Below are 55,839 nucleotides of genomic sequence, written 5' to 3'. Positions count from 1 at the left end.
GCCGATCAGGGGCAGCCCCGCGCCGTTCAGCCGCGCCGCGCCCTCGATCCGGGCGCCGGGCTCGGGGTAGCCGCCGAGGATCTCCATCAGCTGCGTCTGACCGTTGCCGCTGACCCCGGCGATGCCGAGGATCTCGCCCGCGCGCACCATCAGGTCGATGCCGCGCAGCCGCTCGACCCCGTGCCGGTCGCGCATCCTGAGGCCGCTGATCTCGAGCACCGGGGCCCCCGGCCGGGCCGGGGTCTTGTCCACCCTGAGCAGCACCTTGCGCCCGACCATCAGCTCGGCGAGCTGCTCGGGCGAGGTCTCGGCCGTGCGCACCGTCGCCACCATCTCGCCGCGCCGCATGACGCTGACGTTGTCGGTGATCTCCATGATCTCGCGCAGCTTGTGGGTGATCAGGATGATCGTCTTGCCCTCGTCCCTGAGCCCGCGGAGGATGCGGAACAGGTGGTCGGCCTCGGCCGGGGTCAGCACGCCCGTCGGCTCGTCGAGGATCAGGATGTCGGCCTGGCGGTACAGCGCCTTGAGGATTTCCACCCGTTGCTGGTGGCCCACCGACAGCGTCTCGACCACCGCATCGGGATCGACCTGCATCTCGTATTCCGCCGCCAACCGCCGCAGTTCCTTGCGCGCCCGGCTGAGCGAGGGGGCGAGCAGCGCGCTGTCCTCGGCCCCGAGGATGACGTTCTCGACCACGGTCATGTTCGGGACCAGCTTGAAATGCTGGAACACCATGCCGATCCCGGCGCGGATCGCGGACTGGCTGTCGGTGATGCCCGCGTCGCGCCCGCCGATCAGGATCGCGCCCGCATCGGGGCGGTAGAACCCGTAGAGGATCGACATCAGCGTCGACTTGCCGGCGCCGTTCTCGCCCACGATGCCGTGGATCGTGCCGCGCGGGACGACCATCGAGATGTCGCGGTTGGCCTGCACCGGCCCGAAGGATTTCGAGATCCCGCGCAGCTCGATGGCGGGCGGGGTGCCGGGGGCGGCCGCGCGCCCCCGGTCGGTCGGCAGGGCGGGGCCGCGATCGGGCCCCGCCTCGGGTTGGGTCGGCGTCACTTACTGGACCGGGCAGGCGTTGTCCGTCATGTAGTCGTGGACCTTGATCTCGCCCGAGGCGATCTTGGCCGAGGCCTCGTCGATGGCCTTGGTGATCTCGTCGGTCATCAGCGGCTTGTTGTTGTCGTCCATGGCGAGGCTGACGCCGCCCGACTTGAGGTCCATGACCTTGGTGCCCGGCTCGACCGCGGTGCCGGCCTTGAACGCCTCGTAGACCGAGTTGTCGACGCCCTTCACCACAGAGGTCAGCACCTTGCCCGGATGCAGGTGGTTCTGGTTCGAATCGACGCCGATGGACAGGATCCCCTCGTCGGCCGCGGCCTGCAGCACGCCGATGCCGGTGCCGCCGGCCGCGGCATAGATCACGTCCGCGCCCTGCGCCTTCTGCGCGCGGGCAAGCTCGCCCCCCTTCACGGGGTCGTTCCACGCCGCGGGGGTGGTGCCCGTCATGTTCTGGATGACCTTGGCGTCGGGGTTCGTCGCCTTGACGCCCTGCACATAGCCGCAGGCGAACTTGCGGATCAGCGGCACGTCCATCCCGCCGATGAAGCCGACGGTCCCGGATTTCGAGGCTTTCGCCGCCGCGATCCCGGCCAGATAGCTGCCCTCGCCCTCGTTGAAGACGACCGACTGGACGTTCGGCGCCTCGACCACGGTGTCGATGATGACGAAGCGGGTGTCGGGATAATCCGGCGCGACCTTGGTCAGCACGTCGCCGAAGGCGAAGCCGGTCATCACGATCGGGTTCGCCCCGGTCTCGGCCAGCCGGCGCAGCGCCTGTTCGCGCTGGGCCTCGGACTGCATCTCGAGTTCCTTGTAGTTGCCGCCGGTCTCGGTCTTCCACTTCTCGGCGCCGTGATAGGCGGCCTCGTTGAAGGATTTGTCGAACTTGCCGCCAAGGTCGAAGATCAGCGCCGGATCGGCCGCGGCGGCGCCGCAGGTCAGCGCCAGCGCCGCGGCACCGGCCGCAAGACGGGTCATCAGGGTCATGGTCAGCTCTCCCGTTGGTTTTGCGGGGATTACAGGAAATGCGCCCGGCGGCGTCAATGACAAACGCCGCGACAGGCCCGCGACAGGCCCGCAGCGCGGCATTTCCCGAGGGCATTGAACAGGGGCAGTCAATCCTGCTAACCCGCCCCTGCAAACATATGTTGCGAGGCTACGGATGAACGCCCCGACCGCCCCCTCCCTCACCGGCCGCCCGCACTGGACCCCCGAGGCCGCGCGCGAGATCTTCGATCTGCCGTTCATGGAGCTGCTGTTCCGCGCCCAGACCGTCCACCGGGCGCACTTCGACCCCAACCGGGTGCAGCTCTCGCGGCTTCTGTCGATCAAGACCGGCGGCTGCCCCGAGGATTGCAGCTATTGCAGCCAGTCCGCGCGGCATGATTCGGGCCTGTCGGCGTCGAAGCTGATGGAGGTGCAGCGGGTCATCGCCGAGGCCGCCCGCGCCAAGGCCGCCGGGGCCACCCGCTACTGCATGGGCGCCGCCTGGCGGTCGCCCAAAGAGCGCGACATGGCGCAGATCGTGGCCATGGTCGAAGGCGTCAAGGCGCTGGGCATGGAAACCTGCATGACGCTGGGAATGCTCGACAAATCCCAGGCGACGCGGCTCGCGGCGGCGGGGCTCGACTATTACAACCACAACGTGGACACGTCCGAGGCGCATTATTCCAACGTGATCACGACCCGCAGCTACGCCGACCGGCTGGATACGCTGGCGGTGGTCCGCGACAGCGGGATCAAGGTCTGCTCGGGCGGCATCCTCGGCCTGGGCGAGGGCGCGCAGGACCGAGTGGACATGCTGGTGACGCTGGCCAACCTGCCCGAGCCGCCGGATTCGGTGCCCTTGAACCTGCTGATCCCGATCCCCGGCACGCCGCTCGCCGATGCCCCGCCGGTCGATCCGATCGACTTCGTGCGCACCATCGCGCTGGCCCGGATCATGATGCCGGAAAGCCATGTGCGGCTATCAGCCGGCCGCACCGAGATGACCGACGAGATGCAGGCGCTGTGCTTCTTCGCCGGCGCGAACTCGATCTTCGTGGGTGAGACGCTGCTGACGGCGGGCAACCCGGACGAGGACAAGGACATGAAACTGCTGGCGAAACTCGGGATGCAGCCGATGGTCGCGTGGGAGCACGCGCCCGCGGACGGCACCGCCGCGCCGGCCCCCGCGGCGATCCCCGAGGGTGCGCCCGCGGCCTGTCCGATGCGCGCGGCCTCGGGCGAGACGCCGGTTCCGATCCTGCGCTGAGCCGATGCGGGACGTCAGCACGCCCGACCGGCTGGCGCCGTTCCGCGCCGATCTCGCCGCGCTCGAGGCCGCCGGGCGGACGCGGCGGCTGATCCCGCGGGCGGGGGTCGATTTCGCCTCGAACGACTATCTCGGGCTCGCCGGGCACCCCCGGTTGGCCGCCGCGGTGCAGGCGGCGCTCGCGGACGGCGTGCCCGTCGGCGCGGCCGGGTCGCGGCTGCTCAGGGGCAACACCGACTGGCAGGAAGCCTTTGAAATCAACGCCGCCGCCTTCTTCGGGGCCGAGGCCGCGCTGGGCTTCGGGGGCGGGTATCAGGCCAACGTGGCGGTGGTCTCGACCCTGCCGCAGCGGGGCGACCTGCTGCTGATGGATGCGCTGAGCCATGCCTCGACCCGCGACGGGGCGCGGCTGGCGCGGGCCGAGGTGGCCGAGTTCCGGCACAACGACTCGGGCCACGCCGAGGATGTGATCACAGAGTGGCGGGCGCGGGGCGGCAAGGGCGCGGTGTGGATCGCGGTCGAGAGCCTCTACAGCATGGACGGCGACCGGGCGCCGCTGGACGATCTGGCGCAACTCGCGGATCGGGAAGGGTTTCTGATCGTCGACGAGGCCCACGCGACGGGCGTCTGGGGGCCGGGCGGCAAGGGCCTCTCGTACGCGCTCGAGGGGCGCGAGAACGTGATCACGCTGCACACGCTGGGCAAGGCGCTCGGCGGGTCGGGCGCGCTGCTCTGCCTGCCGGCGGTGCTGCGCGCAGCGCTGATCAACCGCGCCCGGCCGTTCATCTTCGCCACCGCGCCCTCGCCGCTGATGGCGGTCGCGGGGGGCGCGGCGCTCGACCTGCTGCGCGACGAACCCGATCTGCCGCAGCGGTTGCACGACCATATCGCCTTGTTTTCGCAGGAAATGTCGACGCGGCTGCCGCATCTGCCGATGTCGGGCAGCCAGATCGTGCCGCTGATCGTGGGCGAGGACGCCGCCACCATGCGGCTTGCCGCGGCGGTACAGGCCGAGGGCTTCGACGTTCGCGGCATCCGCCCGCCGACGGTGCCGCCGGGGACCGCACGGCTGCGGGTGTCGCTGACGCTGAACGCCTCGGCCGAGGACGTGGTGCGGCTTGCCGCGACGTTGGAGCGACTATGGCCCGATTTGTGATCACAGGGACCGGGACGAACATCGGCAAGACGGTGTTCGCGGCCGGGCTGACGGGGCTGATCGGGGCGCGCTACTGGAAGCCGGTGCAGACCGGCATCCCGGTTTCGGCGATGCACGAACCATCCGATGTTCCTGCACCGTTCGTGCAAGGTTCATGCACAGTTCATGCGAACGATCCTGCTGAAGGGCCGGAAAGCGACAGCGCCTTCGTCCGCCGCATCACCGGCGCCGAAACGCTGCCCGAGACGGTGGTGCTGCCCGACCCGCTCTCGCCGCACCGGGCGGCGGAACTCGCCGGTGTCGCCATCCCCGACCTGCCGCTGCCCGACGCGGACCCGCTGGTGATCGAGGGTGCGGGCGGCGTGCTCGTCCCGATCACCCGCGAGCTGCTGTCGGCCGAGCTGTTCGCGCGCTGGGGGCTGCCGGTGATCCTCGTCGCGACGACCGGGCTCGGGACGATCAGCCACGCGCTCACGGCGCTCGAGTCGCTGCGGGCACGGGGGTGCCTTGTGCACGGCGTGGCCTTCGTCGGCGACGACAACCCCGACAACATCGCCACCATCGGCCAGATCGGGCAGGTGCGGGTGTTGGGCCGGTTGCCGCGGCTCGATCCGCTGACGCCCGGCAGCCTGTCCGCCGCGATGCGCGCGGGCTTCGACCCGCAGGATTTCGCCTGACCGCCCGCTGGTCCGCACCATCCCCGCCACCGGCCGTGCCTGCGGCGCAACGGAGACCCCGATGACCGATTCGCCCGTCTGGCACCCGTTCACCCAGCACGCCACCGAGCCTCGGCCGCCGCGCGCGCTCAAGGCCGAGGGATCGGTGATCGAGACCGACCGCGGCCCGCTGATCGACGCGATCTCGAGCTGGTGGGTGATCACCCACGGCCACCGGCATCCGCCGATCATGGCGGCGATCCGGGCCGAGACCGAGCGGCTGGACCAGGTGATCTTCGCCGGGCTGACCCATCAGCCGGCCGAGGATCTGGCGCGGGCGCTCGTGGACCTCGCCCCCGCGGGGCTGACGCGGGTGTTCTATTCCGACAGCGGCTCGACCAGCGTCGAGGTGGCGCTGAAGATGGCACTGGGGTTCTGGGCGAACAGCGGCCGGCCGCGGCACCGGATCGCGGTGCTCGACGGCAGCTATCACGGCGACACCATCGGGACGATGAGCGTCGGCGCCCGCGGGGTCTTCAACGCTGCCTATCAGCCCTTGATGTTCGCGGTGGACAGCCTGCCCTTCCCCGAGGGCGACGGAGCGGCGACGCTGGCCGCCTTCGAGGCGCTGGCGGCGCAGGGCGACCTTGCCGCGCTGATCGTCGAGCCGCTGGTGCTCGGGGCGGGGGGGATGCTGATGTATCCGCCCGAGGTGCTGGCGCGGCTGCGCGCCGCCTGCGACCGGCACGGGGTGCTGCTGATCGCCGATGAGGTGATGACCGGATGGGGCCGGACCGGGCGGCTCTGGGCCTGCGACCATGCCGGGATCGCGCCGGACATCCTCTGCACGTCCAAGGGGTTGACCGGGGGTGCCATCCCGCTGGCCGCGACGCTGGCGACCGAGGCGGTGTTTGCCGCGCACTGGTCCGAGGACCGGGCCAAGACCTTCTTCCATTCGTCGAGCTATACCGCCAACCCCATCGCCTGCGCGGCGGGACTGGCCAATGCGCGGATCTGGCAGGCGGGCGGGATGCAGGCGCAGCTCGACGCCTTGGGCGCGATGCAGGCCGAGCGGCTGGCGGCGGTCGGGGGCGCGGCGCGCTTCACCGGCGCGCGGCGCTGCGGGACCATCGCGGCCTTGGACCTGCGGGTGGACGGCGCTGGCTATCTCGCCGCGGCGGGGCAGCGGCTCAGGGGCTTTGCGCTCGACCAGGGCGTGCTGCTGCGGCCGCTCGGCAGCACGGTCTATGTGCTGCCGCCCTACGGCATCTCGGCGGCCGAGCTGGACCGCGTGTGGGACACGATCGCGGCCTTCGCCCCCTGAGCCGCCTGCTGGCGGGGATGTGACCGGCGGCGCTGATGCGCGGCGGTGACAGGGGCGGGGCGGCTGCGGCAGTCTGGCGTGCAGGCGCTGGCGCTGGCCGCGGCGCCACGGCTATAGGCGGAGCGGGCAGAGCCGGGCGCAAGACCGCGGCGCACCCCCGACGACAGAGACGAGGACGAGCGATGACCACACCCAGATTTCCCCTTTTCGTGCCGCAGCGCGTGATGGCCCACGGCCTCGCGCTGGCGGCCGCAGCCCTGCTGGCCGGCTGCATGGCGGCCCCGGTTCCGGCGCCCGAGCCGGTAGCCGTGGTGGCCCCGATGCCCGAGGTGGCCCCGCCCCCGATCACCGGCGTCGCCGGGCTGCAATCGCGCGAGCCGGACGCCTGCCACGCCGCCAACTACCGCAGCGCCATCGGCCAGCCGGCGAGCGTGATCCCGACGCTGGGGATCACCCGGCAGTACCGGGTCGCGGAATATCGCGGCATCGAACCCGAGGAGTACAACGCCCTCAGGATCGCCTTCCAGCTTGACGCGGCAGGCAACATCGCCGCCGTGACCTGCGGCTGAGGGCGGCGGTGATGCGCGCGCTCGCCCTTCTGCCGCTGCTGGCGCTGGCCGCCTGCGTCGAGCCGGTGCCGCCGCCCGGCGCGGCGCCGCTGCCGGACGCGGACCTCTGCAAGGCCTCGGGGTTCCAGGGGCTGGTCGGCCAGCCACAGTCGGTGCTCAGGACCATGATGCTGCCGGCGGGCAGCCGGGTGATCGGGCCGGGCGACGCGGTGACGGCGGATTTCCGGCCCGACCGGCTGAACATCGAGACCGGCACCGACGGGCGGATCGCCAAGGTCGGCTGCTACTGAACGGCGCCGCGCGCGGGGCGCACTCCCGCGCGCGGACTGCGAAACATCAACCCGGGCGGGCCGGGGGCGCGGGCGCGCGAGGGTTGCGGGATCGCCGCGGTTGGGCCAGCGTGGCAGGCATGACGCTGCTCTACTCTGACGCTTCGGCCGAGGGACACCTGACCCCGCCCGGCCATCCCGAACAGGTCGCCCGCCACGCCGCGGTGCTGAAGGCCCTCGCGCCGCTGGCGCTGGCGCCGCGCGACTGCCCGGAGGCGGACGAGGCGGACCTGCTGCGCGCCCACCCGGCGCGGTACCTCGACCGGCTGCGGGCGGCGGTGCCCGCGCAGGGCAGCGTGGCGCTGGACGCCGACACGCATCTGTCCCCCGGCAGCCTGACCGCGGCGCTCAGGGCCGTGGGCGGGGCCTGCGCGGCCGTCGATGCGGTGCTGGGCGGCGAGGACGAGAGCGCCTTCGTCGCCATGCGCCCGCCCGGCCACCATGCCGAGCGCGAGACGGCGATGGGGTTCTGCCTGCTCGGCACCGCCGCCATCGCGGCGCTGCGGGGGCTCGAACATCACGGGCTCGACCGGGTGGCGGTGGTGGATTTCGATGTCCACCACGGCAACGGCACGCAGGACATCCTGTGGACCGAGGGACGGGCGTTCTTCGCCTCGACCCACCAGATGCCGCTTTATCCCGGCACCGGGGCGGCGTACGAGACGGGCGCCCACGGGCAGGTGATGAACGTCCCGCTGCGCCCCGGATCGGGCGGGGCCGAGGCGGTCGCGGCCTGGCGGCTGATCGCCGCGCGGCTGGCCGACTGGCGGCCGGGGCTGGTCGTCGTCTCGGCCGGGTTCGACGCCCATGCCGCCGATCCGCTGGCGCAGCTCAACTGGACCGAGGCCGATTTCGCCGCCGTCACGGCGCTGATCCGCGACGCCGCGCGGGCCGCGGGGGCGCCTGTGGTATCGGTGCTGGAAGGCGGCTATGATCTCGCCGCGCTGGGCCGCTCGGCCCGCGTGCACGTCGAAACACTCAAGGAAGCCGCTCAATGACCGACCCCGAGATCGACCGGATGTCCTTCGAGGACGCGATGAAGGAGCTCGAGTCCGTCGTGGGCAAGCTCGAGCATGGCGAGGCGACGCTGGACGAGTCGATCGCGCTGTACGAGCGCGGCGCCAAGCTGCGCGCCCATTGCGAGCGGCGGCTGCGGCAGGCCGAGGAGCGGGTGGAGAAGATCATGCTCTCGGCCTCGGGTGAGCCGGTGGGCACCACGCCGGTCGAGGGTCTTTAGGCGATGATCGCCCGGATGGAGGCGGTGCGCGCGGCGGTGAACGCGGCGCTCGAGGCCGCGCTGGCCGATCTGCCGGACGGCGACCTGACCGATGCGATGCGCTATGCCTGCGTCGGCGGCAAGCGCATCCGCGCGTTCCTGGTGCTGGAATCGGCGCGGCTGCACGGGGTCGCGGATGCCCACGCGATGCCGGTCGCGGTGGCGGTCGAGATGCTGCACGCCTACAGCCTCGTCCACGACGACCTGCCGGCGATGGACGACGACGACCTGCGCCGCGGGATGCCCACGGTGCATATCCAGTGGTCCGAGGCGACGGCGATCCTCGCCGGCGACGCGCTGCAGGCGCGGGCGTTCGAGATGCTGGCCGACCCCGCCATCGGGGATTGCGAGATCCGCGTGGCGCTGCTGCGCCGCTTCGCCGCCGCCGTGGGCGCGCGGGGGATGGTCTGGGGGCAGGCCCGCGACATCGCTGCCGAAACGGCGGTCGAGCCGCTGGACCTCGCCGAGGTCAAGGCGCTGCAGCAGGCCAAGACCGGGGCGCTGATCCAGTTCGCGGCGACCGCCGGCGCGGTGATGGCGGGGGCCGATCCGGCGCCGCTCTCCGAGTATGCCAAGGGGCTGGGGCTCGCGTTCCAGATCGCCGACGACATCCTCGACGTGACGGGCGACCCCGAGCAGACCGGCAAGCGCACCGGCAAGGACGCGCGGCTGGGCAAGGCCACCTTCGTCTCGCTGCTCGGGCTTGACGAGGCGCGCGACAAGGCCGCGGCGATCGTGGCGCGGGCCGAGGCGGCGCTGAACGACGAGGCCGAGGGGGTGAACGCCGACGCGGCCGGAAACTTGCGGCAACTGGCGCGTTTCGTTATCCACCGCCAGACCTGACGCGGCACCTGTCTCTGGCGGGGGCGCGCGCCCCTGCCAGCGCCCGGAAAGGGCCAGCCGATGACCGACACGACCCCTCCCGCCCCCGAGCCCGTGCTCTCGGCCCCCGCCGCGGCGCCGCAGCCGCGGCCCGCGACGCCGCTTCTCGACCGGGTGTCGGGGCCGGCGGACCTCAAGGCGCTGAGCGACCGCGAGCTGCGCCAGCTGGCCGACGAGCTGCGGTCCGAGACGATCAGCGCGGTGAGCGTCACCGGCGGCCATCTGGGCGCCGGGCTGGGCGTGGTCGAGCTGACCGTCGCGCTGCACGCGGTCTTCGAGAGCCCGCGCGACAAGATCATCTGGGACGTGGGCCACCAGTGCTATCCCCACAAGATCCTGACCGGGCGGCGCGACCGCATCCGCACGCTGCGGATGGAGGGCGGCCTCTCGGGCTTCACCAAGCGCGCCGAGAGCGCGCACGACCCGTTCGGCGCGGGGCATTCGTCCACGTCGATTTCGGCGGCGCTGGGCTTTGCGGTGGCGCGCGATCTGGGCGGCGATCCGGGCGACGCGGTGGCGGTGATCGGCGACGGCGCGATGAGCGCGGGCATGGCCTTCGAGGCGCTGAACAACGCCGGCCACCTGGGCAGCCGGCTGTTCGTGATCCTGAACGACAACGAGATGTCCATCGCCCCCCCGACCGGGGCGCTGTCGTCCTATCTGACCCGCCTTTACACCCGCGGCCCGTTCCAGGAACTCAAGGCCGCCGCCAAGGGCGCCGTGAGCCTGCTGCCCCCGCCGATGCAGGAGGGGGCGCGGCGCGCCAAGGAAATGCTCAAGGGCATGACCATCGGCGGCACGCTGTTCGAGGAGTTGGGGTTTTCCTACATCGGGCCGGTCGACGGCCACGACCTCGAGCAGCTTCTGCCGCTGCTCAGGACGGTGAAGGCGCGGGCCGACGGGCCGGTGCTGATCCACGCGGTGACGAAGAAGGGCAAGGGCTACGCGCCCGCGGAATCCTCGGCCGACCGCGGCCATGCGCGGGCGCGCTTCGACGTGGTGACGGGCGAGCAGGCCAAGGCCAAGTCGAACGCGCCGAGCTATACCTCGGTCTTTGCCAAGGCGCTGATCGCGCAGGCGGAACGCGACGAGAAGATCGTGGCGATCACCGCGGCGATGCCGGACGGGACCGGGCTCAACCTCTTTGCCGAGCGCTTCCCGCGCCGCTGCTTCGACGTGGGGATTGCCGAGCAGCACGCGGTGACGTTCGCTGCGGGGCTGGCGGCGGGCGGGCTGCGGCCGTTCTGCGCGCTCTATTCGACCTTCCTGCAGCGCGGCTACGATCAGGTCGTGCACGATGTGGCGATCCAGCGCCTTCCGGTGCGCTTCGCCATCGACCGGGCCGGGCTGGTCGGCGCCGACGGGGCGACCCATGCCGGGGCCTATGACGTGGCCTTCCTCGCCAACCTGCCCGGCTTCGTGGTCATGGCCGCCGCTGACGAGGCGGAACTCACGCGGATGGTCGCCACCGCCGCGGCGCTGGACGACCGGCCCTCGGCCTTCCGATTCCCGCGCGGCGAGGGCGTGGGGGTCGAGCTACCCGAGCGGGCCGAGCCGCTCGAGATCGGGCGCGGACGGATGATCGCCGAGGGCGGGCGGGTCGCGGTGCTGTCGTTCGGCACGCGGCTGGCCGAGGTGATGGTGGCGCGCGAGGCGCTGGCGCAGCGCGGCATCGCGGTGACGGTGGCGGATGCGCGGTTCGCGAAGCCCTTGGACCGCGAGCTGGTCCTGCGGCTGGCGCGCGAGCACGAGGCGCTGATCACCATCGAGGAGGGCGCGGTCGGCGGGTTCGGCAGCCACGTCGCGCAGCTTCTGGCGGACGAGGGCGTGTTCGACCGCGGGCTGAGGTTCCGCAGCATGGTCCTGCCCGACACGTTCATCGACCATGCCTCGCCCGAGGCGATGTATGCGGCGGCGGCGATGAACGCGCCGCAGATCGAGGCCAAGGTGCTCGAGGTGCTGGGGGTCGCGTCGCTCGGGCGGCGGGCCTGACGCCGGGGGAGAGGCGGGGCCTGGCCGAGACGGTTGGGCCGACGCGGGCGGCCCGCACTGGTCAGGCTCGCGCCCGCCTCAGGTCAGCACCACGATCCCGCTGTGCTTGGCCTTGTGTTCGGGCTCGACGTGGATCGTCACGCGGGTGTCGGGCACCTCAGCCTTGATCGCCGCTTCGACCCGGTCGCAGATCTCGTGCGCGTCAAGGACGGTCATCGCGCCCGGCACGACGAGGTGGAACTCGACGAAGGTCGCGGCGCCGGCATGGCGGGTGCGCAGGTCGTGCGCCTCGACCGCGCCGTGGGCCTCGGTCGAGATGGCGGTGCGGATGCGGTCGAGCGTGTCCTCGGGCACCGCCTCGTCCATCAGCCCGCTGAGCGAATCGCGCACCACGCGGGCGCCCGACCACAGGATGTTGAGCGCCACCACCCCCGCCATGAGCGGGTCGAGCACCAGCCAGCCGGTGACGATGGCCGCAAGCACGCCGAGCGCGACGCCGGCCGAGGTAATGACGTCGGTCCACAGGTGCCGCCCGTCCGCCACCAGCGCGGGTGAGCGCAGCCGCCGCCCCTGCCGCACCAGCACCCCGGCCCAGACCGCGTTGATCGCGGTGGCGGCGCCGTTGAGCAGCAGCCCCTCGATCGGGGCGTCGAGGGCGCGGGGGGCGAAGAACCCGTCCCACGCCTCGCGCAGGATCAGCATCGCGGCGATGATGATCATCACCCCCTCGAGGACGGCGCTGAAGAACTCGGCCTTGTGGTGGCCGAAGGGGTGGTTGGCGTCGGCGGGCAGGGCGGCCACGCGGATCGCCACCAGCGCGGCGATGGCGGTAGCGAGGTTGACGGTGCTTTCCAGCGCGTCCGACAGCAGCGCGACCGAGCCGGTGATCCACCAGGCGAGCGTCTTGAGCCCGAGGACGATGACCCCGATCACCAGGCTGCCGATGGCGAGTTTGAGGGTCGTGGACACGGGGACCGCCGGGCAGTTCGGGTTCGGGGCGCGTATAGACCCCGGGGCGGGGCGGGGCAACCGGCGAGGGCGGGGCGCCTCCGGCGGGGATATTTGGGCAGGGGAGATGGCTCTCGGGGAGAGGGCGGCGGACGCGCGGGCGGTGCGGCGGTGACGGCAGACGGGCCGCTCGCCTTCGGGAGCGGGGGCGGTGCACCGGTGACGGCAGATGCGGAAGGGGGGAGGGGACGGCGGGAGCCGGGCGCACGGCCGCCTCGCCAAAGCGTGTCCTGCGGCGGGCGCGCCCGGGCGCTCTGCGCGGTAGCGGGGCGGCGCGTCGTGGGGCAGGATGGGGGCTCACCGTCCTGTCGGAGCCTGCCCCCATGCGCCTTGCCCCTGCTTCTGCCCTTGCGCTCTCGCTCGGCCTGTCGCTGCTTTGCGGCCCGGCCGCGGCGACGCCGGAATACGTGCTGCCGACGCTCTTCGACGTGACCGGGGTGGCGGCGGGCGACAAGCTCAACATCCGCGAGACGCCGAGCGCGCAGGCGCGGATCATCGGCACGCTGCCCGCCGACGCCAAAGGGGTCGAGGTGGTGGCCGAGCGCGCCGGTTGGGCGCAGGTCAACACCGCCGAGCGGGCGGGGTGGGTCAACGCCCGCTACCTCGCCTATCGCACCGACGTGTGGCTGCCGGGCGGGCTGCCGGCGGGGCTGAACTGCCTCGGGACCGAGCCGTTCTGGTCGGTGCGGCAGGTCGGGCCGCAAGTGGTCTATGAGACGCCCGAGGGCGCCCGCGCGATGGAGCGGCGCGTGGTGCTGGACGACGGCCTGCCGCGCAGCCCGGCGCGGGCGGTGATCGCCGGCGACGGGCAGGGGCGAATGACGGCGGTGATCCAGCCCGCGCAGTGCAGCGACGGGATGTCGGATCGGGTCTACGGGCTGTCGGCGGTGCTGGTCTTCGACGGCGCCGGGCAGCCCAGCCGGATGCAGACCGGGTGCTGCCGCCTCGCGCCTTGAGGCGCCGGGCGCGGGCGGCCAGGGCCGCGACGGCGGCCTCAGCCCTCGGCGGCGAGCAGCGCCTTGAGGCCGCTGCGATAGTCCGGGTGGCGCAGCTGCACCCCCAGCTCGCGCTTGATGCGGTCGTTCGCCACCCGCTTGCTCTCGGCATAGAAGCTGCGCGCCATCGGGGTCATCTCGGCGGTGGCGTAGTCCTCGGCCGGGGGGACCGGCACGCCGAGCAGCGCGGCCGCGTGGGCGATGACCGCCTCGGGCGGGGCGGGGTCATCGTCGCAGAGGTTGTAGATCGCGCCCGGGTTCGGCCGCGCGATCGAGGCGGCGAGGGTCTGGGCGATGTCCTCGGCGTGGATGCGCGAGAACACCTGGCCGGGCTTGACGATGCGGCGGGCGGTGCCCTCGCGCAGCTTCTGGAACGGGCCGCGGCCGGGGCCGTAGATTCCGGCAAGGCGGAAGATATGCAGCGGTAGCCCGTGGGCCGCGGCCAGCGCCTGCCACGCGGCCTCGGCGGCGACGCGCTGCTGGCCGCGGCGGGTGGCGGGGGTGAGGGGGGTGGTCTCGTCGACCCAGCCGCCCGCGTGGTCGCCATAGACCCCTGTGGTCGAGAGATAGCCGAGCCAGCGGGTCGGGGCGGTGGCCAGCGCGTCGGCGAAGTCGCGCAGCGCCGGGTCGCCCTCGGCGTCGGGGCCAGCGCTGATCAGGATGGCGTCGGCGCGGGCGATCTCGGCGCGGATCGCGGGCTCCTCGCCCGGCCAGCGCAGCGGGGTCGCGCCGGCGTCCGCCACGCGGGCGGGGTCGTCGCGGGTGGTGCCGGTGACGGCCCAGCCCCGCGGGACCAGCAGCCGGGTCAGGAACCCGGCCGAATAGCCGTGGCCGAGGACCACGAGCCTCATGGACGCGACAGGCCCATCACCTCGGCGCCGATGGCGAAGGACCGCAGCCGCGCCTCGGGGTCCCAGATGTTGCCAGTCAGGATCAGCTCGTCGGGCTGGTAGCGGGCGACCAGCGCATCGAGCTGCGCCTTGACCGCCTCGGGCCCGCCCACGGCCGAGACGCTGAGCAGGCTGTCCACCATCGACTGGAACTGCGGCGGCACCACGCTGTCGAGGTCATCGACGGGCGGCGGCAGCTTGCCGGGGGTGCCGGTGCGCAGGCGATAGAAGCTCTGCTGCTGGCTGGTCCGCAGCTTGCGCGCCGCGGCGTCCGTGTCGGCCGCGACCAGGTTCGCGGCCAGCATGAAGCGCGGGGACTGGCCCCAGGGGCCGGGCTCGAAGCGGGTGCGGTAGAGCCGCAGCGCCTCGTCGAGGTCGTTCGGCGCGAAGTGGCTGGCGAAGGCGTAGGGCAGGCCGAGCGCCGCGGCGAGGCTTGCCCCGTAGAGCGACGAGCCGAGGATCCAGACCGGGACGTTGGTGCCCTGCCCGGGGTGGGCGGCGACCGGGGCGCCGGGACGCTCGGGACCGAGGTAGGACAGCAGCTCCACCACGTCGTTCGGAAAGTCGTCGTTGCGGCTCATCCCGCGGCGCAGGGCGCGCATCACCGCCCCGTCGCCGCCCGGCGCGCGGCCGAGCCCGAGGTCGATGCGCGGGCCGTGGATCGTGGCGAGGGTGCCGAACGCCTCGGCCACCGCGAGGGGGGCGTGGTTCGGCAGCATGATCCCGCCGGCGCCGACGCGGATGCGCTTGGTGTGGTCGGCGATGTGGCCGATCAGCACGGCGGTGGCGGCGCTGGCGATGCCGGGCAGGTTGTGGTGCTCGGCCAGCCAGTAGCGGGCGTAGCCTTGCGTTTCGGCGGCCTGGGCCAGCGCGATGCTGCTGGCGATGGCGGCGCGCGCGTCCGACCCCTGGGGGACCGGCGCGAGGTCGAGAATCGAGATGTCCATGCCGCAGAGATAGGGGCCGCGCCGGGGCCTTGCCAGAGGCGCCGCCCGGCTGACGTCAGGTTGCCCGAGGCCGGGCGATCCGCAGACCAGCGACGGGGAGAAAACCGAACGCCCGGCTTCTTTCTTGCCCAAATATCCCGGGGTCCGGGGCAGCGCCCCGGCCGGCGGCGGTGACGGGCGGGACGCCGGTCGCCTCGCCCCGGCGTGATTTCCCCTTGGGGCCGCGCCGCGTTACCCCTGCGGACGACCCCCAGAAGGAGAAACCGCCCATGACCCGTCTGCCCCTGCGCGTTGCCGCGCTGCTCGCCCTGCCGCTGCTCGCCGCCCCGCTGCTGGCGGCGCCGGGTCTGGCCGAGACGCCCTCGAACCGGCCCGAGGACGGCGCGTTCACCTCGCAGGTCACGTTCCGCTGCGAGCGCGGGGCGGTGGTGCCCGTCACCTATGTGAACCTGCCGGGGGCCGAGGGCTTTGCCGTGGTCCAGATCGACGGGCAGCAGATCGCCATGAAGCAGGTCGCCTCGGGGTCGGGACTGCGCTTCCGCTCGGTCGATGCCGAGCGGCCCTATGCGCTGCACGCCAAGTCCCGCGCGGGGACGTTCTTCTACGGCGCCGACGACAACCCGGCGACGATCCTCGGGACCTGCGAAGCCGACTGACGGGCGACGGGTTCACCTGCCCCGCCCCCCGCGTCTTGCCCCCCGCGTCTTGCCACCGTCAGGCGGCGCGGGCAGTCTGGCCGCGCCAGAGGAGCCGCCCGATGTCCCAGACCACCCGCCTGCTGCCGGTCGAAACCCCCGAGCCGGTGGAGCGCACCTATTTCGACGACCCGGTCGCGGCCGTGGACCGGCTGACCGAGCTTTACGCCCGCGCGACCGGCTGGCTCAAGGACCGCTTCGTGGACAGCATCGGCGGGGCCACGCCCGAGGCGCGGTACCGCGCCTATTACCCCGAGCTGCGGCTGACCACGGCCAGCCACTCGCTGGGCGACTCGCGCCTGTCCTTCGGTCATGTCGCGCTGCCGGGCAGCTATGTGGCGACGATCACCCGGCCGGACCTGTTCCGCGACTATCTGATCCAGCAGATCGGCCTGCTGATCCGCAACCACCAGGTGCCGGTCGCGGTGGGCGACAGCGACACGCCGATCCCGGTGCATTTCGCCGTCGCCGCGCAGACCGACCTGAACGTCCCGCAAGAGGGGGTGCTGACCTTCTCGCTGCGCGATGTGTTCGATGTCCCCGACCTCGACACGATGAACGACGACATCGTGAACGGCATCGCCCAGCCGGGCGCGGACGGGACGCGGCACCTTGCGCCCTTCACCGCGCAGCGGGTGGATTACTCGCTGGCGCGGCTGTCGCATTACACCGCGACCGCGCCCGAGCATTTCCAGACCTTCGTGCTCTTCACCAACTACCAGTTCTACGTCGACGAGTTCGAGGCCTTCGCCCGCCGCGCGCTGGCCGATCCGGCCTCGGGCTACTCGGCCTTCGTGGCGCCGGGGGACCAGGTGCTCGAACGGCCCGAGGATGTGCTGGTGACCGGCACCAAGACGCCGCAGATGCCGGCCTATCACCTCAAGCGCCCGGACGGGCAGGGGATCACGCTGGTCAACATCGGCGTCGGCCCGTCGAACGCCAAGACCGCCACCGACCACATCGCCGTGCTGCGCCCGCACGCCTGGCTGATGGTCGGCCATTGCGCGGGGCTGCGCAACAGCCAGCGGCTGGGCGACTATGTGCTGGCCCACGCCTATCTGCGCGAGGATCACGTGCTGGACGACGACCTGCCGGTGTGGGTGCCGATCCCGGCCCTGGCCGAGGTGCAGGTGGCGCTGGAAGAGGCGGTGGCCGAGATCACCCGGCTCGAGGGATTCGAGCTCAAGCGGATCATGCGCACCGGCACCGTCGCCACCATCGACAACCGCAACTGGGAGCTGCGCGACCAGTCCGGCCCGGTGCAGCGCCTGTCGCAGTCGCGCGCCGTGGCGCTGGACATGGAAAGCGCCACCATCGCCGCCAACGGCTTCCGCTTCCGGGTGCCCTACGGCACGCTGCTCTGCGTCTCGGACCGGCCGCTGCATGGCGAGCTGAAGCTGCCGGGGATGGCCACCGACTTCTATCGCACCCAGGTCGCGAGCCATCTGCTGATCGGCATCCGGGCGATGGAGAAGCTGCGCGAGATGCCGCTCGAGCGCATCCACTCGCGCAAGCTGCGGTCCTTCGACGAGACGGCGTTCCTGTAGCGCGGCCCCCCCGCGACAACGGGTCAGCGCCGCCAGGGCGTTGATTTCTGGTATGATGCGTTCCCCGAACGGACGGGCGGAAGGGAACGTGACATGGCGACTCTGCAGCTCTACCTCCCCGGCGATTTCTCGGCCGGCCACCTCGACCAGATTCTGGCGACGACGCTGACGGCGCCGTCCGAGACGGCGATGATCCATCAGGACGGCGGCGCGGCGACGATTTTTTCGGGCAGCTTCAACGATGAGTGGCATTACCCCGACTGGACCGGCACCGTCTCGGCCGTGCTGCACGAGCGGGACGGGGTGCGCGCACTGTGGATGGAAGGGCTGAACGTGGCCTATCCCTCGGTGTTGACGGGGTTCGACTATGCCCGGTTCTTCATCGACGCGCTCGAGTATCAGGACACGATCCACGGCAGCCAAGGCGCCGACTGGCTGAACGGCTTTGCCGACAACGACCGGATCTGGGGCGGGGCAGGCCACGACACGCTCGAGGGCGGCGCGGGCAACGACACCATCGACGGGGATTCGGGCAACGACCTGTTTCTGGCCGATGCGGCGGTGTCGGGCGACTGGATCGAGGGCGACGACGGCATCGACACGCTGAGCTATGCCGGGATCACCGGGGCGGTGACGCTGAACCTCGGGCTGACCGGGGCGCAGAACGTCGAGGGCGGCCGGGTCTCGGGGGTCGAGAACCTGATCGGCGGGACCGCCGGCGACCGGCTGAGCGGCAGCGCGGTGGCCAACCGGATCGAGGGCGGCGCGGGTGCGGACACGCTCTGGGGCGCGGCGGGGGCCGATACGCTGATCGGCGGGACGGGCGACGACCTGCTGGTCGGCGGGGCCGGGGCGGACCGGCTGGACGGCGGGGCGGGGCGCGACCGGGTGCTCTGGACCGGCGCGGGGGCGGTGACGGCGGACCTCGGGGCAGGCGCGGCCAGCGGGGGCGAGGGGCCGGACGCGCTGGTCGGGATCGAGGATGCGACGAGCGGCGCGGGTCACGACAGCCTGACCGGCAGCGCGGCGGCCAACCGGCTGGACGGCGGGCTGGGCCACGACCTGCTGCGCGGGCTCGCCGGGGCCGACGAGCTGGTCGGGAACGCCGGCGACGACCGGCTGGACGGCGGGGCCGGGAACGATGTGCTGCTGGGCGGCGCGGGCCGCGACTGGGCCGTCTATGGCTCGGGCGCGAACGTCGCAGTGGTGCTGTCGGCGGTCGCGGCCCAGCAGACCGGCGAGGGCGTGGACCGGCTGAGCAGCATCGAGAACCTCGTCACCGGGGCGGGGAACGACGGGCTCACCGGCTCGGCCGTGGCGAACGTGCTGGTCGCGGGCGCGGGCAGCGACGTGCTGGTGGGCGCCGGCGGCGACGACACGCTGTCGGGCGAGGCGGGGCTCGACCGGCTGTTCGGCAACGAGGGCGCCGACTGGCTGGCGGGCGGGACCGGCAACGACGTGCTGGCCGGCGGCGCGGGGGCGGACCGCTTCGTCTTCCTGCCGGGCGACGGCGCCGACCGGGTCGCGGATTTCGAGGACGGGCTGGACCGGCTGGTCTTCGACGCGCCCGGCCCCGGGCCGGCGGCGTTTCAGGTCATCGACCAGGGCCCGGACGCGGTGGTCGTCTGCCTCGGCCTGCGGGTGCTGCTCAGCGGCGTGGATCACGCGCTGATCTCGGCCGCCGACATCGCGTTCGTCTGAGACGGCCGGGGCCGCAACGGTCGCGACCGGGGGATGGGGGCGGCGGCGCGATCCCGCCCCTGCCTGCGGGGCCTCTCGGGTGTCCGTCCCCCGGCTCTTTTTTGCCGTATCCCGCGCCCGTGCCCGATTGCGACATCAAAAGGGCTTGAAATGCAGGGTGAAACCGGCTGTAGCAGTCGCATTGCCAGCGCGACTGGCACGGAAAACCGACAGACGAGGAGACAGGCCATGGCGAAAGCCCCGGCGAAGCCGATGACCAAGACGCAACTCGTGGCTGCACTGGCCGATGAGATGGGCAGCGACAAGAAATCCGCGACGGCTGCTCTGGACGCGATTTCGGCGGTCGTCAGCCGCACCGTCGCCGAAGGCGGCGCCCTGACCCTGCCGGGGATCGGCAAGGTCGGCGTGCGCGCCCGCCCCGAGCGCCAGGTCCGCAACCCGCAGACCCAGGAAATGATGACCAAGCCGGCCGACAAGGTGGTCAAGATCACCATCGCCAAGGCGCTGAAGGACAGCGTCAACGCCTGATCGGGCGTGACGGCTGCAAGGTTCGAAAGGGGGTCGCTGGCATCGCGGCCCCCTTTCTCGATCTGCGAAAGGGACTGCCGGCATGACCCGGACCGTTGACGATGCGCTGGCCGAGGCCGGCGCGGGACGCTTTCAGCTTCGGCTGATGGGAATTTTCGGCCTCGTGTGGGCCGCCGACGCGATGCAGGTGATCGCGGTCGGCTTTGCGGCGCCCTCGATCGCCAAGCATTTCGGCGTCGAGATGAAGGTCGCGCTGCAGACCGGCACCCTGTTCTTCCTGGGGATGTTCGTCGGCGCCTTCCTGTTCGGGCGGCTGGCCGACCGGATCGGGCGGCGCAACGTGCTGCTGGCGACGGTGACGGCGGATGCGGTGTTCGGCATCGCCTCGATCTTCGCGCCGAGCTTCGGCTGGCTGCTGGCGCTGCGCTTCCTGACCGGCGCCGCGGTGGGCGGCACGCTGCCGGTCGACTACGCCATGATGGCCGAGTTCCTGCCGCCGAAGAACCGCGGCCGCTGGCTCGTCTGGCTCGAGGGGTTCTGGGCGGTCGGCACGCTGGTCGTGGCGCTGACCGCGTGGTGGGCGGCGAGCGCCGGGATCGCGGCGCCGTGGAAGCTGATCTACCTCGTCGCGGCGCTGCCGGCCTGCCTGGGCATCTTCCTGCGGCTCTGGGTGCCGGAATCGCCCATGTTCCTGCTGCGCCGCGACCGCGAGCCCGAGGCGCGCGCCATCGTCAACCGCATCCGCCGGGTGAACGGCACCGCGCCGCTGGCCGAGGCCGAGCGGCTGGTGATCCCGCCGACCGCGCCGACCCCGCAGGGGGGCATCTTCGCCCCGGCGCTGGCGCGCACCACGGTCGCCGTGCTGGCGGTGTGGTTCCTCGTCTCGCTCAGCTACTACGGGGTCTTCGTCTGGACGCCGGGCAAGCTCGCCGCCGGAGGCTTCGGCTTCGTCAAGGGCTACAGCTTCCTCGTCTGGCTGGCGCTCGCGCAGCTGCCGGGCTACGCGCTCGCCGCCTGGGGGGTCGAGACGCTGGGCCGCAAGACGACGCTCAGGGTGTTCCTGATGCTGTCGGCGGCGGGGTGTCTGCTCTTCGTCACCGCCGGGTCGGGGACGATGGTGGGCGCGGCGCTGCTGCTGATGAGCTTTGCTCTGCTCGGCACCTGGGGCGCGCTCTATGCGCTGACGCCCGAGCTTTACCCGACGACGCTGCGCGCGACCGGCATGGGCACGGCGGGGGCGGTGGCGCGGCTGGGGGGCCTCGCCGCGCCCTCGGTCATGGCGGCGCTCGCCACGCGCGACTTCAACGCGATGATCGGGCTGTTTGCGGCGCTGCTGGCGCTGGCGGCGATCGCCTCGTTGATGATCGGGCGCGAGACGCGCGACGCCTCGATCGCGTGAGCGGTCGCGCGGGGATCTGAGCCGGAAAGACCGCGTCTTTCCGGTCCAGAACCCCAGCTTTCAGGCGGCGGGGACGAACACCCGGCTGGGGTGGACCTCGCCGCCGAGATAGCGGCCGATGGCGATGGCGCGGCCGGCGTGGCTGACCCAGACCTCGGTGCCGTATTCGGCGTGGCCCAGCACCTGGCCGGGGTTGCCGTGGCCGAGCCGCACCGCCCCCTGATCGGTGGCGCGCATCTCGGGCAGGTCGAGCGCGGCCTCGATGGGCTTGAGCGCGGCCTCGAGGTCCGCCTGGTTGGCGCGGTCCACGCGGTCGAGGGGGATCGCGTCGGCCACATCGAACGGCCCCGACCAGACCCGGCGCAGCGTGGCGACATGGCCGAGGCAGCCGAGCGTCCTTCCCAAGTCGCGGGCGATGCTGCGGACATAGCCGCCCTTGCCGCAGACCATGTGCAGATCGGCGCCGTCCGCGTGGGCTTCGGTCAGGGAGAGGTCCTCGACCCAGAGCGGGCGGGGGGCAAGCTCCACCGTCTCGCCCGCGCGGGCGAGGTCGTAGGCGCGCGCGCCCTCGACCCGCACGGCCGAGACGGCGGGGGGGACCTGCAGGATCTCGCCGCGGAAGGCGGGCAGCGCGGCCTCGATCGCAGCGGCCGAGGGGCGGGTGTCGGCGGTGCGGGTCACCGTGCCCGCGGCATCGTCGGTGCTGGTCTCGGCGCCCCAGGTCACCGTGAAATCATAGGCCTTGAGCGCCTCGGCGAGGTAGGGGACGGTCTTCGTCGCCTCGCCCAGCGCCACCGCCAGCAACCCCGTCGCATCGGGGTCGAGCGTGCCGGCGTGCCCGGCCTTCTTCGCGTCCAGCGCCCAGCGCACCCGGCCCACGACGTCGGTCGAGCCGACGCCCGCGGGCTTGTCCACGAGCAGCCAGCCCGAGATGTCGCGGCCCTTCTTGCGTGCCATCAGGGCTGCTCCACATAGCCGATGATCGGGCCCATCGTCCGGCCCCAGTCGGCGCGGTTCAGCGCCGGCGCATAGAGGCGGCTGATCGAGCCGTCGAAATAGAGCGCGTTGCGCGCCCCGAGTTCGTCGCGGAAGAACCGGGCGAATTCGTGGAAGGTCACCGCCCGGTCCGAGATGACGAACCACGCCGTCTTCATGTCGCGCGAGACGCCGACCCCGTTGCGGATGTAGCGGCTGGTCGAGGTGGCGTCGAAGCGCGGGTGCAGCGCGCCGTCGATCACCAGCATCGGCCCGGACTGGGTCGCCAGCCGGCAGGCGGGGTTCGCCTTGGCGAAGCGGCGGCTTTCGATCACCTGGAAGGGGGCCTTGGCGCCGACGCAGAAGACCCCGTTCGGGCGCATCCCGAAGTTGCCGCCGCCGCCCGCGGTGACCAGTTGCCCGCGCTCGACCCCGCCCGAGCGGTAGAGGCCGACCGGCGCATAGTCGGGGTGAAACATCCCCGCGTTCATGGCGAAGCCCAGCACCTCGCCGGACCCGAGCGTGCGGCGGACGGCGGTGAAGTCGCCCAGCGTCTTGCCGCTGTCGTCGTCGAGCCAGAGCCGCAGCCGGTCCTGCCGGTCGCCGGTGACGGTGCAGACGGCGTAGCCCGTCCCCTCGAACGCCCGCCGCTCGCAGAGGTCGGCGACCGCGGGCAGGGTCATGGCGACGAGCGCGCCGACCGCCAGCCCGAGCCGCCGCTTGAGGTCAGCGAGGCTCATCGTCGCGGGGCGTGTCGTCGCCGGTCTCGCGGGCAAGGTCGGCGCCTTCGTCCCAGTCCTCGGCCTCGGCCTCGTCGTCCGCCTCGATGTCGCGGCGGACGCGCTCGTCGGCGAACATCCGGCGGGTGTCGTCCATGCGGTCGAATGTCTCGTCGAGGATGAAGCGCAGGTCGGGGGCGTATTTCAGCGTCATCTCGCGGGCGACGTGGTGGCGCAGCTCGCGGGTGTTGCGGCGCAGCGCGGCCAGCGCCTCTTCGGCATCATGGCCGCCCAGCGGCATGACATAGACCGTGGCGACCTTGAGGTCGGGCGAGGCCTTGACCTCGCCCACGGTGATCGAGCGGCGGTTCAGCTCGGGGTCGTGCACGTCGCCGCGCATGAGCACGTCCGACAGCGTGCGCCGGATCAGTTCGCCGACGCGCAGCTGGCGCTGGGACGGGCCGGACCCGTGATGGAAGCGATTGGAAGCCATGCGCCCCATCTAGGGGGTCGCGGGGCGGCTCGCAACGGGATAGGCATCGGGGAAATCAGGACGGAGCGCGCGCATGGACACCCCCGGCACCCAGACCCCCGGCCCCCAGAAGCCCGGCATCGTCATCACCGGCGTTTCCGGCCGGATGGGCCGGATGCTGGTGCGCGAGGTGCTGGCGTCGGACGCCTGCCGGCTGGTCGGCGCGCTCGAGCGGCCGGGGCACGACTGGGTGGGGCGCGACCTCGGCGCGGCGCTGGGCGGGGCGGACCTGGGGGTGACCGTCAGCGACGATCCGATCGCCACGATCGCGCGGGCGCAGGCGGTGATCGACTTCACCAGCCCCGCGGCGACGGTGGGGTTTGCCGAGCTGACCGCGCAGGCGCGGGCGGTCCATGTGATCGGGACGACCGGGCTCTCGGCCGACGACCTGCGCGCCATCGCGGCGGCGGCGCGCCATGCGCCGATCATCCGGGCGGGGAACATGAGCCTGGGCGTCAACCTGCTTGTCGGGCTGACGCGGCGGGTGGCGGCGGCGCTGGGAACCGACTGGGACATCGAGATCGTCGAGGCGCATCATCGCATGAAGGTCGATGCGCCGTCGGGGACCGCGCTGATGCTGGGCGAGGCGGCGGCCGAGGGGCGGGGCGTGACGCTGGACGCCGTGCGGACCCCGGCGCGCGAGGGCGTGACCGGCGCGCGGGCGGCGGGCAGCATCGGGTTCTCGGCCATCCGCGGCGGCGACGTGGTGGGCGAGCACGACGTGATCTTCGCTGCCGATGGCGAGCGGGTGGTGCTGCGCCACCTTGCCACCGACCGGGCGATCTTCGCCCGCGGGGCGCTGCGCGCGGCGCTCTGGGGGCAGGACAAGGGGCCGGGCGAATACGACATGGCCGACGTGCTGGGGCTGTAGCCGCCGCCGATTCGGCAGGATGTTGCGCGCGGGCGGGCGCTGGCGGGCTGATTGCCGGCGCATTGGCTGAATGGAGCAACAATCCGCGGCGCAAGGTGCCTGAAACGCGCGTTTCTTCGCGCGCCTGCGACAAACACGCACAACTTCGGCAGCACCTTGCCGCGGCTTTCGCCGATCCTTGCCGGGCAATCATCGCAAGGGGGCGGGGCCATGAAGATCGTCGTGCTGGGAGCGGGTGTGATCGGCGTCACCTCGGCGTGGGAACTGTCCCGGGCCGGGCACGAGGTCACGGTCGTGGACCGCCAGCCGGCCGCGGCGATGGAAACCTCGTTCGCCAACGCCGGCGAGATCTCGCCCGGCTACTCGACCCCCTGGGCCGCCCCCGGGATCCCGCAGAAGGCGCTGCGCTGGATGTTCCAGCGCCACGCGCCGCTGGTGCTGCACGCCTCGGCCGACCCGGTGCGGGCGGGCTGGATGGCGAAGATGCTGGGGAACTGCACCTCGGACGCCTATGCCGTGAACAAGTCCCGGATGATGCGGGTCGCCGAATATTCGCGCGACCGGCTGCAGGCGCTGCGCGAGGAAACCGGCATCCGCTACGACGAGCGTACGCAGGGCACGCTGCAGGTGTTCCGCAAGCCCGAGCAGCTCGTGGCGGTGCAGAAGGACATCAAGGTGCTCAAGGCCGACGGCGTGGCCTATGAAGAGCTCGACGTGGCGGGCTGCATCGCCGCCGAGCCGGGGCTGGCGGGGGCGCGCGAGCGCCTCGTCGGCGGGCTGCGGCTGCCGGGCGACGAGACCGGCGACTGCCACATCTTCACGCAAGCCCTCGCGGCGCTGGCGGCCGAGGCGGGGGTGGTGTTCCACTACGGCACCACCATCCACGGGCTCGAGGGGACGCGGGGCCGGATCACCGCGGCGCTGACCTCGGCCGGGCGGTTCGAGGCGGATGCGTTCGTGGTGGCGCTGGGGTCGCACTCGCCGGCGCTGGTGGCGCCGTTCGGGATCAAACTGCCGGTGCATCCGGTCAAGGGCTACTCGCTGACGCTGCCGATCGTGGACGAGGCGCGGGCGCCCGTCTCGACGGTGATGGACGAGACCTACAAGGTGGCGATCACCCGGCTGGGCGACCGCATCCGCGTGGGCGGGTTGGCCGAGCTGGCGGGGTTCGACCTCACCCTGTCGCCGCGGCGGCGGGCGACGCTCGCCAAGTCCGTGGGCGAGCTTTTTGGCGGCGCGGGCGATCTGGAGCGGGCGACGTTCTGGACCGGCCTGCGGCCGATGACGCCGGATGGGACGCCGATCATCGGCGCCACGGCGACCGGGAACCTGTGGGTGAACACCGGGCACGGGACGCTGGGCTGGACGATGGCGGCGGGCTCGGCCCGGGTGCTGGCCGACCTGATGAGCGGCCGGACCCCGGCGATCCGCTCGGACGACCTGTCGGTGGCGCGCTACGGGCGCGGCCGGCGGGCGACGGCGCCGGCGCTGCACCCGCAGGCGGCCTGAAGGGCGGCGATGGACCGGGGCGGCCGCCCCGGACCTCGCGGGTATTTTTCCAGAAAGAGACCGGCGGGCCGGCTCAGAAGTCGACGGCGATGCCCTTGCGCTCGTAATCGCCGAAGCGCACCGGCTCGGGCCCGTCGCGGCCGCCGAGTTCCGGCGGCAGGTCGAGCGGCGCGGCCGCCTTGCGGCGGGCCTCGGCCTCGGCCAGCGCGCGCTGGGCGGCGGGCGGGAGGTCCGGTTTCGGCAGAGTCTCATCACTCATGGCGCATCCCCGGCTGATTGCGTAACGCTGACCCTCAGCTAAGCGCCGGGGACGCGATGGACAAGAACAAGGACAGGCCGCGGGGCGAACGGCAGCGCGGGCAGGACGGGCGGCGTCAGGGCCAGCGGCCGGGCCAGCGGCCGGGGCGGCGCGAGGCCGGGCCGGCGGATGCCCGCGCCGGGGCGCTGGCGCTGCTGGCCGCGGTGCGGGGCGGGGCGACGCTGGGCGAGGGCGCGGCGCTGCTGGACGGCTTGCCGCCGGGCGAACGGGCCCGGGCGCAGCGGCTGGCCGCGGCCACCCTGCGTGCCCGCGGCCGGGCCGAGGCGGTGCTGGCGCCGCTGCTGTGCCGGACGCCCGCGCCTGAGATCGGCGACGCGCTGGCGCTCGCCATCACCGAGATGCTGGGCTTGGGCGAGGCGCCGCACGGGGCGGTGAACGCCGCGGTCGAGCAGGTGCGCGCGCTCGGCCCCAAGGGCGCGGCGGCGGCGGGGATGGTCAACGCCGTGCTGCGCCGCGCCGCCGAGGCGCAGGCGGACTGGGACGCCGCCCCCGCGACGCGGCTGCCCGCGTGGCTGCGCAGCCCGGTGCGGGCGCGCTGGGGCGAGGCGGTGGCCGCGGCCATCGAGGCCGCGCACGAGGCGCTGCCGCCGCTCGACCTGACCGGCAAGCCGGGGGCGGCGCTGCCCGGCGCGGCGCTGCCGACCGGCAGTCACCGGCTTGAGCCGGGGGCGCAGGTGTCGGCGCTGCCGGGCTACGCGGCCGGCGACTGGTGGGTGCAGGATGCCGCCGCCGCGCTGCCGGCGCGGATGCTCGACCCGCAGCCCGGCGAGCGGATCGCCGATCTCTGCGCCGCGCCGGGTGGCAAGACGATGCAGCTTGCCGCCGCCGGGGCCGAGGTGACGGCGGTCGACCTGTCCGAGGCGCGGCTTGCGCGGGTGGACGAGAACCTCGCCCGCACCGGGCTGAATGCCAAGCTGGTCGCGGCGGATGCGCTGGCGTGGCGGCCCGAGGCGCCGCTCGATGCGGTGCTGCTCGACGCGCCGTGCTCGGCCACCGGGACGATCCGGCGCCATCCCGAACTGCCGCTGATCCGCGACGGGGCGATGATCCCCGAGCTGGTGCGCTTGCAGGCGGCGCTGATCGACCACGCGCTGGGGCTGATCCGCCCCGGCGGGCGGCTGGTCTATGCGGTCTGCTCGGTCCACCCGGCCGAGGGCGAGGCGCAGCTCGCGGCGGCGCTGGCCCGCCATCCGGGGCTGGTCGTCGAACCGCCGGCTGTGCCCGGCGTCGAGGCCGAATGGATCACCCCCGACGGCGCGCTGCGGACCCTGCCCCATCACTGGTCCGCGCGCGGCGGGCTGGACGGTTTCTTCGCCGTGCGGTTGCGGCTGCCGGGCTGAGGCCGCATTCAGGTTTGCGGTGCCGGGCCTCGCGGTGCAGACTGCCACCCATCCGGGGCACAACCCGGAACACATTCCGCGACACACGGCGAAAGGAAGAACGATGTTCACACGACGGATTCTGGGACTGGCCACCGCAGCGATGGTCGCCATGGGTGGCATGGCCGCGGCGCAGGACATGGCGTTCTTCCGCATCGGCACCGGCGGCACGGCGGGCACCTATTACCCGATCGGCGGTCTGCTGGCGAACGCCATCTCGGCGCCCCCCGGCTCGCGCGCCTGCGAGGACGGCGGCTCGTGCGGGGTGCCGGGGCTGGTCGCCTCGGCGCTAGCCGCGAACGGCTCGGTCGCCAACGTCAACGCGATCATGGGCGGGACGCTCGAATCCGGCTTCGCGCAGGGTGACGTGGCCGCCTGGGCCTACACCGGCACCGGCATCTGGGAGGGCAAGCCCAAGGCCGAGAAGCTGCGCGCCATCGCCAACCTCTACCCCGAGTCGATCCACCTGGTCGCCTCGGAAGGGTCGGGGATCAACTCGGTCGCGGACCTCAAGGGCAAGCGCGTCTCGCTGGACGAGCCGGGCTCGGGCACGCTGGTCGATGCGCAGCTGATCCTGCAGGCGGCGGGGCTGTCCGAGGCCGACATCCGGCCCGAGTATCTCAAGCCCGACCAGGCCGCCGACCGGATGAAGGACAACGCGATGGACGCGTTCTTCTTCGTCGGCGGCTATCCGGCCGGCGCGATCGCCGAGCTGGCCAGCCAGCACAAGGTGAAGCTGGTGCCGATCGACGGCGCGGTGGCCGACAAGGTGCTGGAGAGCAAGTTCTTCGCCAAGGACACCGTCCCGGCCGGCACCTATGACGGCAACGACGCCGACGTGGCCACCATCGCGGTGGGCGCGCAGTGGGTGACCTCGGCCGACCAGCCCGAAGAGCTGATCTACAACATCACCAAGGCGCTGTGGAACGACAACACCCGCAAGCAGCTGGATGCGGGCCACGCCAAGGGCAAGATGATCACCAAGGAGCACGCGCTCGACGGTCTGGGCATCCCGCTGCACCCGGGCGCCGAGCGGTTCTACAAGGAAGCCGGGCTGCTGAAGTAAGCCCATCATGACCGGGGGCCGTGCGGGCAGACCGCGCGGCCCCGCCACCCGCCGGCGCAAAGAACAACGACACGCCGCCGGCCGCACAGGGGACAGTGCCCATGACCAACCGCGAGACTGACCGCGACCCCCTCATCCAGGGCCAGCGCCCCGCCGATGCCGCACCCGGCGCGACGCCGGGCGGGCGGCTGTCGGATCATCCGCCGGGCCAGCGCCCCGCGCATTACGACGAGCCCGACCTGCTCAGCGCCGACGAGTTGCAGGCCATCGAGGAGAAGTTCGACCCCGAGCTGCGGTTCCGGGTCTGGCTGAAGCCGGTCGCCATCCTCGCCGGCGGCATCCTGTTCCTGCTCAGCTGCTATCACTATTACACCGCCGGGTTCGGCATCCCGCAGGCGACGGTCCACCGCGGGCTGCACATGGCGGTGACGCTGTTCCTGATCTTCATGGCGTTCTCGGCATCCGGGCGACAGGAGCCAGCGACCGGGCCGCTGTCGTTCCTCGGCGTGCCGGTGACCGACTGGCTGATGGGGATCGCGGGCGCGGTCACGGCGCTTTACGTGCCGTGGATCTATGCCGAGTTGGCCTTCCGGGTCGGCAACCCGAACACCACCGACATCGTGATGGGCACGGTGCTGATCATCGTCCTGCTCGAGGCGGTGCGCCGCTCGATGGGCTGGCCGTTGCCGGTGATCGCCATCCTGTTCATGGCCTATGCCTATTACGGCCAGTCGATGCCCGGCATCCTGGTCCACCCCGGCGCAAGCTGGGCCAACATCGTCAACCACCTGTATCTCACCAGCCAGGGCATCTACGGCACCGCGCTGGGGGTGATCGCCACCTATGTGTTCCACTTCGTCCTGTTCGGCGTCATGGCGACGCGGATCGGGCTGGGGCAGCTCTTCATCGACGTCGCGTCGGCGCTCGCCGGGCGCTATGCGGGCGGGCCGGCCAAGGTCTCGGTGCTCAGCTCGGCGCTGCTCGGCTCGATCTCGGGGTCGTCCATCGCCAACACGGTGACTACAGGGGCGCTGACCATCCCGGCGATGATCCGCATCGGCTATCCCCGCCACTTCGCCGCCGCGGTCGAGGCCGCGGCCTCGACCGGCGGGCAGATCACGCCGCCGGTCATGGGCGCGGTCGCGTTCCTGATGATCGAGTATCTCGGCCTGCCGCTGACCACGATCCTGACCGCCGCGCTGGTGCCGGCATTCATGCATTTCTTCGGGGTGCTGGTGCAGGTCCACCTCGAGGCGAAGCGGCTGGGCCTGCGCGGGCTGCACCGCGACGAGCTGCCGAACGCATGGCGGGTGCTCAAGGCGGGCTGGCTGTCGGTGCTGCCGCTGATCATCCTGATCGCGGTGCTGCTGTCGGGGCGGACGCCGTTCGCCGCGGCCTTCTGGTCGATCACCGCCTGCATCGTGGTGATGCTGATCCAGGACATCACCGCCCGCGGGCTGACCGAGGGGCTGCGCGCCTCGGCCCACGGACTGTTCGAGGGGTTTGCGCTCGGCGCCCGCCAGTCGCTGTCGGTGACGGCCGCGGCGGCGCTGGTGGGCGTGGTGATCGGCGTCGTCACGCTGACCGGGGTGGGGTTCAAGATCGCCTACATGGTGACCTCGATCGCCGCCGGCTGGGCGCAGTCGGTGTCGGGCTGGCTCGCGGTGCTGCCGTTCGAGCTGATGGGCGTCGACACGCTGACGCTGCTCTTCACCCTGATCCTGACCGGGATCGTCTGCATCCTGATGGGCTGCGGCATCCCCACCACGGCGAACTATATCATCATGGTCGCCGTGGCCGCCCCGGTGCTCGGCCTCTTGCAGGTCGAGCCGATCGTCGCCCATTTCTTCGTCTTCTACTACGGGGTGCTGGCCGACGTGACGCCACCCGTGGCGATGGCGGCCTATGCGGGGGCGGGGATCGCGGGGGCCAATGCCTTCAAGGCCGGCAACACCGCGTTCCGGCTGTCGATGGGCAAGGCGCTGGTGCCGTTCGTCTTCGTCTTCCAGCCGGCGCTGCTGCTGGTCACGCAGGACTTCACCTGGACGAACTTCGCGCTGGCCTTCGGCGGGGCGGTGATGGGGATCTTCGCGCTGTCGGCGGCGATCACCGGCTGGCTGTTCGCCTCGCTCAACATGCTCGAGCGTCTGGCGCTCGGCTTTGCCGCGATCCTGCTGGTGGCGCCCGACTGGGGGGCGACGGCGGTGGGGCTGCTGATCCTGGTTCCGATCGCGGTGCTGCAGCTGATGGCCGGACGGCGCGGCGCACCGGGGGCGGCCGCCTAGCCCCAGGCGACCTCGCTCAGGAAGATGTAGCCCGCGCCGTAGATCGTCTTGATCAGGCGCGGGTTCTTCGGATCCTCGCCGAGTTTGGTCCTGAGGCGCGAGATCCGCACGTCCATCGCCCGGTCGAAGCTGTCGCCCGCCGAGCCGCCGAGGCTTTCGAGCATCTGCGCCCGGCTGATGAGGCGGCGGGGGCTGTCGAGGAACATCCGCAGCATCTCGGCCTCGGCGTGCGAAAGCGGGGTCTCGGCCCCGTCGGGCGCGCGGAGGAGATAGCGGTCGAAATCCGCGCTCCACCCCGCGAAGCGGGCGGTCTGGGCGCCGCGGGTGGCGGCCTCGCGCGCCGGGCGGCGCAGGCGGGCGCGGATGCGGGCCACGACCTCGGCCGGGTCGAAAGGCTTGGTCACATAGTCGTCGGCGCCGAGTTCCAGCCCCGTCACCCGGTCCTGGACCTGCGCGCGCCCCGAGATGATGATGATCGCGGCGCCGGATTCGGTCGCCAGCCGATGCACCAGCGCCAGCCCGTCGCGGTCCGGCAGGCCGAGGTCGATGAGGCAGGCGTCGGGGGTCATGCGCCTGAGGGCGGCCTCGAACTCGGTGGCGCGGGCGAAGCCGGCGGTGCGGAACCCCGCGTCCTCGAGCGCCGCAGCCAGAAGCCGGCGGATGTCCGGCTCGTCGTCGAGGATGGCGATCAGCGGCGCGTCGGTCATGCGGTCGGTCCGTCGGCTTGGGGTGAGAGGGGGGGCGCGGCGGCCAGCGCGGCCCCGAGTGCGGCGCCGAGATCGGCGGACGAGAAGGGCTTGGTCAGCGTCGGCGCCGCCAGCCCTTCGCGCGCCGGATGCCCGGCGGGCAGCGCGGTCATCAGCACCAAGGGCAGGCCGAGGCCCGCCAGCGCCGCCCCCGAGCCGTCGCCGAGTTGCAGGTCCGACAGCACCGCGGTCAGCCCGGCGATGTCGCCCAGCGCCTGCGCCTCGGCAAGCGAGCCCGCCTCGAGCACCGCGTGGCCCATGCCGGTCAGCATCTCGCGGAAGCCGGTGCGCAGGTCGGGGTCGTCCTCGACCAGCAGCACCAGTTGCGGGGCGATGCGGCGCAGGGGCAGGCGCAGGCGCACGAGCCCGCCGGTGGCGCTGTTGGCCAGGTGCAGCGTCCCGCCGGCGCGCTTGGCGTGGTCGTAGACCATCGAGAGCCCGAGCCCCGACCCCGCGCGCCCGCCGCCCTTGGTGGTGAAGAACGGCTCGGCCCCGCGGGCCAGCGCCTCGGGCGAGAACCCCGGGCCGGTGTCGGCCACGGTCAGGTCGAGCCAGCCCGCCACCTCGCGCGCGGCCAGCGTGATCCGGCCGCCCCCCCCTTGGGCCATCGCATCGCGGGCGTTCAGGATCAGGTTCAACAGCGAATCCTGCACCGCGTCGGGGTCGAGCAGCAGCTCACCCCCCGCCACCGCCACGTCGAGGTCGAGCGTTACCCCCTCGCCCAGCGAGGGGCGCGCCAGCCGTGCCAGTTCCGCCATCAGCGCCGGCAGGTCCACCGGGCGCGGCGAGGGCGCGGCGCCCGTCACCATCCCCGCGATGCGCTGAAGAAGCGCGGCGCCGCGGTGCGCGGCGGCGAGGGTGGCAGCCACGTCCTCGGCCGCGTCGCGCGGCAGCGGCGCCTTGGCGAGGCGGCCCTGCAGCCCGAGGATGATGGTCAGCAGATTGCCGAAATCATGCGCCAGCCCCGAGGTCATCTGCGCGGCAAGGCTGCGCCGCCCGGCGTGGGCCAGCGCCTCGCGCGCCTGCACCTCGGCGGTGACGTCGGTCGAGAGCACATAGGCCCCGCGCCCGTCGCGGTCGGGCGTCAGCGCGATGCGGATGCGCCGGCCGGTGGGGTCGTGGGTGGTCTCGAACACCTGCGGCTGGCCGGCGAGCGCGGCATCGACGTGCGGGCGGATGCGCTCGAACGTCTCGCCCAGCACCTCGGACCCGGTGCGCCCGACGATCCGCGCGGGCGCGCCGGGAAACACCGCGCCGAGCTGGTTGTTCGAGAAGGTGTAGCGGTGCGCGCGGTCGATGTGGGCGATGTGGGCCGGGACCATCTCGACCACCTGCCGGGTGTGCGATTCGGTCTCGGTCAGCACGCGCTTGGCCTCTTCGAGGGCCGAGATGGTCGCGGCGAGCTGGCGGTTGGTGGCCGAGAGATGCTCGGCGTGGTCGAGCACCTGGGTCGAGAGCTCTTCCGAGCGGGCGCGCAGCAGCGCCTCTTGCGACTTGATCTCGGTGATGTCGGTGTAGACCGCGACCCAGCCGCCCTGGCTCAGCGGCGCGCCCTCGACGGCGATGATCCGGCCGTTGGGGCGGGCGCGCTCGATGTAATGGGGCTGGAAGGTGCGCGCCTGCTCGACCCGCAGGCGCACGGCGGCCTGCGCGTCGGGCTGGGGGCCGTATTCGCCGCGCTCGACGAGATAGGCGATGGTCGCCTCGAAGCTGGTGCCGGGGGCGGTCAGCGCGTCGGGCAGGTCGAACATCTGCTGATAGGCGCGGTTCGACACCGCCAGCCGCAGGTCGGCGTCGAAGATCGAGATCGCCTGCTGGATCAGGTTCAGCCCCGATTGGGTCAGTTCGGCGCGGCTGTCGTGCGAGACCATGCCAGACTGGCTAGCATCCCCCGTGGCCGCGCGGAAGCGTGAAACAATTCGTTGGATTCAGGCAAAACTCGGGCAAGGATCGGCCGGCAGGTTTGCAGCCGGCACAGGGTTGAGGAGAGCCCGGTGCCGCGGCCCAAAGCCGCCAGAGGGGGACAGATGAACGCCATGACACGGCCCGCTTCCGGGCCCGATTCGACGCCGGCTGCGGGTCTGCGGTCGATTCCGGCGCTGCTGGCGCGGAATGCGGCCCAGATGGGCGGCCGTCCGGCTTACCGCGAGAAAGAATTCGGGATCTGGCAGAGCTGGACCTGGGCCGAGGCGCAGGCCGAGATCCGGGCGCTGGCGCTGGGGTTCCTGGCGCTGGGGCTCGAGCGGGGCGATCATGTGGCGATCATCGGCCGCAACCGGCCGGCGCATTACTGGGCGATGGTGGCGGCGCAGATGTGCGGCGCGATCCCGGTGCCGCTCTACCAGGACGCGGTCGCGTCCGAGATGGCCTATGTGCTCGGGCACTCGCGCTCGCGCTTCGTGGTCTGCGGCGACCAGGAGCAGGTGGACAAGGTCATTGAGGCCGAAGAGACCGACCACACGGTCGACCAGATCCTCTACACCGACAAGCGCGGGATGCGGAAATACGACCATTCCCGTATGAACTGGCTGTCGGACGTGCAGGCCGAGGGCCGCGCCGCCGAACAGCGCCTGTCGGGCGAGCTCGAGGCCCGGATGGCCGAGCTGGATTACGACTCGACCTGCGTGATGCTGTACACCTCGGGCACCACCGGCAAGCCCAAGGGCGTGGTGCTGTCGAACCGCAACGTGATCGAGACCGCCCGCGCCTCGTCCGAGTTCGACAAGCTCAAGCCCACCGACGAGGTTTTGGCCTATCTGCCGATGGCCTGGGTGGGCGACTTCATCTTCTCGGTCGGGCAGGCCTACTGGACGGGGTTCTGCGTGAACTGCCCCGAGGGCGCGCACACGATGATGACCGACCTGCGCGAGATCGGGCCCACCTATTTCTTCGCCCCGCCGCGGGTGTTCGAGGGCCAGCTCACGAACGTCATGATCCGCATGGAGGACGCCGGGCGGTTCAAGAAATGGCTCTTTGACCACTACATGACGCTCGCCCGCCGGGTCGGCACCGCGCTGACCGACGGCCGCCCGGTCGGCGCCATCGACCGGCTGCGCTACGGCCTTGGCAATCTTCTGGTGTTCGGCCCGCTCAAGAACACGCTTGGCTATTCGCGCATCCGCGTGGGCTATACCGCGGGCGAGGCGATCGGGCCCGAGATCTTCGACTTCTACCGCTCGCTCGGGATCAACCTGAAGCAGCTCTACGGCCAGACCGAGGCGACGGTGTTCATCACCCAGCAGCCCGACGGTCAGGTGCGGGCCGACACGGTGGGCGTGCCCTCGCCCGGCGTCGAGGTGAGGATCGGCGAGAACGGCGAGGTGTTCTATCGCTCGCCCGGCACCTTCGTCGAGTATTTCAACAACCCCGAAAGCACCGCCTCGACCAAGGATGCCGAGGGCTGGGTGGCGACCGGCGACGCGGGCTTCTTCGAGCCCGGCAGCGGGCATCTGCGGATCATCGACCGGGCCAAGGACGTGGGCAAGATGGCCGACGGGTCGCTGTTCGCGCCCAAGTATGTCGAGAACAAGCTCAAGTTCTATCCCAACATCCTGGAAGCGGTGGTGCTGGGGAACGGCAAGGACTACTGCACCGCGTTCATCAACATCGACCTGACCGCGGTCGGCAACTGGGCCGAGCGCAACAACGTGGCCTATGCGTCGTATCAGGAGCTCGCCGGTCACCCGCAGGTCTATGCGACGATCAAGAAGCACGTCGAAGAGGTGAACGCCTCGGTGGCGCAGGACCCGATGCTGTCGGGCTGCCAGGTCCACCGCTTCCTCGTGCTGCACAAGGAACTGGACGCCGACGACGGCGAGATGACACGGACCCGCAAGGTCAAGCGCGGGGTGATCTCGGACAAGTACGCCGACCTGATCGCGGCGCTCTATGACGGGTCGGGCAGCGTCTATACCGAGACCGAGGTGACCTATGAGGACGGCCGCAAGGGCAAGCTGAGGGCCACGGTGCGGATCGAGGATGCGCGGGTGTTCCCGACCGCCCATGCCCAGCAGAAGGTTGCCGCCGAATGAGCCCCGTTGCCGACACCATCCTGCATTCCATGAACGTCATGCAGCCCCCCGCCGGCGCCGCGACCGACGAGGGCTACGTCACCCCGGACGGCCGCAAGATCGGCCCGGTGCTGATGGACATGCGCCACATCACCCTGCGCTTCGGCGGGGTGGTGGCGATCAAGGACATCAGCTTCGACATCCGCGAGGGCGAGATCCGCGCCATCATCGGCCCGAACGGGGCCGGCAAGTCTTCGATGATGAACGTCATGTCGGGCTTCTACGTCCCGCAGGAGGGCGAGGTCTGGTTCCGCGGCGCCAAGCGCCCGCCGATGCGGCCCTATCAGGTCGCCCGACAGGGGCTGGCGCGGACCTTCCAGAACATCGCGCTGTTCGACGGGATGTCGGTGCTGGACAACATCATGACCGGCCGCCTCACGATGATGGACGCGAGCCTGCTGTCGCAGGCCGTCTGGTGGGGCAAGGCCGAGCGCGAAGAGACCTGGCACCGCGAGAAGGTCGAGAAGATCATCGACTTCCTCGAGATCCAGAACATCCGCAAGACGCCGGTGGGGCGGCTGCCCTACGGCCTCAAGAAGCGGGTCGAGCTGGCCCGCGCGCTCGCGGCCGAGCCGAAGCTTCTGATGCTCGACGAGCCGATGGCCGGCATGAACGTCGAGGAGAAGGAGGACATGAGCCGCTTCATCCTCGACGTGAACGACGAGTTCGGCACCACCATCGCGCTGATCGAGCACGACATGGGCGTCGTCATGGACCTGAGCGACCGGGTGGTGGTGATGGATTACGGCAAGAAGATCGGCGACGGCACGCCCGACGAGGTGCGCAACAACCAGGACGTGATCGACGCCTATCTGGGGGTCTCCCATGACTGACGCGTGCCCGACGCCGGTTGCCGGCTTGATCAACCTGACCTTGGAGGCCCGCTGATGGACCAGCTTCTCTACGCATCCGAGGTGGTCGTGAACGGCCTCATGGCCGGGGTCATGTATGCGCTCGTCGCGCTCGGCTTCGTGCTGATCTACAAGGCCTCGGGGGTGTTCAACTATGCGCAGGGGGTGCTCGCGCTCTTCGCGGCGATGACGCTGGTGGGGATCCAGAACGGACAGGTGCCGTTCGCCCATCTGATCAACGCCACGACCGGCGCGCATCTCGAAGGGTTCGGCTGGACCGTGCCCTCGCTGCTGGCGATCCTCCTGACCGCGCTGGTCATGGTGGGGCTCGCGATCCTGATCGAAAGCCTCGTGCTCAAGCACCTCGTGGGGCAAGAGCCGATCATCCTCTTCATGGCCACCATCGGGCTTGCCTATTTCCTTGAGGGGCTGGGCGACATCATGTGGGGCGCCAACGTCAAGACGCTGGACGTGGGGCTGCCGCAGGGCCTGTCCGAGACGATGGAGAGCTGGACCGAGAGCCTGACCGGCTACGGTTTCTTCATCGACCGGCTGGACATCTGGGCGGCGATCATCGCGGCGCTTCTGGTCGCGGCGCTGGTGGCGTTCTCGCAATACACCAAGCAGGGCCGCGCCATGCGGGCGGTCGCCGACGACCACCAGGCGGCGCTGTCGGTGGGCATCTCGCTGCGCTTCATCTGGGTCATGGTGTGGTCGATCGCGGGCTTCGTGGCGCTGGTCGCGGGGATCATGTGGGGCACCAAGTCGGGGGTGCAGTTCTCGCTGTCGCTCATCGCGCTCAAGGCGCTGCCGGTGCTGATGCTGGGCGGCTTCACCTCGATCCCCGGCGCCATCGTCGGCGGGCTGATCATCGGGGTGGGCGAGAAGCTCTTCGAATACTTCGTCGGCCCTCTGGTCGGCGGCGCCACCGAGGCCTGGTTCGCCTATGTCCTCGCGCTTCTGTTCCTCGTGTTCCGGCCGCAGGGCCTGTTCGGCGAGAAGATCATCGAGCGGGTGTGAGGATGACGCACCCCCTCACCTGCGGCGCAGGCCTGCCCAGCTCGTTCTCTCTTGTTGAAATATCCTCCGGGGGTCCGGGGGTGGAAAACCCCCGGTTCGACCGCGCAGAAAGGACCGCCTGATGCTTTACCGTGAGGCCGGCGACTTCAAGACCAGCTACCGCGACGACAGCCAGACCTTTCCGCTCAAGCTCGACCGCTGGGGCTACTGGATCGTCCTCGCCATCGCCTTCCTGGTGGTGCCCTTCGTCATCACCGACTACTGGGCCAACTCGGTGCTGGTGCCGTTCCTGATCTACGCTATCGCGGCGCTGGGGCTGAACATCCTCGTGGGCTACGCAGGGCAGGTCTCGCTCGGCACCGGGGGGTTCATGGCGGTGGGGGCCTATGCCACCTACAAGCTGGCGACCTCGTTCCCCGAGATCTCGATCCTGATCCACATCGTGCTGGCGGGCGGGATCACCGCGGCGGTGGGCGTGCTGTTCGGCCTGCCGAGCCTCAGGATCAAGGGGTTCTACCTCGCGGTCGCCACGCTCGCGGCGCAGTTCTTCCTCGTCTGGCTCTTCAACAAGGTGCCGTGGTTCTACAACTACTCGGCCTCGGGACAGATCACCGTGCCCGAGCGCACCTTCCTCGGCCATTTCATCACCGGGCCGCAGACGACCGCCTCGGCCAAGTATCTCGTCTGCCTCGTCTTCGTGGTGCTGGTGGCCTGGATTGCCCGCAACCTCACGCGCGGCACCGCGGGGCGGAAGTGGATGGCGATCCGCGACATGGACATCGCGGCCGAGATCATCGGGGTGAACCCGCTGACCGCCAAGATCAGCGCCTTCGCCGTCAGCTCGTTCTTCGTCGGCATTGCGGGCGCGCTGTTCTTCGCCGTCTACCTGGGCGCCGCCGAAGCGGGCGAGGCCTTCGGCATCAACAAGTCGTTCCTGGTGCTCTTCATGGTCATCATCGGCGGCCTCGGCTCGATCTTCGGCAGCTTCGCGGGGGCGGCGTTCCTCGTCCTGCTGCCGGTGTTCCTCAAGAACGTCCTCGTGGGCTCGCTCGGCTGGCCCACCGACCTGGCCGCCCACATCGAGCTGATGATCGTCGGCGGGCTGATCGTGTTCTTCCTGATCGTCGAGCCGCACGGCCTCGCCCAGCTCTGGCGCCTGACCAAGGAGAAGCTGCGGCTCTGGCCGTTCCCGCACTGAGTTCTACCACCAAGACCGGGGGCCAACCCGGCACCCCAAATCACCCCCTGGGAGGAAACTGATGAAACTTCGCTTCGCTTCGCTGGTCGCCGCGGCGGTCATGGCCACCGCCGCCCCGGCGCTCGCCGACCTCGTGGTGCCGAACCTGAGCTACCGCACCGGCCCCTATGCCGCGAACGGCACCCAGTACGCCGACGGCTTCAACGACTACTTCACCCTGCTGAACGAGCGCGACGGCGGCATCGGCGGCCAGAAGATCGTCGTCCCCGAGTGCGAGACCGCCTACAACACCGAGAAGGGCGTCGAGTGCTACGAGTCGACCAAGGGCCAGGGTGCACTGGTCTATAACCCGCTCTCGACCGGCATCACCTATCAGCTGATCCCCAAGGCGACCGCCGACAAGATCCCGCTCTACACCCCCGGCTACGGCCGCACCTCGGCCCAGAACGGCAAGGTGTTCGAGTGGGTGTTCAACGCCCCCGCGAACTACTGGGACGGCGCCTCGATCATCGTCAAGCACCTGCTCGACGTGCACGGCGGCAGCCTCGAGGGCAAGAAGGTCGCGCTGCTCTACCACAACTCGGCCTATGGCAAAGAGCCGATCCGCACGCTGCAGGAGCTGGCCAAGAAGCACAAGTTCGAGCTGATCGAGGTGCCGGTCGATCCCGCCGCCGGGCAGGAACAGAAGTCCCAGTGGCTGCAGATCCGCCGCGACAAGCCCGACAACGTCATCATCTACGGCTGGGGCGTGATGAACCAGGCCGCGATCCAAGAGGCCGCGAACGTCCGCTATCCGATGGACCAGATCGTCGGCATCTGGTGGTCGGGCTCCGAGGTTGACGTGACCCCGGCGGGGGCCGGCGCGAACGGCTACAAGGCGCTGACCTTCCACGGCGCGGGCAAGGACTACCCGATCTACGCCGACCTGCAGAAATACGTCATGGACCCCGGCAAGGCCTCGCAGGGCGGCGCCAACGCGGGCACCGTGCTCTATTCGCGCGGGATGTATGCGGCCGTCGTGATCGCCGAGGCGATCAAGAAGGCGCAGGAGCTGGCCGGCACGCCCACCATCACCCCCGCGCAGCTGCGCGACGGGTTCGAGGCGCTGGACATCTCGCCCGCCCGCATGACCGAGCTGGGGCTGCCGGACTTCGGCCCCGAGGTGAAGATGTCGTGCGAGAACCACGGCGGCTCGGGCATGGCCCGGGTGCAGCAGTGGGACGCCGCAGCCGGCAAGTGGAACCTCATCACCGAGTTCACCGAGCCGGACAACGAGGTGATCGAGCCGCTGATCACCGCCGACTCCGAGGCGTTCGCCAAGGAAAACAACATCACGATGCGCTGCAACTGACGCGCGCGTGACGACGATCCCGGCGGCGGGCCTTCGCCGCCGGGGCACCGAACCCCCTTCCCGCGCCCTCGAAGGAGCGATGACGATGCTTGACACCGCGACCCCGCACCCGACCACGGCCGAGCCCGCGCCTGCGCCGGTCGAGACGCTGCTCGAGGTCAACAACATCGAGGTGATCTACAACCACGTCATCCTCGTGCTCAAAGGCGTGAGCCTGAGCGTGCCGAAAGGCTCGATCACCGCGCTTCTGGGCGGCAACGGGGCGGGCAAGACGACGACGCTCAAGGCGGTGTCGAACCTGCTGCACTCGGAACGCGGCGAGGTCACCAAGGGCGCGATCACCTATCGCGGCGAGAACATCACCACGCTGAACCCGGCCGCGCTGGTCAAGAAGGGCGTGATCCAGGTGATGGAAGGGCGGCACTGCTTCGAGCACCTGACCGTCGAGGAGAACCTGATGACCGGCGCCTATACCCGCACCGACGGGGCGGCGGCGGTGAAGCGCGACCTCGAGATGGTCTACAACTATTTCCCCCGCCTCAAGGAACGCCGCCGCAGCCAGGCCGGCTACACCTCGGGCGGCGAGCAGCAGATGGTGGCGATGGGCCGCGCGCTGATGAGCCGGCCCGAGACGATCCTGCTGGACGAGCCGTCGATGGGCCTTGCCCCGCAGCTCGTCGAGCAGATTTTCCAGATCGTCAAGGCGGTGAACGAGGGCGAGGGGGTGACCTTCCTTCTGGCCGAGCAGAACACCAACGTGGCCCTGCGCTATGCCCATTACGGCTATATCCTCGAAAGCGGCCGGGTGGTGATGGACGGGCAGGCGGCCGCCCTGCGCGAGAACCCGGACGTCAAGGAATTCTACCTCGGGATGTCGGACGAGGGCCGAAAGTCGTTCCGCGACGTGCGCAGCTATCGCCGCCGCAAGCGCTGGCTGGCCTGAGCCGCCCACCCCTGACCCTGCCCGGCCGCGCCTGCGCCCGGCCCTGCCTGACGACATTGACGCCTGCCCCGCGGAGGGATTTCGCATGACCTATTACGACGAGCTGGAAACCCGAAGCGCCGACGCCCGCGCGGCCGATCTGGCCGAGGCGCTGGGCCGCGCCATCGCCAACGCCAAGAACGCCCCGGCGCTCGCCCGGCTGTTGCGTGACGTCGAGCCCGAGGCGGTGCAGAGCCGCGCGGACCTCGCCCGGCTGCCGGTGATCCGCAAGGCGGAACTCTCTGAGGCGCAGAAGAAGAAGCCGCCGTTCGGGGGCTTCACGACCCGCCACCCGCACGAGTTCAACCACGTCTTCCAATCCCCGGGCCCGATCTACGAGCCGGGCCAGATCGACGCCGACTGGTGGCGGCTCGGGCGCTTCGCCTATGCCGCGGGGCTCGGCTCGACCGACATCGTGCAGAACTGCTTCGGCTATCACCTGACCCCCGCGGGGATGATGTTCGAAAGCGCCTGCCGCGCCGTCGGCGCCGCGGTGCTGCCGGCGGGGACGGGGCAGACCGAGCTTCAGGTCCGCGCCGCCGCCGACATCGGCACCACCGCCTATGCGGGGACGCCCGACTACCTCAAGGTCATCCTCGAGAAGGCCGACGAGATGGGCGAGACGCTGAGCCTGACCCGGGCGCTCGTCTCGGGCGGTGCGCTGTTCCCGTCGTTGCGCGCCGCCTATGCCGAGCGCGGCATCGCCACGCTGCAATGCTATGCCACCGCTGACCTGGGGCTGATCGCCTACGAATCCCCCGCGATGGAGGGCATGATCGTCGACGAGGGCGTGATCGTCGAGATCGTGCGCCCCGGCACCGGCGACCCGGTCCCCGAGGGCGAGGTGGGCGAGGTCGTCGTCACCACGCTCAACCGCGACTATCCGCTGATCCGCTTCGCCACCGGCGACCTCAGCGCCGTGCTGCCGGGCGAAAGCCCCTGCGGGCGGACCAACATGCGGATCAAGGGCTGGATGGGCCGCGCCGACCAGACCGCCAAGATCAAGGGGATGTTCGTGCGCCCCGAGCAGGTCGCGGGCCTCGTCGCCCGCCACCCCGAGGTGTCACGCGCCCGTGTCATCGCCGACCGGCAGGATGAAATGGACGTGATGGTCGTGCAACTTGAGACACTTGGGCAGGACCGGGCGATATACGAGGCATCCGTGCTCGAGACGCTGAAGCTCAAGGGCCGGGTTGAGCTGGTTGCGCCGGGATCGCTGCCGAACGACGGCAAGGTGATCGACGACCGCCGCAGCTACGGCTGAACCCGCGTTCCCCGAAGGCCGCGGCGCCCGGGCGCACGACAGGCTTTCAGAGCGTGGCCCGCGAACGGGCCCGGACAAGGGGAACGAGCAATGGTCAGGAACGGGTTTTCGGCGGCGCTGGCCGCCGTGCTGGGGTCGGCGCTGGTGGCGGGCGCCGCGATGGCGCAGCAGGCACCGGTGGTGGTGGGCGGCCAGGGCACGCAGCCCGGCGGCGTCGCGGGCACCATCGCCCAGGCCGCGCAGGACCAGCTGATGTGGGAGCTGACGGTCCAGACCGGGACCGAAGCCGCCTATCGCAACTACCTGAGCCGGAACCCGAACGGGATGCACGCGGCTGAGGCGCGGGCCGCGCTCGGCCGGTTGCAGGCCGGCACGCCGGTGCAGGCGCCGGCGCCCTCGGGCACCGCCACGACCACTACCGTGCCGGTGACGACCCCGGCGCCCGAACTGCCCGCGGGCACCTCGGCCGCCGACGCGGCAAGGGCCGAGGTCGCCGCGGCGACCGGTGCGGTCACGGCGCCGAACGCCAACGCCGCCGGAACCGAGGCGGCGCTGGGCCTCAGCCGCGAGACGCGGCAGGCGGTGCAGGCCGGGCTGACGCGGCTCGGCCATGACACCCGCGGAGTGGACGGGGTCTTCGGCTCGGGCACCCGCCGCGCGATCACCGCCTGGCAGCAGAGCCGCGGCTATCCGGCGACCGGCTATCTCAACGCGGCCCAGGTCGAGGAACTGCGGATCAGCGGCCGTCCCGGCGGGGCCGAGCCTGCGGGCACCGCCACCGCCGCGGCGACCGAGGCGGCGCTGGACCTGACCGCCACGCAGCGGCGGATCATCCAGTCGCGGCTGACCCAGATGGGCCACGACACCCGCGGGGTGGACGGCAAGTTCGGGTCCGGTACGCGCCGGGCGATCACCGCCTGGCAGCGCAGCGCCGGGGTGGCCGCGACCGGCTATCTGACCCGCGCCGACGCCGACGCGATCCTCAACGCGGGCAACACCCCGGTCGTCGGCGGGGGCAGCGTCGATGCCGATGCCGCGGCCCGGGTCGAGCTGGGCCTGAACCTGACCCGCGAGCAGCGGATCGCGGTGCAGCGTGGCCTCGTCGCCGCGGGGCATGACACGCGGGGCGTGGACGGGCAGTTCGGCTCGGGCACGCGGCGGGCGATCCGGGCGTGGCAGGTGGCGCGCGGCGACGCGGCGACCGGCTATCTGACCCGCGCGCAGGCCGATGCGCTGAGCGGGACCGCCCCGGTCGTGGTGCCCGCTCCGGGCACCGGCGGCAGCACGGGCGCCACGGCGGCGTCCGAGGCGGCGCTGAACCTCGGCGCGATCGAGCGGACCGAGGTGCAGACCCGGCTCGCCGCGCTGGGCTATGACCCGCGCGGGATCGACGGCAAGTTCGGGTCCGGCACCCGTGCCGCGATCCGCAGCTGGCAGGGCGACAACGGGCTGACCGCGACCGGCTATCTGAACGCCGACCAGCTCGCCCGCCTGCGCGGCCAGCGCCGCAACTGATCCGGCCCGGCCGCCGCGGAAACCGATCCGCGGCGGCCGGCATTGGGGCAGGGACGGCGAGCATGCCGGCGCTGCGGGAGGCGACGATGACAGCGAAGATTTCCACCCGGGCCCGGGCGGCCCTGACGCTCGGGGCGACGCTCGGGGCCTCGGCCGCGGCCTTGGCGCTGGGGATCGGGATGGCCGCGGCCGAGCCGCGCGCGGTGGTGGTCGGCAATAGTGACTATGCCGAGCTGCCGGACGTGGCGGCGGTCTCGCTGGGACCAGCGCTGCGGACGCTCAAGGCCAGCGGCTACCGGGTGGTCGAGGGCGACGATCTGGTGGCGGCCGACCTTCGCGCGGCACTGTCGGACCTGCTGCGCCCCGACGACCGGCCGGGGCCGCGGCTCGTGGTGCTGAAGGGCCGCTTCGTCCATTCGCGCGGCGAGACGTGGTTTCTGGGCCGCGACGCGGGGACCGTCTCGCTGCTGAGCGTCGGGCTGACCGGCGTGCCGCTGTCAGTCGTGACCGAGGCAATCGAGGGCGGCGACCCGCGGGCGATCCTGATGCTCGGCACCGACCAGAAGCCCTTTGCCACCGGACCCGGGCTGCGGCCCGGCTGGGGCCACATCGCCGCCCGGCCCGGGGTGACGGTGATCGCGGGCTACACCGACGGGATCGGGCGCGCGGCCGAGGTGCTCGCCCGCCCCGACGGGACGGTGGCCGAGGCACTGACCTCGGGGCCGTCGCTGCGGGTGTTGGCGGGCGGCCCGGCGCCCGTGGTCGTGCCCCCGCCGGGCGGGCAGCGGCCGGTCGTGGTGCCTCCGAGTGGCGGGCAGCCCGTGGTGGTGACGCCGCCGCGTCCAGGGCAGCCCGTGGTGGTTCCCGGTGGCCAGCCGGTCCTCGTCCCCCCCGACCAGATCGCCGCGCCGGGCGCCGACGAGCAGGCGGCCTGGACCCGGGCCAAGCGCGCCAACTCGGTCGCCGCCTACCGCGAATTCCTGGGGAAATACCCGCGCAGCATCTATGCGGGCGCCGCCCGCGGCCGGATGGAGGACCTGGACGCCGCCGCCGTCGCCCCGGCCCCCAGCGGCCCGGCCGCGGACGAGGCGGCGCTGCGGCTCGACCGGGCGCAGCGGGCGCAGATCCAGCGGCAGTTGACGCTGCTCACCTATGACACGGGCGGGATCGACGGGGCCTTCGGGGGCCAGACCCGCGCGGCCATCACCCGCTTCCAGCGCGATTCGGGTGTGGCCGCGACCGGCTATCTGACTCGTGCGCAGATCGACCTGCTGGGGCGTAGCGCGGCGATCCGCTCGCGCGGGCTCGAGGCCGAGGCGCGTCAGCGGCAGGAGGCGCGGGACGCCGCCGACAACCGCGACTGGGCTCGGATGAAGGGCGAGGGGGCGGCGGGGGCCGCGGATTACCTCGCCCGCTATCCCGAGGGGCTGCACGCCGACGCCGCGCGCAAGGTGCTGGCCGATGCGGCCCGCGCCGGGGCGGCGGCGACGGGCAGCGAGGGGCCGGCGCGCGAGGCCGACGACCGCGCCTGGGCGCAGGCCACGCGGGGGGATACGGCGGCGGCCTATCGCAGCTACATCGACCGCTATCCCCGCGGCCGCCACACCGCCGAGGCGGAAAATCGCCTCGCCCGGTTCCGCGCGCAGGAGGCGCAGGACGCCGCGGGTGAGGCCGCCCTCGACCTCGCGCCGCCCGTGCGGCTGGTGGTCGAGCAGCGGCTGGCGGCGATGGGGCACGACGTGGGCAAGGTGGACGGGGTGTTCGACGGCAAGACCCGGGCCGCGATCCGGCGCTATCAGGCGTCGCGGAACCTGCGGGCGACGGGCTATCTGAACCAGTCGACCGCCGTCCGGCTGCTGGCCGACACGCTGATCCGGCAGGACTGAGCCGGCGGACCAACGAAAGACGCCCGCGGAGCGATCCGCGGGCGTCGTGTCCTTGCCGATCCGGCGCGGGGCGTCAGCCCTGGCGCGCCTTGAAGCGGCGGTTGGTCTTGTTGATCACGTAGATGCGGCCTTTACGGCGCACGATCTGGCAGTCGCGGTGACGCTCTTTCAGCGAACGCAGCGAGTTGCGAACCTTCATCGGTCTCTCTCCTCATGGCGCGCGCAAGTTGCGCCCGGAAACTGAAATGCCCCCGGTCAATGCCCGGGGGCGGCGAAAATGGTGGGCGGTACTGGGATCGAACCAGTGGCCACTACGATGTCAACGTAGTGCTCTACCGCTGAGCTAACCGCCCGTGCCGTGTGACGCCACGGGCCAGAGCCCGCGGAATCGCGTTGGTCGGGTGTCTATATCGCCAGCCCATCGGGGCCGCAAGTGCCCTTTTCGCGCCCCGCCCCGGCGGGCATAGTGGCGGCGCGCGGGCCCTTTCATCCCGGGCGCGGCAGGGAAGGAACCGGCATGGCCGAGGACGCGGCGGCAGGGCATTCGGGCGGGGTCGAACTGACCCGGCCCGCGCGCTGGCGCGCGGGTGTGATCCTCGCTTCGCCGCATTCGGGGCGCGACTATCCGCCGTGGTTTCTGGCGGAATCGGTGCTGGACCCGCTGGCGCTGCGCTCGTCCGAGGATGCGTATGTCGACCGGCTGATCGCGCCGGCGGTGGCGGCGGGGGCGGTGACGCTCGCGGCGCGGGTGCCGCGGGTGGTGGTGGACCTGAACCGGGGCCCCGAGGACCTGGACCCGGCGGCGATCGACGGGCTGCCGCCCCGGCGGCTCGACGCGCGCATCCTGTCGGGGCTGGGCGTGGTCCCGCGGGTGGTGGCGCGGGGCCGGCCGATCCGGCACGGCAAGCTGTCCGAGGCCGAGGCGCGGCGCCGGATCGAGGCCTACTGGCGCCCCTATCACGCCGCGCTGGCTGCGGTGATGGACGAGGCGGTGGCCACGTTCGGGCGGGCGGTGCTGATCGACGTCCACTCGATGCCGCGCGAGGCGCTGTCCCATCTGAACGCCCCCCGGCCCGACATCGTGCTGGGCGACCGCAACGGCGCCTCGGCCGATCCCGGGGTGAGCGCGCGGGTCCACGGGGCGCTGACCGGGGCGGGGTTCCGGGTGCGCCGGAACTCTCCCTTCGCCGGCGCTTTCGTCGCGGCGGCCTATGGGCGACCGGGGCAGAACCGCCATGTCGTGCAGATCGAGATCGACCGCGGCCTCTACCTCGACGAGGCGATGGTGCGGCCGCACGCGGGCTATGCGGGGTTTGCCGACCGCTTCGCCCGGGTCGTGGCCGAGCTGGCCGGGATCGCCCCCGCCGCACCCGGCCGCATCGCCGCCGAATGACCGACTGAAGGAGAACGCCCGTGCCCGACGCCCTGACCCAGTTCCTGTCCCAGAACGTGGCGCTCATCATCCTGGCGGTGGTGATCCTCTATGCGATCACCGGATCGGTCCGCATCGTCCCGCAGTCCGAGAAATTCGTGGTCGAACGCTTCGGCCGGCTGCGCGCCGTGCTGGGGCCGGGGATCAACTTCACCGTGCCGTTCCTCGACCGGGTGGCGCACCGGATCTCGGTCCTTGAGCGGCAGTTGCCGACCAGCCGGCAGGACGCGATCACCGCCGACAACGTGCTGGTGCAGGTGGAGACCTCGGTTTTCTACCGCATCCTCGAGCCGGAGAAGACCGTCTACCGCATCCGCGACGTGGACGCGGCCATCGCCACCACGGTGGCCGGGATCGTGCGGTCCGAGATCGGCATGATGGAGCTGGACCAGGTCCAGTCGAACCGCGCGCAGCTGATCGACCGGGTGCGCGAATCGGTCGCCAACGTGGTGGACGACTGGGGGATCGAGGTGACGCGGGCCGAGATCCTCGACGTGAACCTCGACGATGCGACGCGGGCGGCGATGCTGCAGCAGTTGAATGCCGAGCGCGCGCGCCGCGCGCAGGTGACCGAGGCCGAGGGCAAGCGCCGGGCGGTGGAGCTGGCTGCCGACGGCGAGCTTTACGCCGCCGAGCAGCAGGCCAAGGCGCGCCGCGTGCTGGCCGACGCCGAGGCCTATGCCACCCGGGCGCTGGCCGACGCGCTCGCCGGGGGTGGGATCGAGGCGGCGCAGTATCAGGTGGCGATGAAGCAGGTCGAGGCGCTGACCGAGGTGGCGACCGGGCAGGGCAAGCAGACGGTGATCCTGCCGGCCGCCGCGCTGGACGCGTTCCGCGACGCGGCGCAATTGTTGAAGGGGCGGTCGTCATGATCGTGTGGACGAACGGCTGGCTGTGGATCATCGCGGCGCTGCTGCTGGCGCTGATCGAGATGATCCTGCCGGGTTATGTCTTCCTCGGCCTCGCCGCGGCGGTGGGGGTGATGGGGGTGGTGCTGCTCGCGGGCCTCTGGGGCTGGGGTCTGCCCGCCGCGCTGGTGGTCACGGCGGTGCTGTCGGGGGTGGCATGGTTCGGCTTCAGCCGGATGGCGGGTGTGGACCGCTCGCGCACCCGCATCTGGCACCGCGACATCAACGACAACGAATGAGCGCGCCGGAGGCCGAGGCGGACGACGACGGCGGCCTCGCCTGGCGGGGGGCCAAGCTGGTGCTGACCTGCGGGGACCGGCTGCTGGTGCTCAGGCGCGACGACATTCCGACGATCAACTGGCCGGGGATGTGGGACCTGCCCGGCGGCGCGCGGGAGCCGGGCGAGGGGCCGCGGGCCTGCGGCCTGCGCGAACTGGCGGAAGAGACGGGGCTGGTGCTGGACCCGGCGCGACTGACCGGCGGGGCGCGGCCCTTGCCGCACAAGCCGGGTCGTTGGGGGTTCTATTTCCACGCCGAGATCACCGCAGCCGAGGCCGCCGCCGCCCGGCTGGGCGATGAGGGGGCCGAGCTGCGGCTGATGCCGGTGGCTGAGTTCGTGGCCCACCCGCAGGCGGTGCCGCATTTCCGTGGCATCGTGGCCGAGATGCTGGGCCTCTAGCCCGCGGCGCGGACGACCGGGCGCAGCGCGTCGCCCTTGACCAGCCACGAGACGGCGAAGGCGAAGGTGGCCACGGTTTCCAGCCAGAACACCGGGCGCAGCGGGGCGAGGCGGGCCGCCACCCCGGGCACCACGAAGATCGCGGCGATGGCGGTGAGGCAGGCGACGATGGTCCAGCCGCAGACCCGGTAGATGCGGTTCGAGCCGCGCTTCTCGCGCCCGTCCTCGGTCCCGCGCACGAACAGGATCAGGCAGAACGCTGCGAGGGCGCCGAAGAAGGCCGTGGCCCCGGCCAGGTGGATCAGCGCCGCGGCCCGGTCGCCGAGCAGGCACTGGCTGAGGGTGCAGATCGCGGGCGCCTCGGGCAGGGTCGGGGCCAGCGCCACGGCGAGCGCGCCGAGCGAGGCGGTGCGGGCGGCCATGCGGTCGCTCAGCACCTCGCCGGGGCGGGGGCGGTAGCCCTCGTAGCTCCACAGGAAGACCGCGTTGGCGGACAGGGTGCCGACGAAGATCTCGCGCATGGGGGTGTAGTGATAGTCCGACATCGTGGGCAGCAGCGTGCCGCCCAGCGTCGCGGCATAGGCGACGAGCGCCGCGGGCAGGAAGAACCCGAGCAGGCCGATGGCGCGGCGGACCCTGAGGAACGACAGCACGAGGTCGTTGTCGGCCCGTTGCAGCGCGCCGCTGATCGCGGCGGCGCGGGTTTCGGATGGGGCGAGCTCAGGGGCGAGCTCAGGGTCGGTGGCAGGGTCGGTCATGGCGGCGCCTCACGCACCCGGCGCGACCCGCCGGGAGGGCGGAGAGTGGGCGGTGCGCCGGGGGCCGTCAACGCCCCTCAGCCGGCGGCCGGCAGCTCTGCCAGGATCGCCTGCGCGGCGGCGCGGGGGTTCGCGGACTGCCAGACAGGGCGGCCCACGACGATGTGGTCGGCGCCGGCGGCGATGGCGGCGGCGGGGGTCTCGATCCGTTTCTGGTCGCCGGCGGCGGCGCCGGCGGGGCGGACGCCGGGGGTGACGATCAGCCCGGCGCCGGGCAGGGCGCGGATGGCCGCGGCCTCGCGCGGGGAACAGATGATCCCGTCGGCGCCGGCCTCGAAGGCGCGGGCCGCGCGCTCAACGGTCAGGTCGTGCAGGTCGCCCGGCGCGATCAGCGCGGCGTCGAGGTCGGCGCGGTCGAGCGAGGTGAGGATCGTCACGGCGAGGATCTTGGTCCCGGTCCCCGCCGCGCCCTGTTTGGCCGCGCGGACCACGTGGGGGTCGCCGTGGACGGTCAGGAAGTCGATGTCGAAGCGGGTCAGGCCGCGAACCGCCGCCTCGACCGTGGCGCCGATGTCGAAGAGCTTCATGTCGAGGAAGATGCGCTTGCCGTGGTCGTCCTTGAGTTCGCGCGCCAAGGCCAGACCGCCGCCGGTCAGCATCCCCAGCCCGATCTTGTAGAACGACACCGCGTCGCCCAGTTGGCGGGCGAGTTCCAGCCCGCTCAGCGCGTCCGGCACGTCCAACGCCACGATCAGTCGGTCGTCCATGGTCCCGGTCCCCTCTGCGATGCCGCGGTCGGGGTCGGCATAGCGGGGCGGGGGGCGGAAAGTCCACCGCCCCGCAGGGGTGCGCCCGCGTGGTTGCGCCCCGGCCGCGTCCGGGCGACCCTCGCGCCTCGTCACAGGGAGAGCGCAGATGACATCATTCACCGAGCGGCTGCGGCAGGCGGCCGAGCCGGGCTGGACCGCCGCCGTCACCCACCGCTTCGTCACCGAGCTTTACCGCGGTGCCGTGCCGCCCGAGGTGATGGCGCGCTATCTGGTGCAGGACTACCGCTTTCTCGATGCGTTCCTGTCGCTGCTCGGGGGGGCGATGGCGACGGCTGACACGGCGGCCGCGCGGCTGCGGCTCGGGCGGTTCGTCGGCATGGTCTCGACAGACGAGAACGACTATTTCCTGCGCGCCTTCGACGCGCTCGGGGTCGGCGCCGCCGCGCGGGCCGCGACGCCTGACCTTGAACCCACACAGGGGTTTCAGGCGATCATGCGCGAGGCGGCGAATAGCGGGTCCTACGCCGCCTGCCTCGCGGTGCTGAACGTGGCCGAGGGCCTCTATCTCGACTGGGCCAGCCGGGCGCCGCAGCCGCTGCCCGAGAGCTTCGTCCATGCCGAGTGGATCACGCTGCACGACAACCCGGACTTCCGCGACTTCGTGGGTTTCCTCGCCGCCGAGCTGGACCGGGTCGGCCCGGCCGAGCCGCAGGTGGCCGAGGATTTCTTCCGCCGTGCGACGGCGCTGGAACTGCGCTTCTTCGACGCAGCTTATGAGGGTTGAAGGTGCGGGTCATTCTTCCCACATCGCGGGAAAGACCTGCCACGCGCCGCGCCATGACGGGCGGCGCACCGGCGGGGGCTGAACGAGGAGAGACTTGATGGACATGGAAAAATTCACCGAGCGGTCGCGCGGCTTCATCCAGGCGGCGCAGACCATCGCGATCCGCGAGACGAACCAGCGCGTGGTGCCCGAGCATCTGCTCAAGGCGCTGATGGACGACGACCAGGGGCTGGCCGCGAACCTGATCACCCGCGCCGGCGCCGACGCCAAGGCGGTGCAGCGCGCGGTCGATGCGGCGGTGGCGAAGCTGCCCAAGGTCTCGGGCGGGGACGGGCAGGTCTATGTGGACCCGAGCCTCGTGCGGGTGCTGGACGAGGCCGAGAAGCTCGCCAAGAAGGCGGGCGACAGCTTCGTGCCGGTCGAGCGCATCCTGATGGCGCTGGCCATGGTGAACACGCGGGCCAAGGACGCGCTGGACGCGGGCAAGGTGACCGCGCAGGCGCTCAACAGCGCGATCAACGACATCCGCAAGGGCCGCACCGCCGACAGCGCCAGTGCCGAGGACACCTTCGAGGCGCTGGGGAAATATGCGCGCGACCTGACCGAGGCCGCCGAGCAGGGCAAGATCGACCCGATCATCGGCCGCGACGAGGAAATCCGCCGCGCCATGCAGGTGCTGAGCCGTCGGACCAAGAACAACCCGGTGCTGATCGGGGAACCGGGCGTCGGCAAGACCGCGATCGCCGAGGGCCTCGCGCTGCGCATCGTGAACGGCGACGTGCCGGAATCCCTGCGCAACAAGAAGCTGATGGCGCTGGACATGGGCGCGCTGATCGCCGGGGCGAAATACCGCGGCGAGTTCGAGGAGCGGCTGAAGGCGATCCTCAAGGAGATCGAGGCCGCGGCCGGCGAGATCATCCTGTTCATCGACGAGCTGCACGTCCTCGTCGGCGCGGGCAAGACCGACGGCGCGATGGACGCCGCGAACCTCATCAAGCCGGCGCTCGCGCGGGGTGAGCTGCATTGCGTGGGCGCCACGACGCTCGACGAATACCGCAAGTACATCGAGAAGGACGCGGCGCTGGCCCGGCGCTTCCAGCCGGTGATGGTCGAGGAGCCGACGGTCGAGGACACGATCTCGATCCTGCGCGGCATCAAGGAGAAGTACGAGCTGCACCACGGGGTGCGGATCAGCGACGCGGCGCTCGTCTCGGCCGCGGTGCTGTCGCATCGCTACATCACCGACCGCTTCCTGCCGGACAAGGCCATCGACCTCGTGGACGAGGCCGCCTCGCGCCTGCGGATGGAGGTGGACAGCAAGCCCGAGGAGCTCGACGCGCTCGACCGGCAGATCCTGCAGATGCAGATCGAGGCCGAGGCGCTGAAGAAAGAGGACGACCAGGCGAGCCGCGACCGGCTCGAGCGGCTCGAGAAGGACCTGTCGAACCTGCAGGAGCGGTCGGCCGAGATGACCGCACGCTGGCAGGCCGAGCGCGACAAGCTGGAAGGCGGGCGGCAGATCAAGGAGCAGCTGGACCGGGCGCGGGCCGAGCTCGAGCAGGCCAAGCGCGAGGGCAACCTCGCCCGCGCGGGCGAGCTGAGCTACGGGATCATCCCCTCGCTCGAGCGGCAGCTGGGCGAGGCCGAGAACCCGACCGAAGGCCCGATGGTCGAAGAGGCCGTGCGCCCTGAGCAGATCGCCGAGGTGGTCGAGCGCTGGACCGGCATCCCGACCAGCAAGCTGATGGAAGGCGAGCGGGACAAGCTTCTCAAGATGGAGGAGGTGCTGGGCCAGCGCGTCATCGGTCAGAACGACGCGGTGATGGCGGTGTCGCAGGCCGTGCGCCGGGCGCGGGCGGGGCTGAACGACCCCAAGCGGCCGCTGGGCAGCTTCCTGTTCCTCGGCCCGACGGGCGTCGGCAAGACCGAGCTGACCAAGGCGATCGCCGAATACATGTTCGACGACGACAGTGCGATGGTGCGCGTCGACATGAGCGAGTTCATGGAGAAGCATTCGGTCAGCCGCCTGATCGGCGCCCCGCCCGGCTATGTCGGCTATGACGAGGGCGGCGTGCTGACCGAGGCGGTGCGGCGCCGGCCCTATCAGGTGATCCTGTTCGACGAGGTCGAGAAGGCGCATCCTGACGTCTTCAACGTGCTGTTGCAGGTGCTCGACGACGGGCAGCTGACCGACGGTCAGGGGCGCAAGGTCGATTTCAAGAACACGCTGATCATCCTGACCTCGAACCTCGGGGCGCAGGCGCTGAGCCAGCTGCCCGAGGGCGCCGACAGTTCGGACGCGCGCGAGCAGGTGATGGCCGCGGTGCGGGCGCATTTCCGGCCCGAGTTCCTGAACCGCCTGGACGAGATCATCATCTTCCACCGGCTGAGCCGGGCGAACATGGACGGGATCGTGAAGATCCAGCTTGCTGGACTCGAGCGGCGGCTGGCGGACCGCAATATCGCGCTGGACGTGGACGAGGCGGCGATGAGCTGGCTGGCCGACGAGGGCTATGACCCGGTGTTCGGGGCGCGGCCCCTCAAGCGGGTGATCCAGCGGTCGCTGCAGAACCCGCTGGCCGAGATGATGCTGGGCGGCGAGGTGCTGGACGGGCAGACGGTCAAGGTGTCGGCCGGACCGGACGGGCTGATCGTGGGCAACCGGGTCAGCGGCGGCAAGCTCGGCAGCGCCGGCGAGCGGCCCGCGGGTGCACCGCTGCAGTAAGCTTGGGACGGCGGTCGCGTCGTGACCGCTTGAACTCAAAGCCCCGGCGTTCGCGCCGGGGCTTTTTCGTCCCGCGGGTCGCTCAATGTCCGGACGCCGCGTCAGGTTCCATCGGAAAATACAGATATTTCCTTGGGTTGGCGGTTAAAAACAGGGCGTCTGATCCCCATATCGAGGGGGATAACGGAAAAGACGCGAAAGGACGCCCGATGCTCCACCTCGATATTCCCTCGCAAGAGCAGTTGAACCGGCTGGCCGACACCCGCAGCGATGCGGCGGTGACGATCTACCTGGCCACCACCCCCACGACCCAACAGGTGGACACGGCGCGGATCAGCCTCAAGAACCTTGCGCGCGAGGCGATCAACCAGCTCGAGGAGATGGGGCTCGACAAGCGCCGCCGCTGGCCGATCGAAGAGCAGCTGGCCGACTTCGACGACGACGAGGAATTCTGGGCGCACCAGGCCCATAGCCTCGCGATCTTCGTGACGCCCGACAAGCTGCGGACCTTCCGGCTGGCCAACGAGATCCCCGACCAGGTCCATGTCTCGGACCGCTTCCACATGAAGCCGCTGCTGCGGGCGACGACCTTCTCGAACGACGCCTATGTGCTGTCGCTGGCAGAGGGCGGGGTGAAGCTTATCGAGGTGCCGGCCTCGGGCGAGGCGCATGAGGTGCGGGTGCCGAACCTGCCCAAGGACGCCTATGACGCGTTGCAGACGACGACGCTGAACGACCGCGCGCCGTCGCGGCGAATCACCGGCGACGAGGGCAAGAACGTCCGCCTGCGGCAGTATGTGCGGATCGTGGACAAGGCGCTGATGGATGTCATCAAGTCCAGCTCGCGGCCGCTGATCATCGCCGCCGCGGACCCGCTGCGCGAGCTCTTCGCCCAGGCGAGCGACTATCCCCACATCGCCCCCGACGCGATCACCGGCAGCCCGGAAGAGAAGTCCGACAACCAGCTCGCCGAAGAGGCGCGCCCGATCCTCGCCAAGCTGCAGGACGCCAAGGTGGCCGAGCTGCGCGACCTCTATGGCGAGCGGTTCGGCGAGGGGCGTGCGTCGAGCGACCTGTCGCAGGTGGCCCGCGCGGCAACCCACGGGGCGGTCGACACGCTGCTGGTGGACATCGACGTGACGGTGCCCGGCACGATCGACGACGACGGGGTGCTGTTCCTCGACGAGGTGGACGACGCCCGCAACTACGGCGTGATTGACGAGATCGCGCTGCGGGTGCTGCGCAACGGCGGCCGGGTGATGGCGGTCCGCGCGGGCGATCTGCCCGAGGGCGCCAAGGACCTCGCCGCGATCCTGCGCTGGGCGGCCTGAGTTGGCCACCGCTTGATACCCGCCGCCGCGCCCTCGCCGAGGGCGCGGCGGTTTCGCGTTCGTGAAGACGGCGCCGCCGCGGCTCGGCTAGGATGCCCCGGCAACAGCGGGAGTAGGCCGATGAAGCTGAGCTGGTCCGATGTCACGCCCGAGGCGCTGGTCCTGAACCGGCGCGGGCTTCTCGCCGGAATGGCGGCGGTTGCCGCGACCCCGGCGTTCGCCCGAGGCGACGCGCCGACCGCGTATGAGGACATCACCGGGTACAACAACTACGTCGAGCTCGGGATGGGGAAATCGGCCCCCGCCGAGAACGCGCACCGGCTGACGATGAGCCCGTGGTCAGTCGAGATCGGCGGGCTGGTCGAGCGCCCCGGCACGCTGACGCTGGACGAGATCGCCCCGGTGGCTGCGCGCGAAGAGCGGATCTACCGCTTCCGCTGTGTCGAGGCCTGGTCGATGGTCGTCCCGTGGGAGGGGGTGCCGCTCGCCGGCGTGCTCGACCGCGCCGGCGTCAAGCCCGAGGCCCGCTTCGTCGCCTTCGAGACGGTCTATCGCCCCGACGAACTGCCGGGTCAGCGCCGCAAGACGCTCGACTGGCCCTACCGTGAGGCGCTGCGGCTGGACGAGGCGCGCCACCCGCTGACGTTCCTGGCCACCGGGCTTTACCGCAAGCCGCTGCCGGCGCAGAGCGGCGGCCC

51 protein-coding genes, 1 tRNA gene and 1 pseudogene (2 of these 53 only partly in view) are annotated in these 55,839 nt (G+C 71.6%); 38 read left to right on the top strand and 15 right to left on the bottom strand.

All coding sequences use genetic code 11. From position 1 onward, the window contains the following. Together HGN31_RS07085 and HGN31_RS07080 are read right to left on the bottom strand one after the other, a co-directional pair. Nucleotides 1-1,020, bottom strand: partial view of an ABC transporter ATP-binding protein gene (locus tag HGN31_RS07085; protein ID WP_168783849.1) — the 5' portion only. 618 nt of this gene lie to the left of the window's left edge; the window shows 1,020 of its 1,638 coding nt (coding positions 1-1,020); the start codon lies at nt 1,018-1,020; its stop codon lies beyond the left edge, outside the window. 45 nt (nt 1,021-1,065) lie between these two features. After that, nucleotides 1,066-2,055: a BMP family lipoprotein gene (locus HGN31_RS07080; RefSeq protein WP_036699972.1), complete on the bottom strand. Its 990-nt coding sequence runs from the start codon at nt 2,053-2,055 to the stop codon at nt 1,066-1,068. Between the two features lie 175 nt (nt 2,056-2,230). Between HGN31_RS07080 and bioB the strand changes: the two genes are divergently transcribed. The 10 genes from bioB (at nt 2,231) to dxs (ending at nt 11,506) form a co-directional block, all read left to right on the top strand. Further along, the gene (gene bioB, locus HGN31_RS07075; RefSeq protein ID WP_168782766.1) at nt 2,231-3,322 is read left to right on the top strand and encodes a biotin synthase BioB; all 1,092 of its coding nucleotides are present in this window, start codon (nt 2,231-2,233) and stop codon (nt 3,320-3,322) included. 4 nt (nt 3,323-3,326) lie between these two features. Then, the gene (locus tag HGN31_RS07070; RefSeq protein ID WP_168782765.1) at nt 3,327-4,478 is read left to right on the top strand and encodes an 8-amino-7-oxononanoate synthase; all 1,152 of its coding nucleotides are present in this window, start codon (nt 3,327-3,329) and stop codon (nt 4,476-4,478) included. Beyond that, complete coding sequence (gene bioD / locus HGN31_RS07065; protein WP_244961167.1) at nt 4,475-5,155, top strand: ATP-dependent dethiobiotin synthetase BioD; 681 nt, start codon at nt 4,475-4,477, stop codon at nt 5,153-5,155. Before HGN31_RS07070 ends, bioD begins: the two co-directional genes overlap by 4 nt. Nucleotides 5,156-5,216: 61 nt before the next feature. Continuing rightward, nucleotides 5,217-6,458 carry an adenosylmethionine--8-amino-7-oxononanoate transaminase gene (locus HGN31_RS07060; RefSeq protein WP_168782763.1) on the top strand — a complete coding sequence of 414 codons (1,242 nt, stop codon included), beginning with the start codon at nt 5,217-5,219 and terminating at the stop codon, nt 6,456-6,458. A 182-nt stretch (nt 6,459-6,640) separates the two neighbouring features. Continuing rightward, nucleotides 6,641-7,027, top strand: a complete 387-nt coding sequence (locus tag HGN31_RS07055) for a hypothetical protein (protein WP_244961165.1) — start codon at nt 6,641-6,643, stop codon at nt 7,025-7,027. A gap of 11 nt (nt 7,028-7,038) precedes the next feature. Continuing rightward, complete coding sequence (locus tag HGN31_RS07050; RefSeq protein ID WP_036707714.1) at nt 7,039-7,317, top strand: I78 family peptidase inhibitor; 279 nt, start codon at nt 7,039-7,041, stop codon at nt 7,315-7,317. 119 nt (nt 7,318-7,436) lie between these two features. Further along, nucleotides 7,437-8,354 carry a histone deacetylase family protein gene (locus HGN31_RS07045; RefSeq protein ID WP_168782762.1) on the top strand — a complete coding sequence of 306 codons (918 nt, stop codon included), beginning with the start codon at nt 7,437-7,439 and terminating at the stop codon, nt 8,352-8,354. After that, the gene (locus HGN31_RS07040; RefSeq protein ID WP_036699987.1) at nt 8,351-8,593 is read left to right on the top strand and encodes an exodeoxyribonuclease VII small subunit; all 243 of its coding nucleotides are present in this window, start codon (nt 8,351-8,353) and stop codon (nt 8,591-8,593) included. Before HGN31_RS07045 ends, HGN31_RS07040 begins: the two co-directional genes overlap by 4 nt. A 3-nt stretch (nt 8,594-8,596) precedes the next feature. Continuing rightward, nucleotides 8,597-9,475, top strand: a complete 879-nt coding sequence (locus HGN31_RS07035) for a polyprenyl synthetase family protein (protein WP_168782761.1) — start codon at nt 8,597-8,599, stop codon at nt 9,473-9,475. 60 nt (nt 9,476-9,535) lie between these two features. Further along, nucleotides 9,536-11,506 carry a 1-deoxy-D-xylulose-5-phosphate synthase gene (dxs, locus tag HGN31_RS07030; RefSeq protein WP_168782760.1) on the top strand — a complete coding sequence of 657 codons (1,971 nt, stop codon included), beginning with the start codon at nt 9,536-9,538 and terminating at the stop codon, nt 11,504-11,506. A 78-nt stretch (nt 11,507-11,584) separates the two neighbouring features. Here the strand turns inward: dxs and HGN31_RS07025 are convergent, their stop codons facing one another. Next, entirely contained in the window at nt 11,585-12,475 is an 891-nt protein-coding gene (locus tag HGN31_RS07025) for a cation diffusion facilitator family transporter (RefSeq protein WP_043131967.1), read from the bottom strand. A gap of 362 nt (nt 12,476-12,837) precedes the next feature. Between HGN31_RS07025 and HGN31_RS07020 the strand changes: the two genes are divergently transcribed. Next, nucleotides 12,838-13,470, top strand: coding sequence for a COG3650 family protein (locus tag HGN31_RS07020; RefSeq protein WP_052513192.1), 633 nt, complete (start codon nt 12,838-12,840; stop codon nt 13,468-13,470). A 38-nt stretch (nt 13,471-13,508) separates the two neighbouring features. Here HGN31_RS07020 and HGN31_RS07015 read toward each other — a convergent pair whose 3' ends face one another. Both HGN31_RS07015 and HGN31_RS07010 read right to left on the bottom strand, forming a co-directional pair. Next, the gene (locus HGN31_RS07015; protein ID WP_168782759.1) at nt 13,509-14,360 is read right to left on the bottom strand and encodes an SDR family oxidoreductase; all 852 of its coding nucleotides are present in this window, start codon (nt 14,358-14,360) and stop codon (nt 13,509-13,511) included. Beyond that, nucleotides 14,357-15,346: an LLM class flavin-dependent oxidoreductase gene (locus HGN31_RS07010; protein WP_043134088.1), complete on the bottom strand. Its 990-nt coding sequence runs from the start codon at nt 15,344-15,346 to the stop codon at nt 14,357-14,359. The genes HGN31_RS07015 and HGN31_RS07010 overlap by 4 nt, the downstream gene beginning before the upstream one ends. A gap of 269 nt (nt 15,347-15,615) precedes the next feature. Between HGN31_RS07010 and HGN31_RS07005 the strand changes: the two genes are divergently transcribed. From HGN31_RS07005 to HGN31_RS06985, 5 genes are all read left to right on the top strand, one after another. Next, entirely contained in the window at nt 15,616-16,002 is a 387-nt protein-coding gene (locus HGN31_RS07005; RefSeq protein WP_168782758.1) for an MliC family protein, read from the top strand. 101 nt (nt 16,003-16,103) lie between these two features. Then, nucleotides 16,104-17,588 (top strand): AMP nucleosidase, encoded by a 1,485-nt coding sequence (locus tag HGN31_RS07000; RefSeq protein WP_168782757.1) that lies wholly within the window; start codon nt 16,104-16,106, stop codon nt 17,586-17,588. A gap of 93 nt (nt 17,589-17,681) precedes the next feature. Next, nucleotides 17,682-19,289: a calcium-binding protein gene (locus HGN31_RS06995; protein WP_168782756.1), complete on the top strand. Its 1,608-nt coding sequence runs from the start codon at nt 17,682-17,684 to the stop codon at nt 19,287-19,289. Between the two features lie 228 nt (nt 19,290-19,517). After that, nucleotides 19,518-19,817, top strand: coding sequence for an HU family DNA-binding protein (locus tag HGN31_RS06990; RefSeq protein WP_036700771.1), 300 nt, complete (start codon nt 19,518-19,520; stop codon nt 19,815-19,817). Between the two features lie 82 nt (nt 19,818-19,899). Continuing rightward, nucleotides 19,900-21,216, top strand: coding sequence for an MFS transporter (locus HGN31_RS06985; protein WP_168782755.1), 1,317 nt, complete (start codon nt 19,900-19,902; stop codon nt 21,214-21,216). A gap of 60 nt (nt 21,217-21,276) precedes the next feature. Here HGN31_RS06985 and truB read toward each other — a convergent pair whose 3' ends face one another. The 3 genes and pseudogenes from truB to rbfA form a co-directional block, all read right to left on the bottom strand. Next, nucleotides 21,277-22,173 carry a tRNA pseudouridine(55) synthase TruB gene (truB, locus tag HGN31_RS06980; protein ID WP_168782754.1) on the bottom strand — a complete coding sequence of 299 codons (897 nt, stop codon included), beginning with the start codon at nt 22,171-22,173 and terminating at the stop codon, nt 21,277-21,279. Beyond that, nucleotides 22,173-22,931: a phosphodiester glycosidase family protein gene (locus HGN31_RS06975; RefSeq protein ID WP_168782753.1), complete on the bottom strand. Its 759-nt coding sequence runs from the start codon at nt 22,929-22,931 to the stop codon at nt 22,173-22,175. The genes truB and HGN31_RS06975 overlap by 1 nt, the downstream gene beginning before the upstream one ends. Nucleotides 22,932-22,989: 58 nt before the next feature. Further along, nucleotides 22,990-23,412: pseudogene (gene rbfA, locus HGN31_RS06970) on the bottom strand (30S ribosome-binding factor RbfA); the annotation flags it as partial. 64 nt (nt 23,413-23,476) lie between these two features. Here rbfA and dapB point away from each other — a divergent pair. After that, a complete protein-coding gene (gene dapB, locus HGN31_RS06965) occupies nt 23,477-24,313 on the top strand; it encodes a 4-hydroxy-tetrahydrodipicolinate reductase (protein WP_168782751.1) in 837 nt (278 codons plus the stop codon). Between the two features lie 210 nt (nt 24,314-24,523). Next, on the top strand, nt 24,524-25,822 hold the full coding sequence (locus HGN31_RS06960; RefSeq protein ID WP_036700785.1) for a D-amino acid dehydrogenase: 1,299 nt from the start codon (nt 24,524-24,526) through the stop codon (nt 25,820-25,822). 73 nt (nt 25,823-25,895) lie between these two features. Here HGN31_RS06960 and HGN31_RS06955 read toward each other — a convergent pair whose 3' ends face one another. Then, nucleotides 25,896-26,081: a DUF1674 domain-containing protein gene (locus HGN31_RS06955; protein WP_036700788.1), complete on the bottom strand. Its 186-nt coding sequence runs from the start codon at nt 26,079-26,081 to the stop codon at nt 25,896-25,898. 56 nt (nt 26,082-26,137) lie between these two features. Here HGN31_RS06955 and HGN31_RS06950 point away from each other — a divergent pair, with 56 nt between their 5' ends. The 3 genes from HGN31_RS06950 to HGN31_RS06940 all read left to right on the top strand — a co-directional run bounded on the left by HGN31_RS06950 (nt 26,138) and on the right by HGN31_RS06940 (nt 30,871). Then, nucleotides 26,138-27,481 (top strand): RsmB/NOP family class I SAM-dependent RNA methyltransferase, encoded by a 1,344-nt coding sequence (locus HGN31_RS06950; protein ID WP_081969099.1) that lies wholly within the window; start codon nt 26,138-26,140, stop codon nt 27,479-27,481. Nucleotides 27,482-27,584: 103 nt separating this feature from the next. Then, nucleotides 27,585-28,586: a TAXI family TRAP transporter solute-binding subunit gene (locus HGN31_RS06945; RefSeq protein WP_036700789.1), complete on the top strand. Its 1,002-nt coding sequence runs from the start codon at nt 27,585-27,587 to the stop codon at nt 28,584-28,586. A gap of 101 nt (nt 28,587-28,687) precedes the next feature. Then, nucleotides 28,688-30,871, top strand: coding sequence for a TRAP transporter permease (locus tag HGN31_RS06940; RefSeq protein ID WP_168782750.1), 2,184 nt, complete (start codon nt 28,688-28,690; stop codon nt 30,869-30,871). Here the strand turns inward: HGN31_RS06940 and HGN31_RS06935 are convergent. Both HGN31_RS06935 and HGN31_RS06930 read right to left on the bottom strand, forming a co-directional pair. After that, entirely contained in the window at nt 30,868-31,578 is a 711-nt protein-coding gene (locus HGN31_RS06935; RefSeq protein WP_036700790.1) for a response regulator transcription factor, read from the bottom strand. The genes HGN31_RS06940 and HGN31_RS06935 overlap by 4 nt on opposite strands. Further along, entirely contained in the window at nt 31,575-33,488 is a 1,914-nt protein-coding gene (locus HGN31_RS06930; protein WP_168782749.1) for a hybrid sensor histidine kinase/response regulator, read from the bottom strand. Before HGN31_RS06930 ends, HGN31_RS06935 begins: the two co-directional genes overlap by 4 nt. A 165-nt stretch (nt 33,489-33,653) precedes the next feature. Here HGN31_RS06930 and HGN31_RS06925 point away from each other — a divergent pair, with 165 nt between their 5' ends. From HGN31_RS06925 to HGN31_RS06885, 9 genes are all read left to right on the top strand, one after another. After that, nucleotides 33,654-35,648: an AMP-binding protein gene (locus tag HGN31_RS06925; protein ID WP_052171683.1), complete on the top strand. Its 1,995-nt coding sequence runs from the start codon at nt 33,654-33,656 to the stop codon at nt 35,646-35,648. A gap of 38 nt (nt 35,649-35,686) precedes the next feature. Next, entirely contained in the window at nt 35,687-36,520 is an 834-nt protein-coding gene (locus HGN31_RS06920; RefSeq protein ID WP_036732491.1) for an ABC transporter ATP-binding protein, read from the top strand. A gap of 54 nt (nt 36,521-36,574) precedes the next feature. After that, nucleotides 36,575-37,558, top strand: a complete 984-nt coding sequence (locus tag HGN31_RS06915; protein WP_156127451.1) for a branched-chain amino acid ABC transporter permease — start codon at nt 36,575-36,577, stop codon at nt 37,556-37,558. A gap of 121 nt (nt 37,559-37,679) precedes the next feature. Further along, complete coding sequence (locus tag HGN31_RS06910; protein ID WP_036700793.1) at nt 37,680-38,756, top strand: branched-chain amino acid ABC transporter permease; 1,077 nt, start codon at nt 37,680-37,682, stop codon at nt 38,754-38,756. A 61-nt stretch (nt 38,757-38,817) separates the two neighbouring features. After that, nucleotides 38,818-40,107 (top strand): ABC transporter substrate-binding protein, encoded by a 1,290-nt coding sequence (locus tag HGN31_RS06905; RefSeq protein ID WP_168782748.1) that lies wholly within the window; start codon nt 38,818-38,820, stop codon nt 40,105-40,107. Nucleotides 40,108-40,192: 85 nt separating this feature from the next. After that, on the top strand, nt 40,193-41,050 hold the full coding sequence (locus HGN31_RS06900) for an ABC transporter ATP-binding protein (protein WP_036700836.1): 858 nt from the start codon (nt 40,193-40,195) through the stop codon (nt 41,048-41,050). Between the two features lie 85 nt (nt 41,051-41,135). Then, nucleotides 41,136-42,353 (top strand): phenylacetate--CoA ligase family protein, encoded by a 1,218-nt coding sequence (locus HGN31_RS06895; protein WP_168782747.1) that lies wholly within the window; start codon nt 41,136-41,138, stop codon nt 42,351-42,353. A 90-nt stretch (nt 42,354-42,443) separates the two neighbouring features. Then, the gene (locus HGN31_RS06890; protein ID WP_168782746.1) at nt 42,444-43,868 is read left to right on the top strand and encodes a peptidoglycan-binding domain-containing protein; all 1,425 of its coding nucleotides are present in this window, start codon (nt 42,444-42,446) and stop codon (nt 43,866-43,868) included. A gap of 86 nt (nt 43,869-43,954) precedes the next feature. Then, nucleotides 43,955-45,754 (top strand): peptidoglycan-binding protein, encoded by a 1,800-nt coding sequence (locus tag HGN31_RS06885; RefSeq protein WP_168782745.1) that lies wholly within the window; start codon nt 43,955-43,957, stop codon nt 45,752-45,754. Between the two features lie 73 nt (nt 45,755-45,827). On the opposite strand, the gene ykgO is transcribed toward HGN31_RS06885, so the two are convergent. Continuing rightward, nucleotides 45,828-45,953: a type B 50S ribosomal protein L36 gene (ykgO, locus tag HGN31_RS06880; RefSeq protein WP_036700801.1), complete on the bottom strand. Its 126-nt coding sequence runs from the start codon at nt 45,951-45,953 to the stop codon at nt 45,828-45,830. Nucleotides 45,954-46,032: 79 nt separating this feature from the next. Beyond that, nucleotides 46,033-46,107: transfer RNA gene (locus HGN31_RS06875), tRNA-Val, on the bottom strand. A gap of 164 nt (nt 46,108-46,271) precedes the next feature. On the opposite strand from HGN31_RS06875, the gene HGN31_RS06870 reads away from it, so the two are divergent. From HGN31_RS06870 to HGN31_RS06855, 4 genes are read left to right on the top strand one after another with little or no spacing between them, the layout of a single operon-like run. Further along, nucleotides 46,272-47,147, top strand: a complete 876-nt coding sequence (locus tag HGN31_RS06870; RefSeq protein ID WP_168782744.1) for an N-formylglutamate amidohydrolase — start codon at nt 46,272-46,274, stop codon at nt 47,145-47,147. Nucleotides 47,148-47,191: 44 nt separating this feature from the next. Then, nucleotides 47,192-48,058 carry an SPFH domain-containing protein gene (locus tag HGN31_RS06865; RefSeq protein ID WP_425325336.1) on the top strand — a complete coding sequence of 289 codons (867 nt, stop codon included), beginning with the start codon at nt 47,192-47,194 and terminating at the stop codon, nt 48,056-48,058. Further along, nucleotides 48,055-48,333 carry a pectate lyase gene (locus tag HGN31_RS06860; protein WP_231572751.1) on the top strand — a complete coding sequence of 93 codons (279 nt, stop codon included), beginning with the start codon at nt 48,055-48,057 and terminating at the stop codon, nt 48,331-48,333. Before HGN31_RS06865 ends, HGN31_RS06860 begins: the two co-directional genes overlap by 4 nt. After that, nucleotides 48,330-48,773 (top strand): NUDIX domain-containing protein, encoded by a 444-nt coding sequence (locus tag HGN31_RS06855; RefSeq protein ID WP_168782743.1) that lies wholly within the window; start codon nt 48,330-48,332, stop codon nt 48,771-48,773. Before HGN31_RS06860 ends, HGN31_RS06855 begins: the two co-directional genes overlap by 4 nt. Here the strand turns inward: HGN31_RS06855 and HGN31_RS06850 are convergent. Together HGN31_RS06850 and pyrF are read right to left on the bottom strand one after the other, a co-directional pair. Beyond that, on the bottom strand, nt 48,770-49,531 hold the full coding sequence (locus HGN31_RS06850; RefSeq protein ID WP_168782742.1) for a DUF998 domain-containing protein: 762 nt from the start codon (nt 49,529-49,531) through the stop codon (nt 48,770-48,772). The genes HGN31_RS06855 and HGN31_RS06850 overlap by 4 nt on opposite strands. Before the next feature lie 77 nt (nt 49,532-49,608). Continuing rightward, a complete protein-coding gene (gene pyrF, locus HGN31_RS06845; RefSeq protein ID WP_043132870.1) occupies nt 49,609-50,298 on the bottom strand; it encodes an orotidine-5'-phosphate decarboxylase in 690 nt (229 codons plus the stop codon). Between the two features lie 148 nt (nt 50,299-50,446). Here pyrF and HGN31_RS06840 point away from each other — a divergent pair, with 148 nt between their 5' ends. The 4 genes from HGN31_RS06840 to msrP all read left to right on the top strand — a co-directional run. Then, on the top strand, nt 50,447-51,085 hold the full coding sequence (locus HGN31_RS06840; RefSeq protein ID WP_168782741.1) for a TenA family protein: 639 nt from the start codon (nt 50,447-50,449) through the stop codon (nt 51,083-51,085). A 97-nt stretch (nt 51,086-51,182) separates the two neighbouring features. Continuing rightward, on the top strand, nt 51,183-53,810 hold the full coding sequence (gene clpB / locus HGN31_RS06835; RefSeq protein ID WP_168782740.1) for an ATP-dependent chaperone ClpB: 2,628 nt from the start codon (nt 51,183-51,185) through the stop codon (nt 53,808-53,810). A gap of 209 nt (nt 53,811-54,019) precedes the next feature. Then, the gene (locus HGN31_RS06830) at nt 54,020-55,141 is read left to right on the top strand and encodes a baeRF11 domain-containing protein (protein WP_036708647.1); all 1,122 of its coding nucleotides are present in this window, start codon (nt 54,020-54,022) and stop codon (nt 55,139-55,141) included. A 120-nt stretch (nt 55,142-55,261) separates the two neighbouring features. Beyond that, nucleotides 55,262-55,839: the 5' portion of a protein-methionine-sulfoxide reductase catalytic subunit MsrP gene (gene msrP, locus HGN31_RS06825; protein ID WP_043132861.1), read on the top strand. The gene runs 289 nt beyond the window's last position; 578 of the gene's 867 nt are visible here — the first part of the coding sequence; it begins with the start codon at nt 55,262-55,264; its stop codon lies off the right edge, out of view.

Origin of the sequence: Paracoccus sanguinis (genome assembly GCF_012689545.1) — a bacterium.
GTDB lineage: Bacteria > Pseudomonadota > Alphaproteobacteria > Rhodobacterales > Rhodobacteraceae > Paracoccus > Paracoccus panacisoli.
Note: the sequence above shows the minus strand (reverse complement) of the source record. Positions and strands in the feature narration are given on the sequence as shown.

Excerpts from the sequence above, each read along its gene's own strand:
- HGN31_RS07080 (WP_036699972.1), bottom strand. The coding sequence starts at position 2,055 with ATGACCCTGATGACCCGTCTTGCGGCCGGTGCCGCGGCGCTGGCGCTG.
- bioB (WP_168782766.1), top strand. The coding sequence starts at position 2,231 with ATGAACGCCCCGACCGCCCCCTCCCTCACCGGCCGCCCGCACTGGACC.
- HGN31_RS07070 (WP_168782765.1), top strand. The coding sequence starts at position 3,327 with ATGCGGGACGTCAGCACGCCCGACCGGCTGGCGCCGTTCCGCGCCGAT.
- HGN31_RS07060 (WP_168782763.1), top strand. The coding sequence starts at position 5,217 with ATGACCGATTCGCCCGTCTGGCACCCGTTCACCCAGCACGCCACCGAG.
- HGN31_RS07055 (WP_244961165.1), top strand. The coding sequence starts at position 6,641 with ATGACCACACCCAGATTTCCCCTTTTCGTGCCGCAGCGCGTGATGGCC.
- HGN31_RS07050 (WP_036707714.1), top strand. The coding sequence starts at position 7,039 with ATGCGCGCGCTCGCCCTTCTGCCGCTGCTGGCGCTGGCCGCCTGCGTC.
- HGN31_RS07045 (WP_168782762.1), top strand. The coding sequence starts at position 7,437 with ATGACGCTGCTCTACTCTGACGCTTCGGCCGAGGGACACCTGACCCCG.
- HGN31_RS07040 (WP_036699987.1), top strand. The coding sequence starts at position 8,351 with ATGACCGACCCCGAGATCGACCGGATGTCCTTCGAGGACGCGATGAAG.
- HGN31_RS07035 (WP_168782761.1), top strand. The coding sequence starts at position 8,597 with ATGATCGCCCGGATGGAGGCGGTGCGCGCGGCGGTGAACGCGGCGCTC.
- dxs (WP_168782760.1), top strand. The coding sequence starts at position 9,536 with ATGACCGACACGACCCCTCCCGCCCCCGAGCCCGTGCTCTCGGCCCCC.
- HGN31_RS07020 (WP_052513192.1), top strand. The coding sequence starts at position 12,838 with ATGCGCCTTGCCCCTGCTTCTGCCCTTGCGCTCTCGCTCGGCCTGTCG.
- HGN31_RS07015 (WP_168782759.1), bottom strand. The coding sequence starts at position 14,360 with ATGAGGCTCGTGGTCCTCGGCCACGGCTATTCGGCCGGGTTCCTGACC.
- HGN31_RS07010 (WP_043134088.1), bottom strand. The coding sequence starts at position 15,346 with ATGGACATCTCGATTCTCGACCTCGCGCCGGTCCCCCAGGGGTCGGAC.
- HGN31_RS07005 (WP_168782758.1), top strand. The coding sequence starts at position 15,616 with ATGACCCGTCTGCCCCTGCGCGTTGCCGCGCTGCTCGCCCTGCCGCTG.
- HGN31_RS07000 (WP_168782757.1), top strand. The coding sequence starts at position 16,104 with ATGTCCCAGACCACCCGCCTGCTGCCGGTCGAAACCCCCGAGCCGGTG.
- HGN31_RS06995 (WP_168782756.1), top strand. The coding sequence starts at position 17,682 with ATGGCGACTCTGCAGCTCTACCTCCCCGGCGATTTCTCGGCCGGCCAC.
- HGN31_RS06990 (WP_036700771.1), top strand. The coding sequence starts at position 19,518 with ATGGCGAAAGCCCCGGCGAAGCCGATGACCAAGACGCAACTCGTGGCT.
- HGN31_RS06985 (WP_168782755.1), top strand. The coding sequence starts at position 19,900 with ATGACCCGGACCGTTGACGATGCGCTGGCCGAGGCCGGCGCGGGACGC.
- truB (WP_168782754.1), bottom strand. The coding sequence starts at position 22,173 with ATGGCACGCAAGAAGGGCCGCGACATCTCGGGCTGGCTGCTCGTGGAC.
- HGN31_RS06975 (WP_168782753.1), bottom strand. The coding sequence starts at position 22,931 with ATGAGCCTCGCTGACCTCAAGCGGCGGCTCGGGCTGGCGGTCGGCGCG.
- dapB (WP_168782751.1), top strand. The coding sequence starts at position 23,477 with ATGGACACCCCCGGCACCCAGACCCCCGGCCCCCAGAAGCCCGGCATC.
- HGN31_RS06960 (WP_036700785.1), top strand. The coding sequence starts at position 24,524 with ATGAAGATCGTCGTGCTGGGAGCGGGTGTGATCGGCGTCACCTCGGCG.
- HGN31_RS06955 (WP_036700788.1), bottom strand. The coding sequence starts at position 26,081 with ATGAGTGATGAGACTCTGCCGAAACCGGACCTCCCGCCCGCCGCCCAG.
- HGN31_RS06950 (WP_081969099.1), top strand. The coding sequence starts at position 26,138 with ATGGACAAGAACAAGGACAGGCCGCGGGGCGAACGGCAGCGCGGGCAG.
- HGN31_RS06945 (WP_036700789.1), top strand. The coding sequence starts at position 27,585 with ATGTTCACACGACGGATTCTGGGACTGGCCACCGCAGCGATGGTCGCC.
- HGN31_RS06940 (WP_168782750.1), top strand. The coding sequence starts at position 28,688 with ATGACCAACCGCGAGACTGACCGCGACCCCCTCATCCAGGGCCAGCGC.
- HGN31_RS06935 (WP_036700790.1), bottom strand. The coding sequence starts at position 31,578 with ATGACCGACGCGCCGCTGATCGCCATCCTCGACGACGAGCCGGACATC.
- HGN31_RS06930 (WP_168782749.1), bottom strand. The coding sequence starts at position 33,488 with ATGGTCTCGCACGACAGCCGCGCCGAACTGACCCAATCGGGGCTGAAC.
- HGN31_RS06925 (WP_052171683.1), top strand. The coding sequence starts at position 33,654 with ATGACACGGCCCGCTTCCGGGCCCGATTCGACGCCGGCTGCGGGTCTG.
- HGN31_RS06920 (WP_036732491.1), top strand. The coding sequence starts at position 35,687 with ATGCAGCCCCCCGCCGGCGCCGCGACCGACGAGGGCTACGTCACCCCG.
- HGN31_RS06915 (WP_156127451.1), top strand. The coding sequence starts at position 36,575 with ATGGACCAGCTTCTCTACGCATCCGAGGTGGTCGTGAACGGCCTCATG.
- HGN31_RS06910 (WP_036700793.1), top strand. The coding sequence starts at position 37,680 with ATGCTTTACCGTGAGGCCGGCGACTTCAAGACCAGCTACCGCGACGAC.
- HGN31_RS06905 (WP_168782748.1), top strand. The coding sequence starts at position 38,818 with ATGAAACTTCGCTTCGCTTCGCTGGTCGCCGCGGCGGTCATGGCCACC.
- HGN31_RS06900 (WP_036700836.1), top strand. The coding sequence starts at position 40,193 with ATGCTTGACACCGCGACCCCGCACCCGACCACGGCCGAGCCCGCGCCT.
- HGN31_RS06895 (WP_168782747.1), top strand. The coding sequence starts at position 41,136 with ATGACCTATTACGACGAGCTGGAAACCCGAAGCGCCGACGCCCGCGCG.
- HGN31_RS06890 (WP_168782746.1), top strand. The coding sequence starts at position 42,444 with ATGGTCAGGAACGGGTTTTCGGCGGCGCTGGCCGCCGTGCTGGGGTCG.
- HGN31_RS06885 (WP_168782745.1), top strand. The coding sequence starts at position 43,955 with ATGACAGCGAAGATTTCCACCCGGGCCCGGGCGGCCCTGACGCTCGGG.
- ykgO (WP_036700801.1), bottom strand. The coding sequence starts at position 45,953 with ATGAAGGTTCGCAACTCGCTGCGTTCGCTGAAAGAGCGTCACCGCGAC.
- HGN31_RS06870 (WP_168782744.1), top strand. The coding sequence starts at position 46,272 with ATGGCCGAGGACGCGGCGGCAGGGCATTCGGGCGGGGTCGAACTGACC.
- HGN31_RS06860 (WP_231572751.1), top strand. The coding sequence starts at position 48,055 with ATGATCGTGTGGACGAACGGCTGGCTGTGGATCATCGCGGCGCTGCTG.
- HGN31_RS06855 (WP_168782743.1), top strand. The coding sequence starts at position 48,330 with ATGAGCGCGCCGGAGGCCGAGGCGGACGACGACGGCGGCCTCGCCTGG.
- HGN31_RS06850 (WP_168782742.1), bottom strand. The coding sequence starts at position 49,531 with ATGACCGACCCTGCCACCGACCCTGAGCTCGCCCCTGAGCTCGCCCCA.
- pyrF (WP_043132870.1), bottom strand. The coding sequence starts at position 50,298 with ATGGACGACCGACTGATCGTGGCGTTGGACGTGCCGGACGCGCTGAGC.
- HGN31_RS06840 (WP_168782741.1), top strand. The coding sequence starts at position 50,447 with ATGACATCATTCACCGAGCGGCTGCGGCAGGCGGCCGAGCCGGGCTGG.
- clpB (WP_168782740.1), top strand. The coding sequence starts at position 51,183 with ATGGACATGGAAAAATTCACCGAGCGGTCGCGCGGCTTCATCCAGGCG.
- HGN31_RS06830 (WP_036708647.1), top strand. The coding sequence starts at position 54,020 with ATGCTCCACCTCGATATTCCCTCGCAAGAGCAGTTGAACCGGCTGGCC.